The 57671-nt window shown below is 55.2% G+C and carries 46 protein-coding genes and 1 riboswitch; of the genes, 22 read left to right on the plus strand and 24 right to left on the minus strand.

Features of this window, described 5'->3' with window-relative positions:
* Positions 1 to 118: 118 nt before the first annotated feature.
* The 3 genes from NW211_RS03450 to NW211_RS03460 all read right to left on the minus strand — a co-directional run bounded on the left by NW211_RS03450 (position 119) and on the right by NW211_RS03460 (position 1874).
* Positions 119 to 523, minus strand: coding sequence for a hypothetical protein (locus tag NW211_RS03450; protein ID WP_258326931.1), 405 nt, complete (start codon positions 521 to 523; stop codon positions 119 to 121).
* Positions 520 to 897: a hypothetical protein gene (locus tag NW211_RS03455; protein ID WP_258326932.1), complete on the minus strand. Its 378-nt coding sequence runs from the start codon at positions 895 to 897 to the stop codon at positions 520 to 522. The genes NW211_RS03450 and NW211_RS03455 overlap by 4 nt, the downstream gene beginning before the upstream one ends.
* Positions 898 to 1295: 398 nt before the next feature.
* Entirely contained in the window at positions 1296 to 1874 is a 579-nt protein-coding gene (locus NW211_RS03460) for a hypothetical protein (protein WP_258326933.1), read from the minus strand.
* Between the two features lie 206 nt (positions 1875 to 2080).
* Between NW211_RS03460 and NW211_RS03465 the strand changes: the two genes are divergently transcribed.
* The 7 genes from NW211_RS03465 (at position 2081) to ftsH (ending at position 12933) form a co-directional block, all read left to right on the plus strand.
* The gene (locus tag NW211_RS03465; protein ID WP_258326934.1) at positions 2081 to 3457 is read left to right on the plus strand and encodes an alkaline phosphatase; all 1377 of its coding nucleotides are present in this window, start codon (positions 2081 to 2083) and stop codon (positions 3455 to 3457) included.
* A gap of 91 nt (positions 3458 to 3548) precedes the next feature.
* A riboswitch (cobalamin riboswitch) is annotated at positions 3549 to 3754 on the plus strand.
* Positions 3755 to 3894: 140 nt separating this feature from the next.
* Positions 3895 to 4986, plus strand: a complete 1092-nt coding sequence (locus NW211_RS03470) for a hypothetical protein (RefSeq protein ID WP_258326935.1) — start codon at positions 3895 to 3897, stop codon at positions 4984 to 4986.
* Positions 4987 to 5362: 376 nt separating this feature from the next.
* Positions 5363 to 6130: a threonine/serine exporter ThrE family protein gene (locus tag NW211_RS03475; protein ID WP_258326936.1), complete on the plus strand. Its 768-nt coding sequence runs from the start codon at positions 5363 to 5365 to the stop codon at positions 6128 to 6130.
* Positions 6127 to 6648: a threonine/serine exporter family protein gene (locus tag NW211_RS03480; protein ID WP_258326937.1), complete on the plus strand. Its 522-nt coding sequence runs from the start codon at positions 6127 to 6129 to the stop codon at positions 6646 to 6648. Before NW211_RS03475 ends, NW211_RS03480 begins: the two co-directional genes overlap by 4 nt.
* A 169-nt stretch (positions 6649 to 6817) precedes the next feature.
* Entirely contained in the window at positions 6818 to 8383 is a 1566-nt protein-coding gene (locus NW211_RS03485) for a sulfatase (RefSeq protein WP_258326938.1), read from the plus strand.
* Positions 8384 to 8426: 43 nt separating this feature from the next.
* On the plus strand, positions 8427 to 10703 hold the full coding sequence (locus NW211_RS03490; RefSeq protein ID WP_258326939.1) for an outer membrane beta-barrel family protein: 2277 nt from the start codon (positions 8427 to 8429) through the stop codon (positions 10701 to 10703).
* 373 nt (positions 10704 to 11076) lie between these two features.
* Positions 11077 to 12933, plus strand: a complete 1857-nt coding sequence (ftsH, locus tag NW211_RS03495; protein WP_258326940.1) for an ATP-dependent zinc metalloprotease FtsH — start codon at positions 11077 to 11079, stop codon at positions 12931 to 12933.
* Positions 12934 to 13014: 81 nt separating this feature from the next.
* Here ftsH and NW211_RS03500 read toward each other — a convergent pair whose 3' ends face one another.
* The gene (locus tag NW211_RS03500; RefSeq protein ID WP_087407595.1) at positions 13015 to 13851 is read right to left on the minus strand and encodes an AraC family transcriptional regulator; all 837 of its coding nucleotides are present in this window, start codon (positions 13849 to 13851) and stop codon (positions 13015 to 13017) included.
* A 132-nt stretch (positions 13852 to 13983) separates the two neighbouring features.
* Between NW211_RS03500 and NW211_RS03505 the strand changes: the two genes are divergently transcribed.
* The 4 genes from NW211_RS03505 to cysK all read left to right on the plus strand — a co-directional run bounded on the left by NW211_RS03505 (position 13984) and on the right by cysK (position 18478).
* Positions 13984 to 14559, plus strand: a complete 576-nt coding sequence (locus tag NW211_RS03505; RefSeq protein ID WP_258326941.1) for an HdeD family acid-resistance protein — start codon at positions 13984 to 13986, stop codon at positions 14557 to 14559.
* A 185-nt stretch (positions 14560 to 14744) separates the two neighbouring features.
* Positions 14745 to 16322, plus strand: coding sequence for an arylsulfatase (locus tag NW211_RS03510; RefSeq protein WP_258326942.1), 1578 nt, complete (start codon positions 14745 to 14747; stop codon positions 16320 to 16322).
* A gap of 312 nt (positions 16323 to 16634) precedes the next feature.
* Positions 16635 to 17483, plus strand: a complete 849-nt coding sequence (gene nfo, locus NW211_RS03515; RefSeq protein WP_258326943.1) for a deoxyribonuclease IV — start codon at positions 16635 to 16637, stop codon at positions 17481 to 17483.
* Between the two features lie 47 nt (positions 17484 to 17530).
* A complete protein-coding gene (cysK, locus tag NW211_RS03520; RefSeq protein ID WP_087407599.1) occupies positions 17531 to 18478 on the plus strand; it encodes a cysteine synthase A in 948 nt (315 codons plus the stop codon).
* 141 nt (positions 18479 to 18619) lie between these two features.
* Here the strand turns inward: cysK and NW211_RS03525 are convergent, their stop codons facing one another.
* The 5 genes from NW211_RS03525 to NW211_RS03545 form a co-directional block, all read right to left on the minus strand.
* On the minus strand, positions 18620 to 21301 hold the full coding sequence (locus NW211_RS03525) for a 4-alpha-glucanotransferase (RefSeq protein ID WP_258326944.1): 2682 nt from the start codon (positions 21299 to 21301) through the stop codon (positions 18620 to 18622).
* Positions 21302 to 21398: 97 nt separating this feature from the next.
* Positions 21399 to 22247, minus strand: coding sequence for an AraC family transcriptional regulator (locus NW211_RS03530; protein ID WP_258326945.1), 849 nt, complete (start codon positions 22245 to 22247; stop codon positions 21399 to 21401).
* Positions 22248 to 22267: 20 nt separating this feature from the next.
* The gene (locus tag NW211_RS03535) at positions 22268 to 23680 is read right to left on the minus strand and encodes an amidohydrolase family protein (RefSeq protein WP_258326946.1); all 1413 of its coding nucleotides are present in this window, start codon (positions 23678 to 23680) and stop codon (positions 22268 to 22270) included.
* 4 nt (positions 23681 to 23684) lie between these two features.
* A complete protein-coding gene (locus NW211_RS03540; RefSeq protein ID WP_087407603.1) occupies positions 23685 to 24248 on the minus strand; it encodes a flavin reductase family protein in 564 nt (187 codons plus the stop codon).
* A 282-nt stretch (positions 24249 to 24530) separates the two neighbouring features.
* A complete protein-coding gene (locus tag NW211_RS03545) occupies positions 24531 to 27062 on the minus strand; it encodes an adenosylcobalamin-dependent ribonucleoside-diphosphate reductase (RefSeq protein ID WP_087407604.1) in 2532 nt (843 codons plus the stop codon).
* Between the two features lie 407 nt (positions 27063 to 27469).
* On the opposite strand from NW211_RS03545, the gene NW211_RS03550 reads away from it, so the two are divergent.
* Positions 27470 to 28219 (plus strand): nitroreductase family protein, encoded by a 750-nt coding sequence (locus NW211_RS03550; RefSeq protein WP_087407605.1) that lies wholly within the window; start codon positions 27470 to 27472, stop codon positions 28217 to 28219.
* Between the two features lie 99 nt (positions 28220 to 28318).
* Here NW211_RS03550 and dnaA read toward each other — a convergent pair whose 3' ends face one another.
* From dnaA to NW211_RS03565, 3 genes are all read right to left on the minus strand, one after another.
* Positions 28319 to 29719 carry a chromosomal replication initiator protein DnaA gene (gene dnaA / locus NW211_RS03555; RefSeq protein WP_087407606.1) on the minus strand — a complete coding sequence of 467 codons (1401 nt, stop codon included), beginning with the start codon at positions 29717 to 29719 and terminating at the stop codon, positions 28319 to 28321.
* 348 nt (positions 29720 to 30067) lie between these two features.
* Positions 30068 to 30952 (minus strand): MlaD family protein, encoded by an 885-nt coding sequence (locus NW211_RS03560; RefSeq protein ID WP_087407607.1) that lies wholly within the window; start codon positions 30950 to 30952, stop codon positions 30068 to 30070.
* Positions 30953 to 30986: 34 nt separating this feature from the next.
* On the minus strand, positions 30987 to 32147 hold the full coding sequence (locus NW211_RS03565; RefSeq protein WP_258326947.1) for an N-acetylmuramoyl-L-alanine amidase: 1161 nt from the start codon (positions 32145 to 32147) through the stop codon (positions 30987 to 30989).
* A gap of 248 nt (positions 32148 to 32395) precedes the next feature.
* Between NW211_RS03565 and NW211_RS03570 the strand changes: the two genes are divergently transcribed.
* From NW211_RS03570 to NW211_RS03585, 4 genes are all read left to right on the plus strand, one after another.
* Positions 32396 to 33409, plus strand: coding sequence for a DUF2268 domain-containing putative Zn-dependent protease (locus tag NW211_RS03570; protein ID WP_258326948.1), 1014 nt, complete (start codon positions 32396 to 32398; stop codon positions 33407 to 33409).
* A 15-nt stretch (positions 33410 to 33424) separates the two neighbouring features.
* A complete protein-coding gene (locus NW211_RS03575) occupies positions 33425 to 34171 on the plus strand; it encodes a shikimate dehydrogenase (RefSeq protein ID WP_258326949.1) in 747 nt (248 codons plus the stop codon).
* Positions 34172 to 34190: 19 nt separating this feature from the next.
* On the plus strand, positions 34191 to 35078 hold the full coding sequence (locus tag NW211_RS03580) for a LysR family transcriptional regulator (protein WP_258326950.1): 888 nt from the start codon (positions 34191 to 34193) through the stop codon (positions 35076 to 35078).
* Positions 35079 to 35141: 63 nt separating this feature from the next.
* Positions 35142 to 37250, plus strand: coding sequence for a ComEC/Rec2 family competence protein (locus tag NW211_RS03585; protein ID WP_258326951.1), 2109 nt, complete (start codon positions 35142 to 35144; stop codon positions 37248 to 37250).
* Between the two features lie 185 nt (positions 37251 to 37435).
* On the opposite strand, the gene NW211_RS03590 is transcribed toward NW211_RS03585, so the two are convergent.
* The 7 genes from NW211_RS03590 to NW211_RS03620 all read right to left on the minus strand — a co-directional run bounded on the left by NW211_RS03590 (position 37436) and on the right by NW211_RS03620 (position 42376).
* A complete protein-coding gene (locus tag NW211_RS03590; protein ID WP_087407613.1) occupies positions 37436 to 37888 on the minus strand; it encodes a DUF5606 domain-containing protein in 453 nt (150 codons plus the stop codon).
* Positions 37889 to 37984: 96 nt separating this feature from the next.
* Positions 37985 to 38560 (minus strand): dephospho-CoA kinase, encoded by a 576-nt coding sequence (coaE, locus tag NW211_RS03595; protein WP_087407614.1) that lies wholly within the window; start codon positions 38558 to 38560, stop codon positions 37985 to 37987.
* A gap of 1 nt (position 38561) precedes the next feature.
* Complete coding sequence (locus NW211_RS03600; protein WP_087407615.1) at positions 38562 to 39626, minus strand: hypothetical protein; 1065 nt, start codon at positions 39624 to 39626, stop codon at positions 38562 to 38564.
* Between the two features lie 122 nt (positions 39627 to 39748).
* Positions 39749 to 40075, minus strand: a complete 327-nt coding sequence (yajC, locus tag NW211_RS03605; protein WP_087407616.1) for a preprotein translocase subunit YajC — start codon at positions 40073 to 40075, stop codon at positions 39749 to 39751.
* A gap of 71 nt (positions 40076 to 40146) precedes the next feature.
* Positions 40147 to 41073 (minus strand): transcription antitermination factor NusB, encoded by a 927-nt coding sequence (gene nusB, locus NW211_RS03610; RefSeq protein ID WP_087407617.1) that lies wholly within the window; start codon positions 41071 to 41073, stop codon positions 40147 to 40149.
* 152 nt (positions 41074 to 41225) lie between these two features.
* A complete protein-coding gene (locus tag NW211_RS03615; protein WP_025279566.1) occupies positions 41226 to 41561 on the minus strand; it encodes a DNA-directed RNA polymerase subunit omega in 336 nt (111 codons plus the stop codon).
* 11 nt (positions 41562 to 41572) lie between these two features.
* On the minus strand, positions 41573 to 42376 hold the full coding sequence (locus NW211_RS03620; RefSeq protein ID WP_258327016.1) for an outer membrane protein assembly factor BamD: 804 nt from the start codon (positions 42374 to 42376) through the stop codon (positions 41573 to 41575).
* Positions 42377 to 42746: 370 nt separating this feature from the next.
* Between NW211_RS03620 and NW211_RS03625 the strand changes: the two genes are divergently transcribed.
* Genes NW211_RS03625 through NW211_RS03650 form a run of 6 tightly spaced genes read left to right on the plus strand, consistent with a single transcriptional unit; the run spans position 42747 to position 50493 of the window.
* Positions 42747 to 42932 (plus strand): PspC domain-containing protein, encoded by a 186-nt coding sequence (locus NW211_RS03625; RefSeq protein ID WP_258326952.1) that lies wholly within the window; start codon positions 42747 to 42749, stop codon positions 42930 to 42932.
* A gap of 13 nt (positions 42933 to 42945) precedes the next feature.
* Entirely contained in the window at positions 42946 to 45036 is a 2091-nt protein-coding gene (uvrB, locus tag NW211_RS03630; protein ID WP_258326953.1) for an excinuclease ABC subunit UvrB, read from the plus strand.
* A gap of 24 nt (positions 45037 to 45060) precedes the next feature.
* Positions 45061 to 46974, plus strand: a complete 1914-nt coding sequence (locus NW211_RS03635; protein ID WP_258326954.1) for a YgiQ family radical SAM protein — start codon at positions 45061 to 45063, stop codon at positions 46972 to 46974.
* A 10-nt stretch (positions 46975 to 46984) separates the two neighbouring features.
* The gene (locus tag NW211_RS03640; protein WP_258326955.1) at positions 46985 to 49099 is read left to right on the plus strand and encodes a S9 family peptidase; all 2115 of its coding nucleotides are present in this window, start codon (positions 46985 to 46987) and stop codon (positions 49097 to 49099) included.
* On the plus strand, positions 49096 to 49716 hold the full coding sequence (locus NW211_RS03645; RefSeq protein ID WP_258326956.1) for an ATP-binding cassette domain-containing protein: 621 nt from the start codon (positions 49096 to 49098) through the stop codon (positions 49714 to 49716). The genes NW211_RS03640 and NW211_RS03645 overlap by 4 nt, the downstream gene beginning before the upstream one ends.
* 3 nt (positions 49717 to 49719) lie before the next feature.
* Positions 49720 to 50493 (plus strand): ABC transporter permease, encoded by a 774-nt coding sequence (locus NW211_RS03650; protein ID WP_258326957.1) that lies wholly within the window; start codon positions 49720 to 49722, stop codon positions 50491 to 50493.
* On the opposite strand, the gene NW211_RS03655 is transcribed toward NW211_RS03650, so the two are convergent.
* The 5 genes from NW211_RS03655 to NW211_RS03675 form a co-directional block, all read right to left on the minus strand.
* On the minus strand, positions 50490 to 51221 hold the full coding sequence (locus NW211_RS03655; protein WP_258326958.1) for a phosphatase: 732 nt from the start codon (positions 51219 to 51221) through the stop codon (positions 50490 to 50492). The genes NW211_RS03650 and NW211_RS03655 overlap by 4 nt on opposite strands.
* A gap of 158 nt (positions 51222 to 51379) precedes the next feature.
* Positions 51380 to 52906, minus strand: coding sequence for a WG repeat-containing protein (locus NW211_RS03660; protein ID WP_258326959.1), 1527 nt, complete (start codon positions 52904 to 52906; stop codon positions 51380 to 51382).
* Positions 52907 to 53072: 166 nt separating this feature from the next.
* Entirely contained in the window at positions 53073 to 53366 is a 294-nt protein-coding gene (locus tag NW211_RS03665; RefSeq protein WP_087407627.1) for a PG0541 family transporter-associated protein, read from the minus strand.
* Between the two features lie 81 nt (positions 53367 to 53447).
* On the minus strand, positions 53448 to 56576 hold the full coding sequence (locus tag NW211_RS03670) for an efflux RND transporter permease subunit (RefSeq protein WP_258326960.1): 3129 nt from the start codon (positions 56574 to 56576) through the stop codon (positions 53448 to 53450).
* A 53-nt stretch (positions 56577 to 56629) separates the two neighbouring features.
* On the minus strand, positions 56630 to 57646 hold the full coding sequence (locus NW211_RS03675) for an efflux RND transporter periplasmic adaptor subunit (RefSeq protein ID WP_258326961.1): 1017 nt from the start codon (positions 57644 to 57646) through the stop codon (positions 56630 to 56632).
* Positions 57647 to 57671: the final 25 nt, after the last annotated feature.

Raw genomic sequence — 57671 nt, forward strand, 5'->3', positions numbered from 1 at the left:
CTTCACTAATTAAAAACTCAGATTCAATTAAGGAAAAAGATTACAGCAGTTAATATATAATTTTATGTGATAGAATTATATATAACTGCTGTTAAGCATAAGTTAAAGTATAACTATTTCAAAATACCTTTTTCACTCTTAAATCCATACCATCTCCATTTTTATAATACATTGTAACTTCTGCATAGAAAGAAGATAAAGACTTTACATGATATGTAAAATATTTCTTCCCATCAACATAAGTAATTATATTTTCACCAATGGCTTCATAGGTACCATATCCATTTCCAAAAGCACCTTCTCCATAATACGTTCCATCTTCATAAAACTCTATAGAAAAAGATAGCTCTTCATAAGCCACACTTGATATATCTACCCATTCACCTTTGTAATAAACAGCAGTTCCTTTCCACTTCCCGTAAAGAATTTCAATCGGATAATCAAAAGAGTCCTCAACATTTGAACAAGAAAACAGAGGAATTAAAACAGTTATACAGAACAGGATTCTAAATAGTCTTTTCATTCTTTCTCCTCCATATCAATTTCAAAATAAGTATTCTCCCATTTGCATGCTTTTTGTGTTCCCAAATCTATTCCCCACGCCAACACATTCAGTAGATTTATACAAGCAATAGGATTAAATGTAGATTCCAATATTAAAGGAGTAGGTCTATATCCTTCCTTTTTTGCAATAAGTTCTTTCGAAGATAATTTTTTACGAATACGAACACTCGTTTCCCCACTCTCTCCAATAGTTGCAATTTTTACACCATTATCATAAATTCTGGTACCCTCTTTACCCACAAATGTAATCGTCTGCTTTGAACTTGTAAAAATAGAACAACATGAAGAGAGCAATAACGGAATCATCAAAATAGACAGAAATTCTTTTTTCATTTCAAGAACATTTTTAGTTAAACATATAGTTAATACAAATCGCCAAATACCGGGCGTCGTCATACGTTTAACTAAAAAAAGAAAAGCGCAGACTATCCGCCTACGCCTCTTGGCTCACCACAAGCCATTACACACTAAGCGAGAAGTCCGCGCCAATATGGAACTCCTCAATGTGTGTAAACTAGCTCGTTCATTTCCGAGGTGGTGATTCAGAGGCGACTGAGCTATATTATTTCAAATCAATTGAACCGATATTTCTCGGCTCGGTACAAATGTACTAAAATATTTTAATATAAAATGTGTATTCTCCATTTGTTTTTCTCGCCGCGCACCGATGCGGGGGTACCCCGACAGGAGGACAAAGGAAATTACAATTTTATCTTCCCCGAAACGGGTCATCAAAATTCATAACCTACCTTAATGGCAACCCCATCCAGATAATAATTTTGAGGAGTTCGAGAATAATCCATATTAAGTCCCGGACTTACAAATTGGTCGAAAGTCTCGAATCGAAGGCTCTCATAACTACCGCCGATTCCTATGGTAACCGCTTGTTTCTCTACTGTCCGGATGCGGACGCCGGCCGAGATATGGGAATAAAAAGCATCGCCGTTAGTCACGAAATAGCCCAGTTTCAAATCGACAAACGGAGCGACTCTCCTCTTCCCAAATGTACCTCGGAAATCGACATAAAAGGGAATGCTCACTTTACTGTCACGAATATCCATCGGGATATTCATATCGGGAGTTTTATACTCTTGCATGAAATGGAATCCGACACCGGCCCCGATAAAGAAATAGGATGAAAGCTGGTATCCATGAGTCGTACTGATTTCGAAACTGTTCAAATCGTAATAACCGACTCCGATAGTATAACCCAAATCGGCATATCCGCGATAACCACGAGACGAATTTTCTTGTGCCTTGGCCATCAAACAAGCCAGCACCATAATCGAAAGAATCAATGTCTTTTTCATAGAATGAGAATTAAAATCAACAAGGGTCAAAGTTAATTTTTCCCCCGGACAAAATTGCATATCCTCTTCACGATTTTTCAATTTGAAACACCATTGTCACAGAGATTTCACAGAATCGGCCAAGCGGGAGACGGGGGCTTTCGCTACTTTTGCTGGAGTGAAACGGGCGGGGGTATCTGCAACCTCCATCCATAAACGCGACAGGTATGACAAGAAGATGGTTTCCCCTGCTCTTGGGGCTGGCGATGGCCACCGTGTGGGCGGCACAGGCTGCCGGGCCCAAGTATGTGTTTTACATCATCGGCGACGGCATGGGTGTGAACGAGGTGAATGCTACCGAACTCTTTTATGGCGAGCTGGCCGGCCGGCAAGGACCGGAGCGGCTGCTCTTCTCGCAATTCCCCCACTCGGCTTTCGTGAATACCGGCTCGGCCAGCAGCGACATTACCGACTCGGCTGCGGCGGGCACGGCTCTGGCTTGCGGAGTGAAGACCCGGAACAAGATGGTGGGGGTCGATGCCGACAGTGTACCGGTATACAGCATAGCGGTGAAGGCTCAACAGCAGGGGGCAGCTGTGGGTATCGTGACCAGCAGCGAAATCGACGATGCCACGCCGGGGGCCTTCTATGCCCACCAGGGGAACCGCAACAACCGCTACGAGGTGGGGCTCGACCTGCTGGCGACGGGGTTCGACTTCTACGCCGGCAACCGATTCAAGCAACCGTCGCTCCCCGGCAGGGAGTCGCTCTACGACCTGCTGCCCAAGCGGGGATATGTGCTGGCTACCAGTGTAGACGATTACCAACGCAAGGCCCAGAAGGCCGGGAAGATGGTGCTGTTTCCCGAGCGAAGCATCACCTATGCCATAGACCGCCGGCCCGGCGACATGCGGCTGGCCGACCTCACCCGCTGCGCCGTGGATTTCCTGTCGCGCAACGAGCGGGGCTTCTTCCTGATGATCGAGGGGGCTCAGATCGATTGGGCGGGACACACGCGCGACGGGGCTACCGACCTGCGCGAGGTGAAAGACCTGGAGGAGTCGGTACAGATTGCCTGTGACTTTTACCGGGCTCACCCCGACGAAACCCTTATCATTGTTACGGCCGACCACGAAACGGGTGGTGTGGTACTGGGCACGGGCGAATATGCCCTCAACCTGCAGGCGCTCCAGTACCAGACGATGAGCGGCTCGACCTTCACCCGGCAGATTGCCGACTGGCGACGGGCTGGAGAACCGGTTTCGTGGGAGAGGGTGAAAACGGCTCTGTCGCAGGCCTTCGGCTTCTGGTCGCACCTCACCCTTACGGCCGAACAGGAGGCCCGCCTCAAACGGGTATACGAGGAGACCTTGCTCAACCCCTCGGACACATTGGTACAGTCGCTCTACGAGGCCAACGAACCGATGACCGAAACGGCCAAACAAATCATCAACGAGATAGCCCGCATCGCCTGGACCTGCGGCTCGCACACGGCCGGCTATGTGCCCCTCTATGCCATAGGAGCGGGTGCCGAAAAGTTTGGCGGAACCATCGACAACACCGATATTCCCCGAATCGTTTCCGAGATTTTCGGATATGAATAAATAGCTAATCTTCAGCGGAATACAAAAGACACAGTCTCTTTTGTGTAAGATTTTTTTAGAAAAACATTGTAAAATTAGGACAAAGGATATAACTTTGTCCCCCGTAATCGGTTTGCCCCGCCCGATTCGGCCGAGGCAATGAAAAGGGAATCGGGTGCAAATCCCGAACAGGCCCGCTGCTGTGAGTTTCGTATGAGTTTTCAGACAAATACTGCAATGCCACTAATCCAGACTCGATTGGGAAGGCGTCTGAGAGGGAGACAAGTCAGAAGACCTGCCGATTGCGTAGAAACAACTGTTGCCGGCTCCGTGGACCGAGCCGCCGGTCGAAAGAAAATTTTTCGGAAAAAAGAGATTTTTTGCTTGAGCAATAGGAGTAGGCGTCGCGTGGGCGACTCTATTCCGCCATTCAGTATTTAACTAAAAAAGAAAAGATTATGGCAAGAAAAATTCCTTTTAGTGTAGATATAACGGGGAGCTTCGTATACTCCGAGCCCCTCGTCGAAGCCCGCAAACTGTATCACGACGGGGTGTGGAGTTCGGCCAAGCTGCACGAAATCGAAGATAAAGAGATTTATCGCATTGTCGAGAAGTGCAAAGAGATAGGGCTGAAGTGTGTAACCGACGGCGACTACAAGTCGACCAACTATCTCGACTTTTTCCACCACTTGGAGAATATCACGAAACAGGAACCGGCTCAACCCGAAGAGGTGAAGGAGTCGGTTATCTCGGGCAAAATCGGATTTGACAACGCCTACCCCTCCACGCCGAAGGTGACCCAGCGCTTCACCTACCTGACGGGTATCATCGGGGGCGACATGTATGCCAAGGTGCTGCTCCCCTCGCCTGCTACACTGCTGGCCGAGCTGCTCCGCCCCGAGAACCGCTACAATACCGGGCGCTACTACCCCGATATGGATTTGCTCGTGCACGACATCGCCCAAACTTACCAGACGGTCATCAACGAGTTTTACGACATGGGGTGCCGATTCCTGCAACTGAGCGACTACGCCTGGAACCTGGCCGGCAACAGCGACCTCGAGCAGGTGGCCCAGGCCGCACACATCGACCTGCTTTCGCTGGTGGCTACCTCGGCCAAACTCACCGAGGCTTGTCTGGCTCAGAAACCCGACGACATGTGCATCTCGCTGCAGTTCCACGAGAAGTGGTGGCGCGTGGGCGACAAGGAGAAGACGGCCGAGCTGCTGCTCTCGACCCAGGCCGATGCCATTGCACTCGACTTCGGCGACCGCGAAAACGAGAACATCGACCTCTCCATGCTCAACTACTGCCAGGGCAAAGAGGTGATTCTGGGATTGATTTCGACCTCGAGCCTGCAACCCATATCGACCAGCAGCATCACGCTGCACATCGAGAATGCAGCTCGTCTGCTCCCGCTCGAGTCGCTCCACCTGAGCAGCCAGGGCGACTTCCGCGACAACGAGGGCAACAGCATCGTCTCGGAACAGATGATGTGGAGCAAAATCGTAACGATGAAAAATATTGCGAAGAGCGTTTGGGGCGAATAAATCGTTCGCCTCGACTACTCCCGACCTGTGAGCCGATAGTCGATGCGGTCAACATGCACCGGCTATCGGTTCTCTCTTTCCAATCTCTATCTTGAAAGAAGAGAATGGGCGGCCCGGGCACCGTCAAATGTCGAAAACTTCGTTTTCCACTTGCCACTGCTCTCGCCTTTCACTGTCTTTGTTATACGAAGATAGATGCGGCTTAACAAAAAATCTCAAACAAGTTTGGCTTTTTTGTATTCGCCTTTCACTATCTTTCCAGAAGAAAGGAGGCGGCTCGGCTCTGTCAAATGTCGAAAACTTCGTTTTCCATTTGCCACTGCTCTCGCCTTTCACTATCTTTGCACGCTGAAACATTGGTCAATACTACAATAAGGTGAACAACGTACACGAAGAACTGAAATCGGTATCGCAATTCCTCACGGAATATGCGACCTGTTTGATGGCATCGGGCGTACATACCTCGCGTATTGTGCGCAACACGGCCCGTATAGCCGAGTCGTTTGGGTTCGAAGCCCACATGACACTCTTTCACAAAACCATCAGCATGACCTTGCGAAGCAAGGACAACGCCCACGTATACAGCACGGTGAGTACCGCGAAATCGGGGGCAATCAATTTTGAATTCAACTCCGAATTGAGCGCCCTCAGCTGGGAAGCCTACGACAACCACCTCCCGCTCGACACGCTGTGGGAGAAATTCCACGCCATCACGAGCAAACCTCGCATGAACCCGTGGACGGTGTGGATTCTGGTGGGCTTTGCCAATGCTTCGTTCTGCCGGCTCTTCAACGGCGACTGGATAGCGGTAGCCGCCGTATTTGTGGCTACGCTCGTGGGATTCCGCATCAAACAAATATTGCACTTCAACCACTATTTCGTATTCACCATATCGGCATTTGTCGCATCGCTCATCGCCTCGATTACCATGTGGCAGCACTGGGGCACCACCCCCGACATCGCTATCGGTGCCAGCGTGCTCTACCTCATACCGGGCGTCCCCTTGATTAACGGGATTATCGATATTATCGAAGGTCATGTGCTGGCCGGCACCGCCCGACTCATCAACGCCCTGCTGTTGATTGTCTGCATCGCCTTCGGTATGGGTATCACTCTTTTAATGATGGGAGGGAAACTGTTATGATCGACTGGCAAATATTAGGCTCGGTCATTGCCGACGCCATCGGAGCTGCCATTGCAGCCATAGGCTTCGCCGTTATCTCCAACCCGCCCCGCCGGGCCATTCTGTATGCAGCATTACTGGCGGCCGTAGGTCACAGCATCCGGTTCGTACTGCTGAAATATGCAGGCCTCGACCTGGCTTCGGCCTCGTTTATCGCTGCCTTCTCGATAGGTATGCTCAGCCTGGCTGCCGGATACCGCATCTTCTGCCCGGCCACGGTACTGTACATACCGGCCCTGCTCCCGATGATTCCCGGTATGTATGCCTACCGCACGGTATTCTCGCTCATTCGATTCCTGCAAAGCAGCGGGAACGACAACGAGGCCATACACTACCTGCTCGAGATTTTCAAGAACGGAATCACCACAGCCTCGGTACTCTTCTCGCTGGGTGTAGGTGCCACCATACCCATATTCATATTTTACAAACGGGCCTTCAGCATGACCCGCGCAGCCAACCGCCCGAAGCGGCAAGCCTGACCCGCCCGATACGACACGATACAAATGCCCGCTCCCCCTTCGGTCCACCGCTCGAGGAGTGGGCATTAACATGTTTTATGGAGCGAGAGTCCTGAATAATCGAGATTTTCGTTATCATTGTAACCATTTTCGGTCTTCCCGAGAAAACTCATATAATACCAAGCACAACATGAAAAAGAATTTTTTCCTGAAAAGCACCCTGCTGCTGGCTTCGCTTGCCGGCACCGGTCTCATACAAGCACAACAACAGCCCAACATCGTTCTGTTTCTGGTCGACGATATGGGCTGGCAAGATACATCGGTTCCGTTTTACTCCGAGTCAACTCCCCTGAACAACCGCTACCGTACCCCCAACATGGAGCGGTTGGCCCACATGGGGGTGAAGTTTACCGAGGCTTACGCCTGTGCCATCTCGTCGCCCACGCGGTGCAGCCTGATGTCGGGCATGAATGCGGCCCGTCACCGGGTGACCAACTGGACCCTGAACTACGACCAGAAGACCGACGCCTCGAGCGACGTGATTCAACTGCCCGAGTGGAACTACAACGGCATACAACCGGCACACACGACCCTGACCGCCGACCTGAAAAACTCGACCCGTATCACCTCGTTCCCCCAGATTCTGCACCAGAACGGCTACTACACGATACACTGCGGCAAGGCGCACTTCGGCGCCAAGGGTACATCGGGGGCCGACCCCTCGACCATGGGTTTCGACGTGAACATCGGCGGCGGGGCCAACGGGGCACCGGGCAGCTATCTGGGCACGCGTAACTTCGGCCAAGGCTCGCCCTTCGAAGTGTTGGGCCTGGAGAAATACCACGGGCAGAATATATTCCTCACCGAAGCACTCACACGCGAAGCCATCGAGGCCCTGAAACAGCCGATAAGCCGGCAGCAACCTTTCTACCTCTACATGTCGCACTATGCCGTGCACTCGCCCTACGACGACGATGCCCGATTCAGCGACTACTACCGCAACCGCTACGATATCCAACTCGATGCCCCCCTCAACGAAAACGAGGCCCGATATGCCGCACTGGTCGAGGGCATGGACAAGAGCCTGGGCGACCTGCTCGACTTTCTCGAAAGCCAGCCCGAGGTGGCAGCCAATACCATCGTCCTCTTCATGTCGGACAACGGCGGACAGGGGCTGAACAACGTACGCCAAGGCCGTGAAAACCGCGACCAGAACTACCCGGCACGTGCCGGCAAGGGGTCGGCCTTCATGGGTGGCGTGCGCGAGCCGATGATGGTCTACTGGCCCGGCGTGACCAAGGCCGGCAGCGTGTGCGACCAACGGGTAATGATCGAGGACTTCTTCCCCACGATTCTCGAGATGGCCGGTGTGAAGGAGTACTCGACCGTACAGACGACCGACGGCGTGAGCTTTGCCGACGTGTTGCGCAACCCTTCGACCCGTCACGAGCGCAGCATCGTGTGGCACTTCCCCAACCTATGGGGCGAAACCCAGAATACCGAGGAGGGCTACGGAGCCTACTCGTCGATTCTGAAAGGCGACTATCACCTCATCTACCATTGGGAAACGCAGCAACGCCGCCTCTACAACGTGCGTGCAGATATAGGCGAGCAGCACGACCTGGCTCTCGAGCAACCCGCAATTGCCGAAGCTCTGGCCCGGGAACTGACCGACTACCTGAAATCGACCGACGCCCAACGCCCGACCTACATCGCTACGGGCGAAGCCTGCCCCTACCCCGACGGCTCGAAATAAATCACTTGGTGACATGTGATTACATACGATACAATAGGACATTATGAATCTCATAAAGACAGCATTCTGCCTGATTATTCTCATTTGCAGTTCAATCCCTGTCTGGAGTCAAACAACAGGAAAAATAGTAGATACCGACCGGCAGCCGGTGGAGGGTGCAACCGTCGTCATGCAGCTGCCCGATTCGACCTACCTGGGCGCAGCCATCTCTGCAGCCGACGGTACATTCAGCCTTGAACCCATGGCAGACCGCTATCTGCTCATCGTCCAGCATCTGTTTTATCAGTCCCAGGTGGTAAAGGGTCAGACGCGTGACGCCGGCATCATCGTACTGGAGCCGAAAGAGCATAGCCTGGCCGAAGTGGTTGTCGAGGGAGAACGCCCTTTGGTAACCGTGGAACAGGGTAAACTGAGTTATGATATTTCGGCCATCTCAAAAAAGCATATCGTCAACAATGCTTACGAGGCTATCTGCAAGCTGCCGGGAGTACAGGACCGGAGCGGCAAGCTCTCACTGATCGGGGCAAAAGATGTGACGGTAATCCTCAACGGCAAGGCCAGTACCCTGACCCAGGAACAGCTGATTGAAATGTTGAAGAATACCTCTGCCTCGCAGGTTCAGACGGCCGAAGTGATGTATAACACGCCGCCCGAATATCATGTGCGCGGTGCCGCCATCAATATCGTGACGGCCAAGGCTGCCGACAATACGCTCCAAAGCGAACTCTCGGCGACTTACAGCAACCAGTATTTCGGCAGTTACAGCGGCAATGTAAACTTTCTGTTGACAAAAGGCAAGTCGTCGCTGAATGTCTCATACAACCCCGGCTATTCGCACATCATGACCGTGATGGATCTGGCCTCCATGCACCAGTATGACGGGCAAGTATATGACATCACGCAGCGGCAGAAAATCAACACGAAGGGGTGGAAGCATAACATCTATGCCGAGTATGGCTATCAGATAAACGAGGATAATGCGCTGAGTGTGGGATACAACGGTGCCCTGTCGGGCAACGGCAAGGGGACCATCGATGTGAACGGGAATTTTCAGAACAGCCACAACGACAAGGTGCAGGACAGCTGGCTGCACAATGTCTTTGCCCGCTACTCCTCGGGCTTCGGGCTGGACCTCGGCGTGGACTATACGGACTATTCGATGAACGACTACAACCACCTGGAGAGCGAACTGACAGACCATACGCGCCAACTGCTTGACTATACTTCGGACCAGAAGATACGCAAGGTCTCGGTATATGCCGACCAGAGCCACAGCCTGGCCAACGACTGGACCTTGAAGTACGGTGTCCGATATGACTATACCGACAACCGAAACAGTCAGCTCTTCAATCAGACGGAAGGAAAGGACAATGTGGACAACTCCACCTCGCGCCTTTACGAGCAGATAGCCAACTTGTATGCCGGCTTCGACAAGGAGTTTGCAAACGGTTTGTACCTTTCGCTCTCGGCAACCGGCGAGTATTACTCCATCGGGAACTATCACAAGTGGTCGCTCTATCCGCAGGCCAGTCTCAGCTATTCGCCGTCGGAAAAGCACACCTTCATGCTGGGCGTTTCGTCGGAAAAGGACTACCCCACTTATTGGGACATGCAGACCAGCACCACCTACATGAATGCCTACGAAGAGATTCAGACTATCGAAGGGCTGCGACCTGCCAATGTGTATAGCGTGAATGCCAACTACCTCTTCCTGCAGAAGTATATGCTGTCGCTGTTTTATGAGCGCATCGACGATTATTTCACGATGGAGATGTATCAGGCGAAAGACCGTCTGGCTCTTGTGTACCGCACGCAAAACTGGAACTACTACCAGTCCTTCGGCATGAGTGCCAACATTCCGTTCAGCATCGGGAACTGGCTCTCCTCGCAGGTAAATGCCACCGTGGTCAATGACCGCAACCGCTGTGACCACTTCTGGGATATTCCCTTCGACCGGAACAAATGGGCCTGCATGCTGTCCATGCAGAACCATTTCTCGGTAGGGTCCCAACTGGGTTTCGACTTGGACGCGATGTACCGCTCAAGCATGATTTCCGGTATCAGCGATACGAAACCGGTCTTTATGGTCAATGTGGGTGCCCAATGGAACTTCCTGAAGGATAAAGCCAGTCTGAGCCTGAACTGCTCCGACCTGTTCGATACCATGCGCATGAAGGTGAAAAACCGCTATGCCGGGCAACACATCGACTTGAATATGGGACAATACAGCCGCACGGTTTCCGTAAAACTGGTGTACCGCTTTGGCGGAAGTATCACCAAGGAAAAGAGAGAGGTGGACTCTTCTCGTTTCGGACATTAGCGGTATCTATGACAGTCTGGCCCAATATCCGGTATCTGTGTAATTCCATGAATTTGTGGAGCCCGCGATTCCATCACACCGTCGGGTTCGACATTGACCCCACTACCCGTCAATCGCGAAAACGGGGTTACCTTTTCGATGCGGGTAAGAACACAATCGACAAACGACTCGCTGCTAATACGGGCGAGGCCTGCCCCTACCCCGACGTCTCGAAACAAGGCAACGACTCCTCGCGGTTCTTTTTCCATACAGTTCCCAATCATGCAAGTGGGGCAACCATCTGCATTGAGGAAATATTGCACACTTTTTCAGACTATTCGATAACGAATAATGGAACAAAAATAACGACTTTCGCACCCAAGAAAAGCATCGTATGAAAAAAGAACAAAATCACCCCCCCAAACGGGTCAATCCCTACACCGGTTTTTTAGGGAGTATTTTAATCCTCTTACTGCTGAACGGATTGATTATGCCCAGTCTGTCGGGAAACCGAATTGTCACAACCGACTACGGCACTTTTGTCGAAAAAGTAGACAGCGGTCTGGTAAAAGAGGTCGCTATCAAGAGCAATCAAATCTACTTCATAACTCAAGAAAAAGACAAAGAGATAACCTACCAAACCGGCGAAGCCAACGACCCCCAACTGGTAGACCGACTGCTGCATGCCAGCAGTCCCAACGACAACGGCAAAATAGAATTTACCCAAATCGTTCCTCGCGAAAACTCACCCCTGCTCGATTTCCTGTTGATGTGGATTCTGCCGGGTCTGCTCTTCTATATTCTCTGGAGACAAATCGGAAAGAGTCTCCAGAACCGGATGAAATCGGGCGGTAACTTCATGTCATTCGGTAATAGCGGTGCCAAAATCTATGCCGAGTCGGACATCAAGACCACCTTTGCCGATGTGGCCGGACAGGAGGAAGCCAAGGAGATGTTGGCCGAAATCGTAGACTTTCTGCACAACCCCGGGAAATATGCCGAGATTGGAGCCACCCTGCCCAAGGGAGCCCTGCTGGTAGGCCCTCCGGGAACCGGCAAAACCCTTATCGCCCGAGCCGTAGCCGGCGAGGCCAAGGTGCCCTTCTTTGCCATATCGGGTTCGGAGTTTGTACAGATGTTCGTCGGTATGGGTGCAGCCAAGGTGCGCGACCTCTTCAAACAGGCCGGTGAGAAAGCCCCCTGCATCATCTTCATCGACGAAATCGATGCCATAGGCAAACGCCGCGACACCGGACTGGGCGGCAACGACGAACGGGAACAGACCCTGAACCAGCTGCTCACCGAGATGGATGGCTTCGACGGCCGCAAAGGTGTGGTGATACTGGCCGCCACCAACCGCCCCGACAGCTTGGACAAAGCGTTGCTGCGACCGGGCCGGTTCGACCGCCGGGTACAGATGGAACTCCCCGATCTGGAGGGACGGAAAGCCATTCTCGAGGTTCATTTGAAAAAAGTACGCCACGGCAATATCGACGTCGACCTGGTGGCCCGTGCCACCGCCGGCTCGTCGGGTGCCGAACTGGCCAACATCGTAAACGAAGCCGCCCTGCGGGCCGTACGCATGGGACGCAAGCAAATTACCACGGCCGACCTGGAAGAGAGTGTCGAAACCGTCATTGCCGGTGCTCAAAAGAAAAACAAAATCCTGTCGGACGACGAGAAGAAGATTGTCGCCTATCACGAAATAGGGCACGCTCTGGTGGCCGCCTTGCAGACCCACTCGGCCCCGATACACAAAATCACCATTATCCCCCGTACCTCGGGTGCTTTGGGCTACACCATGCAGGTCGACCGCGGGGAGCAGTCGCTCTTGAGCCGCGAAGACCTCTTCAACCGCATCGTCACCCTCACGGGCGGACGCTCGGCCGAGGAGGTGATGTTCGGTATCGTCACTACCGGAGCCTCGAACGACATCGAACAGGCCACCAAACTGGCCCGTGCCATGGTGACCCGCTACGGCATGAGCGACCGCTACGACATGATGGAACTCGAAACGACCAGCAACGCTTATCTGGGCGGAGACAACTCGCTCATCTGTTCGCCCAGCACGGCCGCCGACATAGACAAAGAGGTATTGCACCTCATCACCTCAGCTCACGAGAAAGCCAAGGAGATGATCAAGAGCCACACCGAAATCATGCACCGGGCCGCAGCCTACCTGACCGAACGGGAGACTATCACCGGCGACGAGTTCATGAAGATTGTCGAAGAGTGCACCGCCAAAGATTAAAAGACAGACTGTTATTGCGTTTCATATTCGACCGGGCGAAACCGTATGGAGATTTTTCTCCGAATCGGTTTCGCCTTTTCTTTATTCCTCCTTCATACGACGGTAGCGCAACGGAGAGACGCCGATATGAGTCCTGAAAAACCGGACAAAGGAAGAAGCATTAGGGAAATGCAACTTTTCAGAAATCTGCTGTACCGTCAAATCGGTAGCCCGTAACGCCCGCTTGGCTTCGAAAAGCACAGCCTCGTTAATCCACGTCTGTACCGAATAGTGGGTAATCGACTTTACAGCCCCCGACAGGTATTTGGGGGTTACGCACAATTCACCGGCATAGAACGCAACGGTACGTTCACGCTCGAAGTGTTGCAGCAGCAAATCGAAAAAACGCCTCGTGATAGACTCGGCCCGCGAGCATGACAGATTGTCGACCCTCGCCGAATTTTCAAATGTCGATGCCACAATCAACAGCAACGACAGGACCAACGAAGTTCTAATCTTTTCCGACATCCCTGCTCCATCGTTATACCGCTCGATCATTGCATAGAGCTCGACCAGGTCTTTTACCTTCTCGTCGCTCAGCGATACGTAGGGCCACGAATTTATATTCTTCAGCCAATCGAAATCGGGGGTCACAGGGATATGACGGACAAAATCGAGCGAAATAAACAGGACCTTCGCCTCGAAATCGGGCGAATAATGCAACACCGAGAATATCTGCTTCGGCGTAACGACCAACAGATCTTTGGTCGAAACCTCATACTCACTGTAATTGAGCCGTATCTTCATCGACCCGCTGGTGCAAAGGTTAAATATGAAACCCTCGGAGATAAACGACTGTCCCTGAAAATCGCGTCCAAGCACCTCGGTCAACTCCTTGAATGCAAATTCGCCCTCGTGATTCAATATTCTTTCGTCCATACCGACCGCCCAGTTTCTAAATTTCTACGACAAAAATAAGAAATAATGCACATTTTTAGAACTACAATGATAATAAGAATGCAACCTATCCCGTCTATCTTTATCGCCGTTAATTCTAAAAAACAAAGTCCTATGTTAAATGAAATGCGTTTACATCAAAAGCCCTTCAAATACTGGTGGATATCCCTGCTGGCAGGTATACTGAGTATTGTCGGTGGTATCCTTTGTTTTTCCACCCCTATCGATTCGCTGGCCGTACTCACCCTCTTTTTCGTTGCCATCCTTATTGTCGGGGGTATCTTCAATATTGCATCGGCCTTTACAAACCGTAAGTGGAACGACTATTGGGGTTGGGACCTGGCCCGCGGTATCATAGAACTCTTACTGGGAGTATGGCTCTACATGCTGCCTCTGGTACTTGTGACAACCTCTATCGTCTACGTATTCGGATTCTGGATGCTGTTCCACTCGATTATCGGCATCTGCGAGTCGTGCGAACTTGCCCGCCTGCCTATAAAAGGTTGGGGGTGGCTGCTGGCCTGCAACATACTGAGCCTGATCTGCTCGTTCCTCTTCCTCACCACACCTATCTTTGGCGGACTGTTTATTCTCGTCTACATCGGGGTATCGTTCATTCTGTATGGAATATTCCGTATCGTATTGGCATTTAAGATGCACAGCTTCAATCGCGCCCTGCAAGAAGAATAGGCTCTCTATCATCCTTTGAATATGCCGTTATGCAACAACGGCTCTCTACGAAAGAGGTTATGACGATACGAAACTCATCGTCATAGCCTCTTTTTGTACAAAAAAGATAGCCGATATTCGTCGATGCAATGAGAAAATTGTACTATCTTTAGTACCTGTTTTACTCACGCCTCATAAAATTGTATATGAAACGTCTGCTTTTCGTTCCTCTTGTGCTGGGCCCGGCCAGCTTTTCTGTCACTGCCCAGGAGACAACCGCCCCCAATATCGTATTGATCATGTGCGACGATATGGGATTTTCCGATTTAGGTTGTTACGGGAGCGAAATACAAACACCGCACATAGACAGCCTCGCCAGCCAAGGCATGCGTTTCAGCCAATTTAAGAACACGGGGCGAAGCTGCCCCTCTCGGGCCTCGCTTCTGACGGGCCGCTATCAACATCAGGCCGGCATGGGATGGATGACAGCCGTCGACGAACATCGTCCCGGATACAGAGGTCAGATCTCGAAAGAGTATCCTACCATAGCCGAGGTGATGAAAGCCAACGGCTACGGCACATACATGAGCGGCAAATGGCATGTGACGGTCGACGGAGCCTTCGATGCCCCCAACGGCAGCTATCCCGTGCAACGCGGATTCGACCGCTATTACGGTTGCCTCTCGGGAGGAGGCAGTTACTACTCTCCCACGCCGGTATATAACGACTTGACTCCAGTTACCGACTTCCCCGACGACTATTACTATACCACAGCCATATCAGACTCGGCTACCAGCTTTATCCGCCAGCATCCAGCCCAGATTCCCATGTTTCTGTATGTTGCCTACTATGCACCGCACCTCCCCTTGCAAGCTCCGGCCGACCGGGTAGAGAAGTGTATGGAGCGCTACCGGGCAGGCTACGATGTTTTGCGCCGGCAGCGATTCGAGAAACAAAAGGCCATGGGGCTCGTTCCATCGGATATGGAGTTGCCGGAATACGACCGAGAGTTCGGCGGTAAACGCCCCTCCTGGGAGGAGCTGAGCGAGGATCAACGCCGACAATGGATACAGGATATGGCCACCTATGCAGCCATGATTGAAATCATGGACGACGGTATAGGCCAGATTGTCGAAGCGTTCCGTGAAAAAGGGACCCTGGAAAATACCGTATTCCTGTTCCTTAGCGACAACGGTGCGACCCTGGAGGGCGGCTATCTGGGACAGCTGATGGCCGATCTCTCCAACACGCCTTACCGCAGTTACAAGCAATGGTGCTATCAGGGAGGGACAAGTACCCCCTTTATTTTCACGTTTGGCGATACCGACAAGAACCCCGTAAAGGGTGGCATCTGTCGACAACCGGCTCACATCATCGACCTTCTGCCTACCTGTATGGATTTGGCCTCGGCCATCTATCCCAGCCGACAATTCGACCATGCCCAACTGCCGGGTATCAGCCTGCTGCCGGCTATCGAGGGAAAAGAGATACAACCGCGCACCCTGTTTTTCGAACATCAAAGTTCGTGTGCCGTCATATCGGGACATTGGAAACTGGTACGAAACAACCGGAACGAACCTTGGGAGTTGATTGATCTCGATGCCGATCCGTTCGAACAACACAACCTCTCCACCCGTTTCCCCGAAAAGGTAAAGTCGCTGGAAAACGAATGGAATCGTTGGGCCGAAACACACCTGGTCCTCCCCCTGGAGGATAAACCGTGGCACGAACGCATCGACTTCTACAAAAATCTAAATGACGACCAAAGCGGTCGCGAAGAGTAGACTCCAGTTGGCTGCTCCGAATGGTCTCCTTCTTTTTCGGGGAGAGGCGGCTCGGCACTGTCAAAGTTGAAAACTGTGTTTTCCTTTGCCTCTGCTCTCGCCTTTCACTATATTTCCAGAATACAGGAGGCGGCTCGGCACTGTCAAAGTTGAAAACTGTGTTTTCCTTTGTCTCTGCTCTCGCCTTTCACTATATTTCCAGAATACAGGAGGCGGCTCGGCACTGTCAAAGTTGAAAACTGTGTTTTCCTTTGTCTCTGCTCTCGCCTTTCACTATATTTGTACAGATAAAAAAACGAAACAGACAACGATATGAAATACATTGGAGCTCATGTAAGTGCTTCGGGTGGCGTGGAGAACGCCCCGGTAAACGCACACGCCATCGGAGCGAAGGCTTTCGCTCTCTTTACCAAGAATCAACGGCAATGGCAGTCGGCACCCTTGTCGGAGAAGAGTATACAACAGTTCCGCGAGAACTGCGCACAATATGGTTTTGCCCCCGAACACATCCTGCCTCACGACAGCTACCTCATCAACCTGGGACACCCGCAGGCCGAGGGGCTGGAGAAGAGCCGGAAGGCTTTTCTCGACGAGATGCAGCGCTGCGAACAGTTGGGGCTGAAGCTGCTGAACTTCCACCCGGGCAGCCACCTGAAGGAGATTTCGATCGACGAGTGCCTCTCGCGCATCGCCGAGTCGATAAACCTGACGCTCGAAAAGACGCAGGGGGTAACGGCCGTCATCGAGAATACGGCCGGACAGGGCAGCAACGTGGGGTTCCGCTTCGAACATCTGGCTGCCATCATCGACCAGGTGGAGGACAAGAGCCGCGTGGGGGTGTGCATCGACTCGTGCCACGCCTTTGCCGGCGGCTACGACCTGGCTACACCCGAGGGGTATGAGCAGACGTGGAAAGAGTTTGACCGGATAATCGGGTTCAACTATCTGCGGGGCATGCACCTGAACGATGCCAAAAAGGGATTGAACTCGCGCGTCGACCGCCACGACAGTCTGGGGGCCGGCGTGCTGGGCATCGGCTTCTTCGAGCGGCTGATGCAGGACCCGCGTTTCGACAACATCCCCCTCATTCTCGAGACGCCCGACGAGAGCCTCTGGCCGCAGGAGATTGCCCGTCTTTACGAACTGGCTGCCGCCCGATAACGTGCAGCCCCCTATCTGATTGTAGAACTACAAAAACGACTTGAACAATGAAAAAGATAGCTAAAAGTCTGACCGACCTGATTGGGAACACTCCGCTGCTGGAGCTCTCGAACTACAACCGCACACACGGGTTGGAGGCTACGGTCATTGCCAAACTGGAGTATTTCAACCCGGCCGGCAGCGTGAAAGACCGGGTAGCCCTCTCGATGATCAACGATGCCGAACAGCGGGGCATACTGAAACCGCATGCCACCCTCATCGAACCCACGAGCGGCAACACCGGCGTGGGGCTGGCCTTCGTGGCTGCGGCCCGGGGGTACCACCTCATCCTCACCATGCCCGAGACCATGAGCCTCGAGCGTCGCAATCTGCTCAAAGCCCTGGGGGCCGAACTGGTACTCACCCCGGGAGCCGAAGGGATGACGGGTGCCATCAAGAAGGCACAGGAGCTGAACGAGCGCATCGAGGGCAGCGTGATTCTGCAACAGTTCGAAAACCCCGCCAACCCGGCTGCCCACGTAAAGACGACGGCCGAAGAGATATGGCGCGATACCGACGGCGAGGTGGACATATTCGTGGCTGGCGTAGGCACCGGCGGCACGGTGAGCGGCGTGGGCCGGGGGCTGAAGAGCCACAACCCGGCCATCCGCATCGTGGGGGTAGAGCCGGCCGGCTCGCCTGTTCTGTCGGGCGGTAAACCCGGGCCGCACAAGCTGCAAGGCATCGGTGCCGGATTCGTGCCCAAGACCTACGACGCTTCGGTAGTCGACGAGGTTATCGCCGTGACCGACGACGACGCCATCCGCACCAGCCGCGAGCTCACCTCGACCGAGGGGATGCTGGTGGGTATCTCGTCGGGGGCTGCCGCATGGGCCGCTACCCAACTGGCCCAACGCCCCGAGAACCGAGGCAAGAAGATTGTGGTGCTGCTGCCCGACACGGGCGAACGCTACCTCTCGACCGTACTCTACGACTTCGAGGGGTACAAGCTCTAATCCCGGCGGTTGTCCGGGGCAACCCGGGCTACCCATAAGAACATAAGAAACAGAGAGGCCATGGCGCACTCGATTACCGAGCATTGCCATGGCCTTTTCTTATCTCTTTCCTGTATCGTTGCGCAAGCGCTCTGCCCCGGGCTATCTCCCGCTACGGGCAATCATCTCCTGCAAACGGGTGTTGAATACCCCCTCGGCCAAAAGTTGCTCGAGCGAGAGATGCATGCGGTAACGCCAATAGTAGTGCGGGCATGCGGGTATGTTGATGCGCTCCTCGTCGGGGTTCTTGCGGCGCAGGCGGCCATCGATCGAGAGCCAGTCCTGCAAGGGCAGAATAGCCAGCATCGAGGGAGCCGAGAGCGTCAGCTCGACCATGCGCTCGCAAATCCAAGGCTCGCAGGTAGCGGGTGCCTGGCCCGACTCGCCCAGCACCTCGTTGAAGTAGCGCTGCGTGCGCGCAGGATCCTCCTGCCACCACCCTCTGATGCCCGACATGTCGTGGGTCGAGGTGGTACATACCGACCGCACGGGATAGCGGCTCACGTCGCCAAACTCGCAGTTCCACTCCTTGGGCATGCGCTGTATCTCGAGCGAGAGAATCTGCAACTGCTTCATCACCTCGGGCACACAGCCGGGTATCATACCCAGGTCTTCGCCGCAAACCAGCATATCGGTCGAGGCTACGAGCACGGGCAGTTTGCGCAGGGCTTCGGCTTTCCAGAAATCGTTGTGACGCCAGTAAAAGAAATCTTCGTAAAGGCGGTCGAAGCAGGCCTTCTGCTCATCGTCGAGAGCCTGGTAGGCCTGGGTGCGGTTGCCCATAATGCGGGGGTGATAGTATCCCGGCTGGTCGGGGTCTTCGAGGAAGAGCACCTCGTCGAGCAGCTTCAACAGGCCATCGCGAATCAGTACGTTCATCTCGTCGTCGGCCCCCGAAAAATAGTCGACCACCTTGCGCTGGGTATCCATCATCACATTCAGGTCCCAGCGGCCGTTCCCCTTGTCGACCAGGAAGCGCGTCTTCACCTCGTCGGTATAGGCCCCGAAGATGTCGTGCAACGACTCTTCCCGCACATAGGGGACCGTCTGCCACGAAGCATCGAACCGGAATCCCTTCTGCGCCAGCTCGTCGGGCGAGAGCGGCATGGCCGAGTGGAAGTGGCCCAGCAGACCGTGAACGGCATCGAGCGGAATCTCCCAGATGCGGAAGAAACCCAGGATGTGGTCGATGCGGTAGGCATCGAAATAACGCGACATGTGACGCAAGCGGGCTTTCCACCAGGCATAGCCGTCGCGCGCCATCACCTCCCAGTCGTAGGTGGGGAATCCCCAGTTCTGCCCCTCGATCGAGAAGTCGTCGGGGGGAGCACCCGCCTGACAATTCATGCGGAAGAGATCGGGGTTGACCCACGCGTCGACACTGGTGCGGCTGATGCCGATGGGGATGTCGCCCTTCAGCACCACTCCGGCCCGGTGAGCATAGTCGCGCACCTCGGAGAGCTGCAGGTGCAGGTGATACTGTATGTAGTAGTAGAGGGCAACCGAACGGTACCACGGGCTCCACACGGCACAGTAGTCGGCAATCATCGACTCGTCGTAGCTGGCAAACTCGCCCCAACGGGTGAAGTTGGCCGTCTTGAAACGGTCGCGCAAGCTGCTGAAGGCGGCATAGGGCTGCAACCAGAACTTGTTCTCCTTGAAAAACTGCTTGAACCCCTCGCTCGACAGGGTGTCGTCGCCCTGCTCGTCGAAGAGCAGGTTCAGGTACTCCATCTTGGCGCGGTTCACCCGCTCGTAGTCGACATCGGGCTGCATGTTCAGCTCCCGCTGCAAGGCGTCGAACTGGGCCTGCCGGGCCTCATCGCTCAACCGGCCCACCTCCGAGAGGCGCAGATACTGCGGGTGCAGGGCAAAGGTCGAGTTGGCGTTATAGGGATAGGAGTCGCACCAACTACCCGTCAGGGTGGTATCGTTGACCGGGAGCAGCTGGATAAACGATTGCCCCGTGCGCAGCGCCCAGTCGACCAGATATTTCAGGTCGAGGAACTCGCCCGTACCGAAACCGTAATCGGTACGCAATGAGAATACCGGGATGGCCGTACCAGCCCCTTTCCAGGGACGTTCGGGCCCGTTGAAGAGCAACCCCGACACAACGACCGCCGTCGAAGGCGAGAGCTCCGAATCGGTATATACCCTGTTCGCACCCGTCTCCCACGCCACGACTTCGCGCTGCTGCGTGCGCACCACCACAAACTTGTATTCAAAGGAGGGGCCCAGTTGAGCCGCATCGAGGGTAAGATGCCATTCGGGAAAGTCGGTATCGTCGAGCGCCGGAGCCTGGCTCGGCTCCCAGTTGCCCAGAGCCGGCACACTGCCCACCAGAAGCAACTGCTCGTCGGGGCGCAGCTGCGGAGCGAAGATTTTGAACGTCACCGTACCGGCCGCCGGTACCCCGGGTTGCGGCTGGGGATGCTGACGGAAAAAGATGCCCTGGGTAAATGCCGAAGAGTAGAACGGCAGGTCGGCGGGAGTGTCGCGCCAGCGGTCGAGCAACCGATATTCGGTGGCCTTCTGCCCCGGCACGAAGCGGTGCGGACGGTTCCACTCCCGGCGCACCGAGTCGCCCGACTTGACCAGATAGCGATACTCAAAGGCGTCTATCGTCGCGGGCACCTCGATGGTGTAGCTCCACAGGTCGCCGCCGCGGCAATCCATCACCACGGCCCGGCTCTCGTCGCCCGAGCCCAGTTGCTCGGTCTCGCCCGAAAGCATGAGCGACTCGCCCCAACGGGTGTGGTAGTATATCTCAAATGTTATTTTCATGACAATCCTCTTTGTTAAAAATTGGAGTCATAAAGATAGAAAACTTTATACAGAAACCGATACCCGTCGTCCCCCTTTTTCGCGAAAAGTTTTTGATTTAAAATGAATCTTCCCGATTCTGTTTCAGGCAATGCAGGGGCGAATAGCCATACTGCTTCTTGAAGGCTTGTGAGAAGTGCGACCGGTTCTTGAACCCGACCCGATAACAGACATCCTGTGCCGATACGCCCCCTTCGAGAAGCAGCCGCCGGGCCTCCTCGAGCCGCCGCTCCGTAATCCAGCGTTGCGGCGACAGGGTGCTGATTTTGGCAAAATCGCGCTTGAAGGTGGCCAGGCTCCGCCCGGTGTAGGAGGCAAACTCGTCCAGCGTAAGGTCTTCGGTATAGTTGCTCTCCATGAAATCCATCAGGTCTATCTTCCACGCCTCGTTGAAGTCGAACAGGGTCGGATAGAAACGGTCGTCTATGGCGAGCAGGCACATCACGGCCTCGTGCACCTTCAGCCGCAACCACTCGTCGGCAGGCGTTTCACCGCTATCGGTATAGGGCAGAAACGAGTCGAAGAGGCTCTTCAAGGCAACCGTCCGGGGCAGCACATTCACCGTCTTTCCTATCGGGCCGAGGCCATGCAGCCGCTTGCAGGTGGCAGCCACCCGGTTGTAATACTCCTTCAGCTCCTTGCGGGGCAGAGAGAAATTGATACCCCGGTAGGGATGCCCGTCGAGCGGCACCTTGGTGACGTTGACCGAGCAGTCGCGGCGGACAAACACGAAGTTGTCGGCCATGACCTCGTCGGTCGTCTCCCGCCCCTCGATAACCAGCTTGCCGGAGCGCACGAAGATAATGGAGTGGGCAGGCATGCGATGCTCCAGGTGCATGTCGTGGGGGATGCTGCAACTCAGCAGGATATTACCGTAGTTAATCAGATGGTCTATCGTTTCTTTCATGTAGCAAAGATAATACAGAGTTACTTTACACGCTGCATCTTGCGAAATATTTCGGGCATGGCAGCCGGGTTCATCGGTATCATGTCGACTAGGTCGAGTGTCTTGACCATGTGCAGCGTGCCCTGCTTGTAGGTCTGGAAATGGGCGGTACCGATGTGATGGCGATAGGCCTCGGGGCTGGCATATATCTCGAGGATGCGCACCTGGCAGGAGTCGCGTTGCTGAATCATGGGGAATATGGCTATTACTCCCGGCTCTTCGCGAACCGAGGTAGCCCCCACCTCCAACGCCGCCTCGAGATAGGCATCCCGGTATTGGGGATAGATCTCTATCTCGGAGATGCGCACCAGCATGGCGGTATCGACCTCGGCCTCGACAACCGACGAACGCTCGGCCAATGCAGTACCCGCCTCGCCCTCCGACGGCAAATCGAAAAGCCGGGCGGCATTCTCGTGCAAGAAGAGATCGGCATAGGCCGACAGCTCCCCATCGGCTTCCAGAGCCTCCTCCAACTGCCGCAGGTTGCGAGTGAGCACCTCGGCCGGCTGGTAGGGATAGTCCGAACCGTACAGGATATGGTCGGGCGTGGTAATGGTGAGCAGAGTGCGGATAACAGCCGGAGAAGCGGCACCGGCCAAATCGTAATAGAGCCGGGAGAGGTTGGCCTCCATATCGACCTCGCCCATCGAGCCGCGAGCCTGCAAGGCCGGCATTATCGCCTTCATACGAGGAACAGCCAACGGCAGGAACGAGCCGCAATGCGGCACAACCACCTTTACATGAGGATAACGCACCAGCAGGTTGCGTGCCAGCATGTTCATCAGAGCCCGGGTCGTTTCGGCCAAATACTCACAGGCGGCCAGGGGAACCCGCCCGGTCAACGGCTCGTTGACCGGGACCGGCTTGTGCGGATGAATGAGGATGACGGCCTGCCGGCTATCCAACACCTCCATCAGGGGGTCGAGAGCCTCGTCGCCCAGGTATTGCCCCCGGCTGTTGGTCGCCAGTTTCACCCCATCGGCCCCCAGTGTATCGAGGGCATAGATGGCCTCGGCCACGGCCGACTCCACATCGGGCAGAGGGAGGGCAGCACAAAAGCGGAAGCGATCGGGATAGGCCGCTTTCAGTCGGGCACCATATTCGTTACAGGCCCGTATCACCTGCCGGCACTCCTCGCTGTCGCCGAAACTGGGTTGCGGAGCCGGCATCGACAACACCGTGCAGGCAATGCCGGTACTGTCCATAAACGACAAGTGCGAATCGACATCCCAGGCAGGGAGCGGGAACCCCTCTTCCAGCTCGGCATGATGCCGGGCAAGCACCTGCCGATAATCGGGCAGAATGTTGTGGCTATGCACATCGACTACCTGTCGGGCATGGCCGGTGAAATTGCCAATCATAAGGAGAATCACAAGATACAACCACCGTTTCATAGGCCTATGCTTGACTCGCTTCATACTGTTTTCCGGCTTCGGTACAGAGCCCTATGACACTGCCCGTGCGCAGATACTGATAGGTAGGAAACTCGAACAGCACCGGTTTGAGCCGGTTGTAGTCGATTTTATCCCGGTCGTTGAGTATGCTCTCATCGGCATAGGTGTGGGCGATGCTGCAAATAAAGTTTTCGAAACCGTTGCACACATACACATCCTCGACCCGACACTCCATGGTCAAGGGCGATTCGTTCACCATAGGTGTCCCCTCCTCGCCTGCCGTCGACTCGAACAGGGTGCTTTTGTCCTGCTTGTGCCCCGACACGATACCGCAGTAATCGGCTTTCGGCAGCCACTCTTCGGTAACGATATTGACCGACAGCCGGCCACTCTCCTTAATGCCCCGGTTGATGTAGTGCGAGGCATGCAGACTGACAAGCAGCCTGTCGTGAGCCACAATGCCTACATGGGCTACCAGAGTCCACGTGGCTTTTCCCTCTACCTGGGCACCCACCACAACCGCAGGGGTGGGATAAAGTGCCATTGAATTTCCGATATTCTTTTTCATAACGATAAATATATGTTGGTTTTCTGTTGCAAAACTACAGCAGCGAAATTAAAAGCACGTTAGTTTACGGCTCATTTATCGTTATCGAAAAGCTCAATACTACCGTTGCCGAGCTATACGACAACCGTAACTCCCCGAACAGGTCGGTATCCTGCCCTACTCCCAACCGACATCTCCATCCCCCACACCCGGAGAAAGAGCTTCCTCGGGAAAAAACAACCGGGGAGGACCCTTTGCAGAATCCGCCCCGGAGCTTTCATTTCTTATCGTAGGTAACCAAAATTATCCGCAACGCGAAGTACCGCACGAAGTGCAGATGAGGCATCCCTCCTGATAGATGAGGGTCTCGTTACCACAATTCGGACAGGTCTGCCCACTGGCTTTGGTGCCGTTGGGCAGGTATTTCTTCAGAGCGCGCTCTACACCGTTCTTCCAGCTGTTGATCGACTGGCTGTCGAGCTCGAGGCTCGATACCAGCTTGAGCACTTGCGGGATGGGCATGCCGTAGCGAAGTACTCCCGAGATGAGTTTGGCATAGTTCCAATACTCGGGGTTGAACTTGTCGGAGAGTCCCTCGATGGTGGTCTTGTAACCGCGCTTGTTGGAGAACTGGAAGTCGTAACGCTTCGTACCGTCGGGGTTTACGGCCTTCACAATCTTACCCTTCACTACATTCTTGGGGCAGAAGATACCGTCGTCGTCGTCGGCAAGACCGGTGAAGATTTCGTAAGGCTTGCCATCTTTCAGACCCACGAAGGCAATCCACTTCTCCTTGTTGTTCTGGAAGCGAACCACATCGGCCTCGAGCTCGATGGGGCGTACCAGCGTTTCGGCTTGTGCGGGAACCACGGGTTTCTTTTCTTCCTTCTTGGCCGAGATGAGCACACCCGAGCGAGAGCCGTCGCGATAGACCGTACAGCCTTTGCAACCCGAGCGCCAAGCCTCGACATAGAGCTGACCCACCATCTCTTCGCTCACGTCGGAGGGAAGGTTGATGGTAACGCTAATTGAGTGGTCGACCCACTTCTGGATGCGGCCCTGCATGCGCACCTTCTGCAACCAGTCGATGTCGTTGGCCGTAGCCTTGTAGTAAGGCGAGCGAGCCACCAGGGCATCGACCTCCTCCTGACTATAATTCTTTTTCACTTCGATGCCGTTTACCTGCATCCAGGTGATGAATTTATGGTGATAAACCACATACTCTTCAAAGGCATCGCCCGTCTCGTCGACATAGTCGATATGTACGGCAGGATCGTTGGGGTTCACCTTGCGGCGACGGCGATAAACCGGCATGAATACCGGCTCGATGCCCGAGGTGGTCTGGGTCATCAGACTCGTAGTGCCCGTGGGTGCAATGGTGAGGCAGGCAATGTTGCGACGCCCGTACTTGCACATGTCGGCATAGAGCTCTTCATCTTCGTGTTTCAACCGTTTGATGAAGGGGTTGTTGGTCTCGCGGTCGGCATCGAAAATCGAGAAGGCGCCACGCTCCTTGGCCATCGTCACCGACGAACGGTAAGCGGCCAGTGCCAAAGCCCGATGTACCTTTTCGGAGAAGTCGGTAGCCTCTTCGGTTCCGTAGCGGAAACCCATGGCGGCAATCATATCGCCCTCGGCCGTGGTGCCCACACCGGTACGACGGCCTTGCAGGGTACGTTTCTGTATCTTGTACCACAGGTTGAGCTCGGTGCTCTTCACCTCGTCGGTCTCGGGGTCGGCCTTGATTTTCTCGATAATCTTGTCGATCTTCTCCATCTCAAGGTCGATAATATCGTCCATGATGCGCTGTGCCAGCATCACATGTTTACGGAAGAGGTCGAAGTCGAAATAGGCCTCCGGGGTAAACGGATTGACTACATAGGAGTAGAGGTTGATGGCCAACAGACGGCAGCTGTCGTAGGGACAGAGGGGAATCTCGCCGCAAGGGTTGGTCGATACGGTCTTGAAGCCCAGGTCGGCATAGCAGTCGGGTACCGACTCTCTGATGATGGTATCCCAAAAGAGTACGCCGGGTTCGGCCGATTTCCAGGCATTGTGCACAATCTTTTTCCAAAGGGCTTGCGCGTCGATCTCCTTCGTCACCTTGGGATCGGGCGAGTCGATGGGGAACTGTTGGATGTAGGGCTTGCCTTCGATAGCAGCCTCCATAAAGTCGTCGTGAATCTTCACCGACACGTTGGCACCCGTCACACGTCCCTCGACCATCTTGGCGTCGATGAACGACTCGGAGTCGGGGTGTTTGATCGATACCGAAAGCATCAGCGCACCGCGACGGCCATCCTGAGCCACCTCGCGGGTCGAGTTGGAGTAACGCTCCATAAAGGGTACCAGCCCCGTAGAGGTGAGGGCCGAGTTCTTGACGGGCGAACCTTTGGGGCGGATGTGCGACAGGTCGTGACCTACACCACCGCGACGTTTCATCAGTTGCACCTGCTCTTCGTCGATTTTGATAATGCCGCCGTACGAGTCGGGGGCACCATCGAGCCCAATCACAAAACAGTTGGAGAGCGACCCCACCTGATAGTTGTTGCCGATTCCACTCATCGGGCTACCTTGCGGCACGATGTAGCGGAACGATCTCATCAAATCGAACAGCTCTTGCGACGAAAGCGGGTTAGGATACCGTTGCTCGATACGAGCAATCTCATTGGCGATACGCCAGTGCATATCGTCGGGAGTCTTTTCATAGATATTCCCATACGAATCTTTCAGAGCATATTTGTTTACCCACACACGGGCAGCCAGCTCATCTCCCTTGAAATACTCCAACGACGCCTGATAAGCCTCGTCATAAGTATAAATAGTTGGTTCCACGAGACAAATATTTTTTCTATTATGTTAATTAGTTAATTTTTAGACAAAGGTTTTTCAGCAGAAAGATTTACGGTGCAAGTTTATAAAAAACATTCTACATACACAAATAATATCATTTTTAAATATCAACAATTTATAAAGTTTCCCGATTTAAAACAAAACTGTATTGACAATCATATATTTAAAATTTTGACCATAACAAAAAGTTTTCCGTTTTTGAAAATCAGACAAACACATCCAAGAAACACAAGGAAAAATCGGCATTAGTAATAAAGTACAATTATTTCTATTTGCAAGTATCCATGAAGAAAATCCACAGACAATCGGCACCACGGCCATACCGCCGTTGTCAAATATTTTCATTACCTTTGCTACTACGAACTTATCACTTCAAATCCCCATTACCTATGATAAAGAGTTTGAAAGAGAGAAGAACGATACGGCAATATCTCGACAAGGAGATAGATGACCGTCTGCTCAACGAACTTCTCGAAACGGCATTTCGTGCCCCCACAACGGGCAACATGCAGGTGTACAGCGTCGTCGTTACCCGTACTCGGGAGAACAAAGAGCGACTGGCTCCGGCCCACTTCAACCAACCTACCGTCACCCACGCGCCGGTGGTGCTGACCTTCTGCGCCGACTTTAACCGGTTTGTAAAATGGTGCGAGCTGAACCATGCACAACCGGGCTACGACAACTTCCAGTCGTTCGTTACGGCAGCCATCGACGCCCTGCTCGTGGCTCAGCAGTTCTGCACCGCAGCCGAGCTTTCGGGTCTGGGCTGCTGCTATCTGGGCACTACCACCTACAACGCTCCCCAGATTGCCGAAGCCCTGCAACTGCCCCGTCTGGTGATCCCCATTACCACCCTCACCGTAGGTTATCCGGCCGACATGCCCGCCCAGGTAGACCGCCTGCCCCTCGAGGCGATTGTTCACCACGAGAGCTACCGCGACTACACGCCCGAGGATATACAGCGCCTCTATGCCGAAAAAGAGAGTCTGCCCGAGAACCGGCAATTCGTAGCCGAGAACCACAAGGAGACTCTGGCTCAGGTATTCACCGACGTGCGCTACACGCGCGAGAACAACGAACTGTTCTCCAAAATCTTCCTCGACTTCATTGTGAAACAGGGCTTCAAAATGCCCGAATAAGAGACGGAGAGAGTTCAACACCTCCCCTGCAACGATACGAAAGAGGCCCGGAACGCTGTTGTTTCGGGCCTCTTTCGTTATTCTGTATCCCTATGGAGGTTATCCTTGTATCCGTTGCTCAATCTCCTCGAGATCGCTCCGCAACTTCTTGTCCACCCCTATCTGTTCGGTGATGGTCTTGCAGGCGTGCAGCACGGTAGCGTGGTCTTTCTTGCCCAGCACGTCGCCGATACCGGCCAGCGAAAGGCTGGTGTATTTCTTGGCCAGGTACATGGACATCTGACGGGCCACAACCACCTCTCTCTTGCGCGTGCGCTCGAGCAGGCGCGAGGTATCCAAGCCGTAATAGCCGCAAACCGCCTCTTTGATGGTATCGATGGTAATCTGCTTCTGCACCATCTTCACGCTGGCAGCCAGCACCTGATCGGCCATTTCGATGGAAATCTCCTTCTTCAAGACGCTCGAACGTACCATGAGCGAAACGATAACCCCCTCGAGGTCGCGCACGTTGTCGGTCACGTTGCGGGCGATGTAGTCGATTACCGACTCGTCGATGGTCAAGCCGTCGCGGTGTACCTTGCTCATGAGAATATCGTAGCGCAACTTGTAGTCGGGACGCTCCACCTCGGCCGTCAAACCCCATTTGAAGCGGGTCAACAGACGCGAAACCATGCCCACCAGCTCGACCGGCGGACGGTCGCAGGTGAGTACCAGTTGCTTGTTGCTCTGATGCAGATGGTTAAAGATGTGGAAGAAGGTATTCTGGGTCTGGGTCTTCCCGGCAAACTCCTGAATATCGTCCATCAACAGTACGTCGATGCTTTGATAGAAGCCGATAAAATCGTTCACGCGATTGTTGCGCACGGCATCGGTATACTGCACCAGAAAGTCGTGAGCCGACAGGTAGAGCACCCGTTTGGCCGGCATGTTCTCTTTGATGCGCAAACCTATGGCCTGAATCAAGTGGGTCTTTCCCACCCCCGACTCACCGAAGAGAAACAAGGGGTTGAAGGTATTGCGACCGGGATTCTCGGCAATCGATTCGGCAGCCGCACGCGCCAACATGTTGCTTGCCCCCTGATAATAACTTTCAAAAGTGTAAATCGGGTTCAGACGGGGGTCGAGCTCATCGTATACGCGTTGTTTGAACGGGTCCAAAAGGTCGGGCATCGCCTGCTGCATTTTCTTGACAGCGGTCGACTTGGTCGTAGCAGAGAGGTCGACCGTAGCCTCGGGCTGACGGACAATCTGCACACGATACACCAACTTGACGTTTGCCCCATAGATGCGAGGCAAAACCTTTTTCAGCAGGTTGAGGTAGTGCTCCTCGATCTGCTCTATCACGAAATGTGAAGGGACAAGCAAAGTCAACACATTATCGCCATCAACACCCAACGAAGTAATCGGCTTGAACAGACTCTCAAACGCCTCGGGGGCTATGTTGTCTTTGATAATTGTTAGACATTGGTCCCACAACTGAACATGTTGTTCTGAACCCATTTTATGTAAATCTTCTATCAAAAAACTTTTGCGTGTACAAAATTCAAATTATTTTTCCGCAAAAACAAATCGCAAAATATTTGCTTTTTACATTTCAGTTACAAACGGTTGATTTCAAAGTTCTTATAAAATATCGTCTCTCGAGATATTTTTTCCGTTTTCACAATCTATCATCACTTTATCTTTCAAGCGATTACAAACCTTCATATGTTTTTCGGCACATTTCCAGCACCTCTCTCCCATCGGGTAAACACACCCCTATAAGGGTAGCTTTGGGAATATTACAAAAAAATTGCAGATTCTTCCTTATTTATATCGATTCTAAATAAGGAAAATCTGTTACTCTTCTCAGAACAGCGAGAAGTGTACATATCGCTTGGGATTAAGCCGCAAGTCGATCATGAGCGAATCGACACTGCCCAGCACACCATTGGCCCGATCGTAAAGCCCCCGGTCGTTCAACAACAGCCCCAGACTGTTGTCGGGCGAGGTAAGCCGCGAGGTGATTTGCTGCAGATTGTAACTGGTCTTCTGCACCGATGCCATGGTCGACTGCAACGGCAGCGCATTGAGGGTATCGGAGAATTGGTTGATCTGCGCCGTAATGCCCTGCACGTTGTCGAGTATCACGGGGACATCGTTTTGCATCATGCCCGAGAGTTGTACCGACGAGCGTTCCAGATTGGCCGTAATGCGATCGAGCCGTTTTACCGACGAGACCAGAGCCGGGTCGTTGACCAGGGTTTGCAACCCCGACAAGATGCTGTCGAGTTTGGGCAACAACACGACAACCTGGGGCAGCAGCTCGCTCTGGAGGCTCTGCATCAGCCCCGACTTCACTTCGCCCTGCAGCAAGGCTCCGTGCTCGTAGTATTCGCTCACGTGGGGATTCAGGTCGATTACCACCGACGAGGTTCCCAACATATCGGTCTCGAGGTAGACCCGGCTGTCGACCGGAATCTTCAGTTTCTTATCGAGATTCAACAGTACCTTGATGGTCTGATTCGTGTCGTAGTCGTACACAATCTCCTGCACGAGCCCCACCTTGTAGCCGTCGATCATCACCGGGGCCGACTGGGCCAACCCGCCCACGCTGGGGAACTGCACATAATAGTAATTAGAGGGTTTCATCACGTTGATGCCCTTCAAATAGTTGATGCCTACATACAGAATGAGGATGCTAATCAGCACCGAGAGGGCAATCTTTGCTTCTTTTCCAAACCACTTTTTCATATTATTCTTTTTAGTTGGGCTATCGTCTTGTTTCTCACTTTACACGCTTTCCGTCACGGAACTGGATGATAAAGGCATCGCGAAACAACGATTTCACCTTTTTATATTGTTGCTGTATACCATTTCGATCGGTCGATTTCCCATAGGTGTATTTATACATGCTCCCCTCTTTGTAGCATTCGACAGGCGAGAGGCCTTTGAACTCCTTGGAGTTGGCCGGCAACTTGCGGGGGAGCGCCATAAACTGCACCTTGTAATAGGTAACACCCGAGGCGTCGTCTTGTTCGGCCTTGCCGGTTTGAGTTTTGGCGGGGGCCGGTTTCTCTACTTCGGCAGGTGCAGGAGCCGGAGCAGGAGCCGGAGTCGACGAGGTGACCGCAGGGACCGAACCCTTGCGCGAGTTTTGCTTGCGATCGTAATCCGATTTGTATTTGACAAAGGCATTGTAAATGGCCTGGGCCATCTTGGTCTGCCCGCTCTCCGAGGTGAGGAACCGCTCTTGCGTGGGGTTGCAGATGAAGTCGAGCTCGACCAGAACCGCCGGCATGCCGGTCTTGGCCAGCACCCAGAATCCGGCCTGCCGCACCCCGCGGTCCACACGGTTGGCTACCGATACAAACTCGTGCTGTATGTCCGAGGCAAAGTTGATGCTCTGCTCCATATGCTTGTACTGCATGAATTCAAAGATAATGTACGACTCGGTCGAGTTGGGGTCGAACCCTTCGTAACGGGTAGAGAAATCGTTCTCGAGATAGATAACCGAGTTCTCACGCTTGGCCACCTCGAGGTTCTCTTTGCTGCGGTGCAGACCCAGTGTCCAGGTAGAGGCACCGGCCACGGTCTTGCGGTTGGGCGATTTCTTGTCAATCGAGTTGGTGTGTATCGAGATGAAGAGGTCGCCCTCCACCCGGTTGGCCTTATCGGCCCGCTCCTGCAAGGTGAGGTAGACATCCTTGTCGCGGGTATAGACCACCTTCACCCCCGGCACATTGTTGGCCACCATGCGCCCCAGCTTCAGGGCTACCCCCAGATTGATGTCCTTCTCCTTGGCCTTGTTGCCAAGGGCACCCGCGTCGCGCCCTCCGTGACCGGCATCGATGACCAGCACGAAGTCTTTGGCCGAAACGACCGAGAGCCCGAGCACAAATGCAAAAAGGAGGGAGAGCACCCGCGTAAAGCAATATGAATGTTTCATAAACCAGTATCTGCTATCATTAACACAAGACCCGGCCCCGCCGGAATCCTGACAAATTGCCAAACAGGCGGCGTACCATCCGGGCCTATTTCGCAGTTTCAAATGCAAAGGTATAAATAAAGCTCGAAAAAGATGTCAATTTCAAGGAGATTTATTGCCTTATACTCAAATCGTAAAACTGGATTCGCACCGATGGCTTTCTCGAAAGAAAAAAGTATTTTTGCAAAAGCGAGACAAAAAGCGTGTATATGATACGACACCTGAAACAAAACAGCTATGCCATGGCGATATGCCTGCTGACGGCGGCCTTCATCGCCTGCAACGGAAAGGCTTCGGAGGCCCGGAGCTCCGTAACCCGACACCCCGTGACCATCGAACGGTTCGACCGCGAACTCCCGGCCTATGTGCAACAGACCGACACCGCCGCGGCGGCCGGCTTCAGGGAGAAATACACCCCCTTCTTCTCCGTCTACTGCCGGCAGATTCTGGGGCTGGGCGACGCCCCCGACTTCCGCGAGGGGCTGAACCTGTTTCTCACCCACGAAGCCATTGCCCAACTCTATGCCGATACCGAGTCGCACTTCGCCAGCGACACCGCCTGGATTGCCGCCCTGCAACAGGGCTTCGACCGGTACAGCGAGCTCTTTCCGCAGGCACCGCGTCCCCGCCTGCTCACCCATGTGTCGGGGCTGAACCAGTCGATTGTTACGGTCGACTCGCTGCTCTCTATCTCGCTCGACTGCTACCTGGGGGCCGACTACCCGCTCTACGAACAACGCTATTATATATATGAACGGGGGCTGCACGAGAGCGGCCGCATAGCCTACGACGCTCTGGAGGTGTGGCTGCGCACCCGCTACCCCTACGAATCGAAACGCAATGCTCTGCTCGACCGCATGGTCTACGAGGGGAAGATTCTCTATGCCCTCGCCTCGATATTCCCCGAGGCCGACGAATACCGCCTGCTGGGCTACACCGACGAGCAGGCGCAGTGGTGCCAGACCAACGAGGCCGAAATCTGGCACCAGGTGGTGAGCAAGAAGCACCTGTTCAACACCGAGTCGATGCTCATCCACAAATATGTGGAACCGGCCCCCTTTGTAGCCGTGCTGCATCAGGATTCGCCGGGCCGTCTGGGCCGCTGGATCGGCTACCAGATAGTCAAGCGATATGCCCAGGAGAAGAAGAAAAGTGCGGCCGAACTGCTGGCCTCGCCCGACGATGCCGGCGAGATATTGGCCGAATCGAAATACAACGGATAAACTGAAACGATAGCTATGAACCACGTATACGGACTGGTGGGGTATCCCTTGGGACACTCGTTTTCCCGCTCGTTTTTCCACGCGAAATTCGAACGTGAGGGGATAGCGGCCACCTACGAAAACTTCGAGATGCCCGACCTCTCGACTCTGCGGCAACTCATTGCCGACCGCCGGGAGCTCTGCGGGCTGAATGTAACGATACCCTATAAGACGGAGGTTATCGCGCTGCTCGACGAGCTGGACCCGCAGGCCCGCGCGATTGGGGCCGTCAACGTCATACAGATAACCCGGCAACCCGACGGCCGCGTATGGCTCAAAGGCTACAACAGCGACATCATCGGGTTCACCCAATCGATTGCCCCGCTCATCGACGAGGGCATGCAACGGGCACTCATCCTGGGAACGGGTGGCGCCTCGAAAGCGGTCTATGCCGGACTGAAGTCGCTGCACATCGAGCCTGCCTTCGTCTCGCGGCAACGGCGCGGCGACATCATCGGCTACGACGACCTCACCCCCGAGCGGATGGCTTCCCACCGCATCATCGTCAACACCACGCCGGTGGGCATGTATCCTCACACCGACGAGGCTCCCCGCATCCCCTACGAATGCCTTACCCCCGAGCACCTCTGCTACGACCTCATCTACAACCCCGAGGTGACCCGCTTTCTCGAGTTGGCGGCCCGCCAGGGGTGCAAGACCAAAAACGGCACCGAGATGCTGCACCTGCAGGCCCTGGCCGCCTGGGATATTTGGAATCGATAACGCCATAAGCCCCTCCACCATGATAGACTTCAGACTAAAAGTTTTTTGCAGCGTAGCCCACAACCTCAGTTTTACCAAAGCCTCGAAAGAGCTGTATGTGAGCCAACCGGCCATCAGCAAGCACATCCAGGAGCTCGAGGCCGAGTACAGCACGCGACTGTTCGAGCGGATGGGTACCCACATTACCCTCACCCCCGAGGGTGAACTGCTGCTCTCGCATGCCGAGAAGATACTCGCTCACTACAAGCAGCTCGACTTCGAGATGAACCTGCTCACCCAGCGCCACATGGGCGAACTGCGGCTGGGGGCCAGCACCACCATCGCCCAGTATGTGCTACCCTCCTATCTGGCCACATTCAGCCAGAAGTTCAAGCAGATAAAGCTGTCGCTCGTCAACGGGAACACCCGTGCCATCGAGCGGGCCGTCGAAGAGAACCGCATAGACCTGGGGCTCATCGAAGGGGTGAGCCGCCAGCCCCACCTGCACTACACCCCGTTCATGCGCGACGAGCTGGTGTGCATAGCCAGCACCCGCAGCAAGCTGGCGCGGTACGACGAGATTTCGCTCGACCAGCTGCGGCAACTGCCGCTGGTCATTCGCGAGAGCGGCTCGGGCAGCCTCGAGGTCTTTGAAAAGGCGCTGGCGCAAAAGCAGCTGAAGCTGTCGCAATTCAACATTGCCATGCAACTGGGCACAACCGAGGGCATCAAACGGTTTCTCTACAACACCGACAGTGTGGGCATGATGTCGATACAGGCGGTTTCGACCGAGATTGCCGACGGTCGGCTGAAGGTAATCGAGATTGCCGATTTCACCTGCGAGCGGGAGTTCTGCTTCGTCCAGAATGCCGGACAGAACGGCGGCCTCGCCTCGGACTTCATGCGCTACATGACCCGCCGATTCTAAGCGAACACGGGTGCTTTTACACCGCTCGCCTACCTTGTCTGACACACCGAAAAACATACTGCCATGACCCGAAATCCCCTGTCGGCTGCCCGTACTCCATTCATTCGACTGCTGCTCCCGCTGCTGGCGGGAATCGTGGGGCAGGCCCTGCTGCATCTCCCCTTGTGGAGCTGTCTGTTGCCGGGGCTGGGCGGACTCGTGCTGTGGGGGTTGCAGACCAAGCGGGGCACCATCGAGGAGCAATACCGCAAGCGCGAATTCTTCGGGTGGGGACTCTTCCTGATTCTCCTATCGGCAGGAGCCACCCTGCACTACCTGCAACAACGCCCCTACCGGCAGCCCGAGGGCTTCTATCCCGTAGCCGTCGCCCACATCGACCACAAAGCGGTCGAGAAAGAGGGGGCCTACTACTGCCCCGCCTCGATTACCGGGTTGGTCGATACCCTGGGCCACACGGTACCCTATCGCGAAAAGGTGGCCCTCTACTTCGAAAAGAGTCTGTCGGCCGGCCGGCTCGACTACGGCGACCGGATAATTTTTGAATTTCGACTGCGCCCCATTGCCGGGATTGGGAACCCGGGCGACTTCGACCGGGCCGCCTTCATGCGCTACCAGGGCATCGCCCGCAACCAATACCTTGCCGACGAGCGATGGCGGTACATCGGCCACGAACCCCGCTCGGAATTTCGGGCCTGGGCAGCCATGCAGCAAACCGCACTCGCCCACCGCATCGACACCTGCCACCTCGCGCCCCACAGCGCCCTGCTGCTGAAAACCCTTCTGCTGGGCGACCGAGCCGATTTTCCGCCCGACCTGCGACAGTCGTTCTCGGCCTCGGGACTCTCGCACATACTGGCCGTAAGCGGGCTGCACATGGGAGTCATTGCCTCGCTGGTCTACCTGCTGCTCTTCCCCCTGGCCTGGAGCGAGACGGGCCGCAAGTTGCGCCCCCTGCTCACGCTGCTCGTGTTGTGGATTTATGCCTGCATCACGGGGTTGTCCCCCTCGGCCGTGCGGGCCAGCATCATGGCGTCGTTCCTGTTGACAGCCGAGTTTCTGGAACGACGTAACAGTTCGCTCAATGCCCTGTTTGCCGCCGCCTTCTTCATGCTGCTCTACGACACCCGCCTCGTGTTCGATGCCGGATTCCAGATGAGTTTCGCCGCCGTCGCCGCCATCCTGCTCTTCTACCGCCGACTAAACGTCGGGGGAAAGTCGCCCTACCGCCTCGTGCGCTGGGCGAGTTCGTGTACGGCCGTGTCGATAGCCGCACAAGCGGGCGCCCTGCCCATCGCCATCTACTACTTCCACACCCTGCCCCTGCTCTTTCTGGTTGGCAATCTGGTGGTACTGCCGCTCCTGCCCGTCATCTTCGGGCTGGCCCTGCTCATGCTGCTGCTCACCGCCCTGCATCTGCCCTACCTCTGGCTGGCAACCGCCACCGACCTGCTGCTGCGATTTATCGAAAGGCTGAGTCTCGCCATCGACCACCTGCCGGGCAGCCACCTCGAGGGGGTGTGGCTGGAACCCCGCTACCTGTGGGGCTACTTTATCGGGGGAATCCTCATCTACCTGACGGTGAAGCGGCGTTCGAAGCGACTGCTCGGGCTTACGCTGGGGGCCGCCATTCTCTTTCTGGCTGCCGACCTGGCTACCCATCGGGCTCCATGCCCTGAAATAGTAGTCTATGAAGACCCCCAATCGACCGTGGTGCAACTGAGCGACCGGGGACACTGCTACCTGTTACTACCCGATACCTTGCCGGTCGAGGGGCCACTGCCCGGCGAGCCCTATCGCCAACAAAACGGCTACGCAAGCTACACCCTGATACAACCGGGGACCACTCCGGTCGAAGGGCCGCAGCTCCTTGTCGACTACCCCTTTGCCATCTTTCACGGCAAACGGCTGCTCCTGCTCGACACCCCCGGCCGGAAGGGCTCCGACACCCAACTACCAGGCGAACGGCTGTCAATCGACTATGCCGTGGTCGACCGGCAATTCGACGGACGACTGGCCGACGTGGTCCGGCTCTTCGACATCGGACAGGTTATCATCGGGGCCAACGTGCATCCGTCGCGGGCCCGCCTGTGGCTGAACGACTGCTACAAGCAGGGCATCGCCTGCCACGACGTGCGCACGGAGGGAGCCTGGACATACAGACCCGCACGCTGACCGAAGTCCCCGGGTAGCACCTCTCTCAAAGAGAGATAAACGACCGGCCATCCAACCGCCCCCAACCCTATTCAGCCTGGCCTCCCGACCCGGCAAAAAGAGAGGGGCCGCGACTCGAACGAGTCACAGCCCCTTGGTTTATCTGTTCGCCGTGCGATGGAATCGCACCTGATCGATACCTTGGTTTATTTGCTTTCGGCCTTGTCGGCAGCAGCCTCCTTTTCAGGTTCGGCATCGGCCTTCTTCTCCTCTACGAAATCGGTGTTGCCCGTCTCGACCAGCAGGTTGTACCAGCTGATGAGTTTCTTGATGTCGGTTACATACACTCTCTCGCGATCGAAGTTGGGGAGCACGTCGGCCAGATAGGCACGCAGCGCCTCGGCATCGGCTTTCTTCGTATCGAGCGACACTTTGCCACCGTTTTCTTTCTTCTTGATCGATTCCAATACTTCGCCCAGAGGCACATCGTCTTCGTCGGTAAAGATGGCGATGTCGCCCAGCGAGATGATTTTTTCATGGGCATAGGCAGGCAGACGTTTACCGGTTTGCAAAGATTCGACAATCAGCATATTCTTGGCTTGAGATACCAACTTATACAAACCCGGTTTCCCAGAGATAGATAAAATCGTTTTCAACATAAAAATTGGTGTTTTATATTTAATGACTTAATCAATTTGTCGTGCAAAAATAATATACTTGTCGGGTTTAACCGATTTATCGGGCGAAATTTTTTCTCACCGCGGCTCTTCCAAGAGCGAGAGCACGGCGGCAATGAGCGACTGCCGCCCATCGTTATAGAGAATGTGGGTGGCCCGACGGCGGCGCTCCTCCTCGTCCATCTGCGAGGCCATGCGGCGGCGCACCTCGTCGGCCGTGAGTCCGCTACGCTGCTGCACTCGCTCGATGCGCAACGCTTCGGGAGCGGTTACCAACCACACCTCGTCGACCAGACGGTCGAGCTGCGACTCGTAGAGGATGGCCGACTCGACGAAACAGAGCTCGTCGGGACGACTGTGGCTCCAGCGGTCGAAATCGGCCCGCACGGCAGGGTGCACGATGGCGTTGAGCCGGGCTACCCGGTCGGGGTGACCGAAGGCCCGCGAGGCGAGCAACGGACGGTTCAGGGAACCGTCGGTGTAGACATCGTCGCCAAAAGCTTCGGCTATCTGCCGTTTCAATTCGGGCGAGGTGTTCATCAGGCGCCGGGCCTCCGAATCGGTATCGTACACTCGGTAACCCATCACCCGCAGCAAGTTCGAGACAACCGACTTGCCGCTGCCTATGCCACCTGTAATTCCTATTCGTTTCATATCATATCGTATCGGGGATGGAGACGATAACCGTATCGGACGATACGGTAAAGACCGGTCTCTTCTGTTCCAGAATATAGTCGACACTGTCTTGCGACAGCACGATATTGCGCACAAAATCGGGAGCCTTCAGCACCTTGATGCCCAACTTGCCGGGAGCGGAACGACCAGACAGGTCGGCGTAATCGACCCCCAGCAAGAAGCTCTCTTCGCTGACCGAGGCAAACCGGCTAAAGGGCATCATGCACGAGAGCTGTACCGACGAGGGGAAGGTGATGAGTGACCATCCGGCGGGTACACTCTGGGTCACGACAGGTATATCGAGCAGTTTCGAGGTCATCTCTTCGACGGGAATCGTCACCTCGACCTGCTCGGGGACAATACGCAGGTTGGGTATGCGGGCCATGCGCACGGTCGTGCGCAAAGTATCGCTCAGCCGCTTGGCCTCGAACTCGGTGGTGTAGACCTCTTTGAGGTGCTTCAGCAACGAGTTTTCGCCATAGACCATGACCGAGTCGATATTGGCAGTCATGGGCCCGCTCAACACACATTGCGGGGTAGTCGAGGCGTGCCCTTTCACCACCAGCTTCACCCGTTTGCCGGCACTGTGGGTATACTGCACCTTCAGCGTGTCGGGGATAAGCGACAGAATCGTAGTGGTGGGACGCAGTGATTTGCGCATGACGGTCTCGAGTTGCGAGGGCGACAACAGGAACGAGCTACCCCCCTTGTCATACTCCTGGAAATTGATGCGTAACGGACTCAATCCTTCGATGGCATAGCCCAGCATCACGGGGCCCTTGTCGCGTATGCGCACCTCGATATGCGAGGGCAAGTCGTTGATAAGGGTGGTCTTCTCGGGCAAGTTTTGCAACTCGACCGGAATCTGGAACGAGTTCTCGACCTCCTCATTCAACCCCTGCATGAACCAGAATACCAGCGACAGCAACACGAAACCTAGAAAAGTGAACAACTCGCGCGTGCGCTCCTGACGAAAGGTTGCGCCTATCTTACGGGCAATCGCTCTGAATCGTGTGGCTATGCGGGCCGAAATCTTCTTTTTCATACTATCACGCAATGGCTATATACAACAAAGATAAAGTTTTTTATCGGGACCGTAGGTCTCTGCCGATAAAAAACTTTATCTTTTTATTTCTCCGTTAGAGGAGCCTATTGCACGAGGCTCTATTATTTGGCCTGTTGAGCACCGCTGTCTTTGGCATCGGCTACCGACGGATATACCGAATCCTTGGCAATGCGCACACGGGTATTCTCGGCAATCTCGATGATGAAGGAGTCGGATTTAACCTCTTTTATTTTTCCGAACAAGCCCCCGGCCGTTACGATTTTATCGCCGGCAGAGAGACCCTCGCGGAATTTGCGAATCTCTTTCTGACGTTTCGTCTGCGGACGAATCATGAAGAAATAGAAGATGGCAATCAAGGCGACCATCATCAGGATGCTCGACATTCCGCTGCTGGCTGCACTTTGTAAAAGAATGGATAGTGTTGTCATAATTTAGCTTTTAATAGTTTTTACATATGGTCCCCTCGAAAATGAGAGTCCACAAATATATAACAATTTTTTTACTCTTTTGTCAGAACGCCCTCTTTTTTGAGATTATCGGCGATAGCATTGAGCACCCCGTTGACAAACTGGCCGCTCTTGGCCGTGCTGTACGACTTGGCCAGTTCGATATACTCGTTGAGGGTAACCCGCGTAGGTATCGAGGGGAATTTGTAGAACTCGCTCATGGCCACCATCATGATGACTATATCCATGAAGGCAACCCGCTCGATCTCCCAATTGCGGATGAAGTTCTCGATGTAGTTGCGATACTCGTCGCCATGCAGCAGGGTGTTGCGGAAGAGCTCCTTGGCAAACTCGGCATCGTCGTCGTCCTTGAACATGGGCAGCAGGGCCTGCGACTCGCCGTTTGCCTCGCTGAACTGCTTGATGGTCTTCAGCACGAAGGTGGTGATGATTTCCAGGTCGTCGTTCCAGTAGAGCGATTTCTGTTCGAGCAGCTCGAGCAGCTCCTCGTCGGTGCAGAACATGGTCTTGACCACCTTTTTCCAGAACTCGCAATCGTTCTCATACGAATCCTCGGGAGCCTCCATATACTCTTTGTAGAGGTCGCTCTTGACAATCCGCTCCGAGAAGTCTCTCAAAAATTCGGGGTCGTTGGTCCAGGTGATGGGTTTCTTCTCGTGATAATCCTTGTAATCGTTGCAATTCCGCAACTGCTCGATAAAGCGGTTGTGGACAAAGCGCATGTTGGGATTCTTCTCCTCGGGAGTTGCCAGGAACTTCATGCGGGCGGCTTCGACCCGGGCAGCCTGCGTATCGGTCAACTCAACCATCAAGGTCAGCAACAGATGATACAGCTCGTAGGATTTTTCGAAACTGAAGAAGAGTTCCTTTTCGGCATCCATCACCGTCTTGTCTTTCGTCAAGAAATAGGAGTAGGCAATCTGTATGACTTTGGAACGGATTAGTATTCTATTGATCATATTTTAATGAACTAATTGTGCGGTTATTTTTTTCGGTCACTCTCTACCTGTCGCCCACCCCACGCCTGCGACAAGGGGAGTGTGCGAGAAAAATCTGCAAGCCGCACTATTCCATTTCGATAGTGCGGCTTGCAAGTATGCCTGGCAGGCTATTATTCGATAGCCGATTTTTCCTTCTCGGGATTTTTGTAATAGATTTTACCCTCTATGTATTCTTGCGTAGCAATAAGAACGGGTTTGGGCAGCTTCTCGTAGTAGCGCGAGATCTCAATCTGCTCACGGTTCTCGAATACCTCCTCGAGATTATCGTTGCACGAAGCGAACTCCTGGAGTTTCTTTTCCAGGTCGGCCTTCATTTCAACGGCAATCTGATTGGCTCTTTTGGCAATAATACATACAGTCTCGTAAATGTTTCCCGTGTCGGAAGACAAAGCCACCATATCGCGTGTTACGGTGTTTGTCGGTGCATTTGTTTTCTTGTAATCCATTATTTTAAAGATTAATCTTTTACGTATTTGTTAGCCACCTTAAAAATATTCTCGGCCTCTTTGGTATATTCACCCGAAGGAAAGTCGTTGATAAACGAGTAATACTCGTCGATGACATCGCGGAAACGCTCGGGTTTCTTCTCTTCGATACTCTGCACGGCCTCCTGATATTTCGACTTCAGGATAAGCATCGAGAGGGTCTCCTTATAGCGGGTATAGGGATACTCTTTCAGGGCATTCTGTGCCGTGATGATGGCCGACTGGTAGTTGTTGCCCATGTAGTTGCCCAAGTTGTAATAGAGCTGGGCATTAAGCAACTCTTTGTAAACCAGCTTGTCTTGCAGTTCAAAGATAATATCCTGTGCCTGTTTGGCCCGCTCGCTGTTGGGGAAATAGTCGAGGAAGCGTTGCATTTCGTCGATGGCCTTGTAGGTACCGGTCTGGTCGAGTTTGGCCTCGGGAGAGTCGAGGTAGTAGCCATAGCCGCAGTAAAAGCGGGCCAGCTCGGTATACTCGCCCTTGGGATAATTTTTGTAATAGGCCTGGAAATACTCGCCCGAGGTGACATAGTCCTTATTCAGATAATAACTGCGAGCCAGCAGATAGAGCGACTCTTCTGCCCTGTCGGTGCCCTTGAAGATAGCCACCAGTTCCTCGAGCAAGGTAGCGGCCTGCATGTACTTCTTGCGCTCGAATGCCTTCTTGGCATAGTCATATTTCAGCTCATAATCAGTACTTTTCAGTATCTTGTTATACTCACCGCACGAGACAAGGAGCAAGGCACAAACGATAGAACAGATCAGTTTTCGCATTATTCGTTTCTTTATCAGGTTGCAAAGTTAGAGATTTCGGCCGAATATGGAAAAGAAATAATAGAAATTTAACGGTGACGGCGACAATTAGGGGCTATTTATCGGCTACCTCCCGGTTTGTATCGACCAGCATATTCCCGACCGCACCCGACGCGGACCCTTCTCCTGCCGAAACAGGCAACACCTCTCGATTCGCCGGCAACAAAAGAGAGCCCCTCTTCTTATAAAACGAAGGGGGTGCAATTTTGTTTTTACCCTTGCTTTGTTCTATCTTTGCAATAAATTGCGGAGGTAGGCGAAGTTTCGGCACAGCCGATGCGGAATCGGGCTTGCATGCCCGGGAGAGCCTGTCCCCGACTAAATTGCGACGAATATGATCAAACGACTTACCCGGCCTCGCGAGGGGCGCATGATTGGCGGCGTGTGTGCTGGCTTGGGCGAATACCTGGGGCTGGACCCTACGGTGGTTCGCATCATCTATGTGCTGCTGTCGCTGGGAGCCATAGGCACCCCGGTGGTGATATACATCATCCTCTGTTTGATTATACCCGAATCTTAAAGAAACGAATGTCATGGATTTCAAACTTATTTCTCCCTATCGTCCCACCGGCGACCAGCCGGAAGCCATCGACGAACTGAGCCGGGGCGTGCTCGACGGCACTCCCTACCAGACGTTGCTGGGCGTGACGGGCTCGGGAAAGACATTCACCATGGCCAACGTAATCGAGCGGGTGCAAAAACCTACCCTTATCCTGAGCCACAACAAAACGCTGGCGGCCCAGCTCTACAACGAGTTCAAGGGGTTCTTCCCCGAGAATGCCGTCGAGTATTTTGTCTCCTACTACGACTACTACCAGCCCGAGGCCTATATCCCCTCGACCGACACCTATATCGAGAAAGACCTTGCCATCAACGAAGAGATAGACCGCTTGCGACTCTCCACCACCTCGGCCCTGCTGTCGGGGCGCAAGGATGTGATTGTGGTCTCGTCGGTGTCGTGCCTCTACGGCATCGGCAACCCCGAGGACTTCCACAGCAACGTGGTCGAGGTGAAGGTGGGCGACAACATCGGGCGCAACCGGCTGTTGCGGCATCTGGTCGATTCGCTCTACTCGCGCAACGAGGTGGAGCTCAACCGGGGCAACTTCAGGGTGAAGGGCGACACGGTCGACATCTACCTGGCCTACGACGACACCATCGTGCGCATCGAGTTCTGGGGCGAGGAGATTGAGTCGATACGCACCGTCGACCCCGCTACGGGCAGCAGCACGGGCACCTTCGATGCCTACAAGATATTCCCGGCCAACCTGTTCGTGACGACCAAAGAGCGCATCGACAAAGCCATCGGCGAGATAGAGATAGACCTGGGCAAACAGGTGGAGTTTTTCAAATCGATCGGGAAGGAGCTCGAGGCCAAGCGGCTTTACGAGCGGGTGACCTACGACGTGGAGATGATTCGCGAGATAGGCCACTGCTCGGGCATCGAGAACTACTCGCGCTACTTCGACGGCCGCGAAGCGGGTACCCGCCCCTTCTGCCTGCTCGACTATTTCCCCAACGATTTCCTTACCATCATCGACGAGAGCCACGTGACCGTACCGCAGATCAGGGCCATGTACGGGGGCGACCGTTCGCGCAAGATGAACCTGGTGGAGTACGGGTTCCGCCTGCCAGCTGCCGTGGATAACCGGCCGCTGAAGTTCGACGAGTTCGAGAGTCTGGCCCGGCAGATTATCTACGTAAGCGCCACCCCGGCCGACTACGAGCTCGAGAAGAGCGAGGGCGTGGTGGTAGAGCAGGTCATCCGGCCCACCGGTCTGCTCGACCCGGTCATCGAGGTGCGGCCCAGCCTCAACCAGATAGACGACCTGCTCGAGGAGATACAGCAGCGCATCGAGCGCGACGAGCGGGTGCTGGTCACCACCCTGACCAAACGCATGGCCGAGGAGCTGAACAGCTACCTGACCAAACTCGACATCAACTGCAACTACATACACTCCGACGTCGACACCCTCGACCGCATCCGCATTCTCGACGACCTGCGGGCCGGCGTCTACGATGTGCTCATCGGCGTGAACCTGCTGCGCGAGGGGCTCGACCTGCCCGAGGTATCGCTCGTGGCCATACTCGATGCCGACAAGGAGGGATTCCTGCGCTCGCACCGGTCGCTCACCCAGACGGTGGGCCGGGCCGCGCGAAACCTTAACGGACGGGTCATCATGTATGCCGACCGCATTACCGAGAGCATGCAGAAGACCATCGACGAGACCAACCGCCGCCGCGAGAAGCAGTTGGCCTACAACGAGGCTCACCACATCACCCCCAAAGCTATCCAGAAGGCCAAGAACTCTTCGCTGCTGGGGGCCAACACCGAGGCCAAACCGCAACAGCCGCAACCGGCCAAGCCGGCAAAAGCTGCCAAGCCGAGCCAACCGGCCCGGGCTTACAGCGACGAGTATCTGGAGCATGTAGATGTGGCGGCCGACCCGATTGTGAAATACATGAATCGCGACCAACTGCAAAAGGCCATCGAGCGCACTCGCCGACAGATGGTCGAGGCGGCCAAGAAGATGGAGTTCATCGAGGCGGCCCAGTATCGCGACGAACTGATAAAACTGGAAGATTTGTTACAACAGGCAGCGGCCGACAAGCCTACTGCCTGACCAACCTATACCGCTACGAAAGTGATGAAAGAATACCGATTGCAAGACTGGTTGCCCACGACCCGCAAAGAGCTGGAGATGCGAGGCTGGGATTATGTCGACGTGATTCTCTTCTCGGGCGATGCCTATGTCGACCACCCCTCGTTCGGGGCTGCCGTCATCGGGCGCATACTCGAGGCCGAGGGGCTGCGGGTGGCCATCGTGCCCCAACCCAACTGGCAGGACGACCTGCGCGATTTCAAGAAGCTGGGCACGCCCCGGCTCTTCTTCGGCATCTCGGCCGGAGCCATGGACTCGATGGTGAACCACTACACGGCCAACAAGCGTCTGCGCAGCGACGATGCCTACACCCCCAACGGGCGGCACGGCATGCGCCCCGACTACCCCACCGTGGTCTACAGCCGCATACTCAAGGAGCTATTCCCCGACACGCCGGTCATCATCGGCGGCATCGAGGCTTCGATGCGACGCCTCACCCACTACGACTACTGGCAAGACAAACTGCTGCCGGGTATTCTGGCCGAGTGTCCCGCCGACCTGCTCATCTACGGCATGGGCGAGCGACCCATCGTCGAGATTGCCCGCCGGCTGCAACAGGGCGAGACCATCGACCGCCTCACCGACATACCGCAGACGGCCACCATACAACCGGGCGCCAATACCCCCTCGACAGTCGAGGACGAGCACAACATCGTGCTGGCTTCGCACGAGGAGTGCCTGCAACACAAGCGCAAGCAGGCCGAGAACTTCCGCCACATCGAGGAGGAGTCGAACAAGTACCACGCCAAGCGACTGTGGCAGCGCGTGGGCGAGCGGGTAATCGTGGTCAATCCGCCCTACCCGCCCATGACCGAGGCCGAAATCGACGCCTCGTTCGACCTGCCCTACACCCGCATGCCTCACCCCCGCTACAAGGGGAAGACGATACCGGCCTACGAGATGATCAAGTTTTCGGTCAATCTGCACCGGGGCTGTTTCGGCGGGTGCGCCTTCTGCACCATCTCGGCCCATCAGGGCAAGTTCATCGCCTCGCGTTCCAAGGAGTCGATTCTCAAGGAGGTGAAGCAGATTATCGCGATGCCCGACTTCAAGGGCTACCTGAGCGACCTGGGCGGCCCCTCGGCCAACATGTACCGCATGCACGGCCAGAACCTGGAGCTGTGCCACAAGTGCAAACGCCCCTCGTGCCTGGCCCCCCAGATATGCCCCAACCTCAACGCCGACCACAGCGACCTGCTCGACATCTACCACGCCGTCGATGCCCTGCCGGGTATCAAGAAGTCGTTCATCGGCAGCGGCGTGCGCTACGACCTGCTGTTGCACCGCCACAAAGACGACGCACTGAACCGCAGCACCCGCCGCTACACCGAGGAGCTGATTGCCCGCCACGTCTCGGGCCGGCTGAAGGTGGCCCCCGAGCACACCTCGGACCGCGTGCTGACCATCATGCGCAAGCCGTCGTTCTCGCTCTTCGAGCAGTTCAAGCGCACCTTCGACCGCATAGACCGCGAGCAGGGGCTCAACCAGCAGATTATCCCCTACTTCATCTCGAGCCACCCCGGATGCACCGAGGAGGAGATGGCCGAACTGGCCGCCCTGACCAAGCACATGAATTTCAAGCTGGAGCAGGTGCAGGACTTCACCCCTACCCCCATGACCCTCTCGACCGAAATCTACTACACCGGCATACACCCCTACACGGGCGAGAAGGTCTACACCGCCCGCAAGCCCGAGGAGAAACTGAACCAGCGGAAATACTTCTTCTGGTATCTGCCCGAGAAGCGCAACGACATACAGAACTCGCTCAGGCGCATGCACCGCAACGACCTGCTCGAGAAACTCTACGGCAACACGCCGTGGCGCAAACCGGCCCACCTCGTGGGCGAGAACAAGCCGCCCCGGCGACAGAAAGGGAAACCGAACAAAAACAATCTATAAACCTTTATTTATGAACAAACTAAATTGTATGATGATGGCAGGAGCATTATTAGTAACAGCCTGTCAGCCAGCCGGGAAGACCGGTGACATTATCGGCAAGCAGCCCGTGAAAGTCGAAAACGGCATCCTGACTACCGAGGTGCTCATGGCCTTTGGCCGGGTGAGCGACCCTGTGGTTTCGCCCGACAAGAGCAAAATCCTCTTCGGGGTTACCTACGAAGATGTGAAGCAGAACAAGAGCAACCGCGAGCTCTTCGTGATGGACATCGACGGACAGAACAAGAAACAGATTACCTGCACCCCCGAGTCGGAGGGCAACGCCGTGTGGATTAACGGCGGCAAACAGATTGCCTACCTCTCGGGCAAAAGCGGCGACTCGCAACTGTGGATCATGGAGGCCGACGGCAGCAACGCCCGGCAGATAAGCCACCACGAGAAGGGCATCAACGGCTTCCTCTTCTCGCCCGACGAGAAACAGATCCTCTTCATCGGCAACGTGAAGTACAGCCAGAAGGCCTCGGACATCTACCCCGACCTCGACAAGGCTACCGGCCGCGTGATCGACGACCTCATGTACAAACACTGGGACGAGTGGGTCGAGGAGATTCCGCACCCCTACATCGCCTCGTTCGACGGTAAGGAGCTTTCGGGCATCACCGACATCATGGAGGGCGAGCCCTACGAGTCGCCCATGAAACCCTTCGGCGGCATCGAGTCGTTTGCCTGGACTCCCGACAGCAAGGCCGTGGCCTACACCAGCCGCAAGAAGACCGGTCTGGAATACTCCATCTCGACCAACTCCGACATCTACCTCTACGACCTGGCCACCCAGCAGACCCGCAACCTCACCGAGGGCATGATGGGCTACGACACCACGCCGACCTTCTCGCCCGACGGCAAATACCTGGCCTGGGGCAGCATGGAGCGCGACGGGTATGAGTCGGACAAGAACCGCCTCTTCATCATGAACATGGCTACCGGCGAGAAACAAGACCTCACGGCCGACTTCGACTACAGCACCGACGAACTGGCCTGGGCTCCCGACGGACAGTCGCTCTTCATCCGCTCGGCCTACCAGGGCGAGATTCACATCTTCCGCGTGGGCCTCGACAAGAAAATCGAGCAGATTACGACCGGCTACTACGACTACGCCTCGCTGGCTCCCGTGAGCGAGAGCTGCCTCATCGCCATGCGTCACTCGCTGTCGCAACCCGACGAGATTTACAGCGTCAACCCCCAGAGCAAAGAGGTGAAAGAGCTCTCGTTCGAAAACAAGGAGATACTCGACCAGCTCACCATGGGCAAGGTCGAGGAGCGTTGGATCACGACCACCGACAACAAGAAGATGCTCACCTGGATTGTCTATCCGCCCCACTTCGACCCCTCGAAGAAATACCCCGCCATTCTCTACTGCCAGGGTGGTCCGCAGCAACCCGTCAGCCAGTTCTGGTCGTATCGCTGGAACCTGCAACTGATGGCGGCCAACGGCTACATCGTCATCGCCCCCAACCGCCGCGGTCTCTACGGCTTCGGACAGGAGTGGCTCGAACAGATTAGCGGCGATTACGGCGGTCAGAACATGAAGGACTACTTCAGCGCTACCGACGAGATGAAGAAAGAGCCCTATGTCGACGGCGACCACATGGGTGCCGTGGGTGCCAGCTACGGCGGCTTCTCGGTATACTGGCTGGCCGGCCATCACCAGAAACGGTTCAAGGCCTTCATCGCCCACGCCGGTATCTACAACCTCGAGCAACAGTATGTCGAGACCGAAGAGATGTGGTTTGCCAACTGGGATATGGGCGGCGCACCCTGGGACAAGAAGAACGCTACGGCTCAACGCACGTTTGCCACTTCGCCCCACAAATTCGTAGACCAATGGGATACGCCTATCCTCATCACTCACGGCGAATATGACTTCCGCATCCTCGCCTCGCAAGGCATGTCGGCCTTCAATGCCGCCAAACTGCGCGGCGTACCGGCCGAGATGCTCATCTTCCCCGACGAGAACCACTGGATTCTGAAACCGCAGAACGGCGTGCTGTGGCAACGGATCTTCTTCCGCTGGCTCGACCGCTGGCTGAAACCTCAAGCACAAACCGAGAATCCGGAACCGGCAAAATGATCGAGTTTGACAATCTCACCTTTATTTATGACAACAAGCCCTTGATGCAACACTTCACGTGTTGCATCGCCCGGGGCGAGAAAGCGGTGCTTTACGGCCCTTCGGGGCACGGTAAAAGCACCCTTCTTGCTTCGGTACCCGGCTTTGTCTTGCCCGATGAGGGGAGCATCCGCATCGACGGCCGCACACTCGACGCCACCACCGTGCAACAGGTACGGCGGCGCACCGCCTGGCTGCCTCAGGAGTTTACCCTCCCCTACGACACGATACAGGAACTGATCGAGGCCCCCTTCAGGCTGCGGATAAACCAGGCTCTGAAGCCTTCGCGCGAAACGGTTCTGGAACACTTCGACCGGCTGGGGCTGGAACACGAACTGTACGACAAGCGGTCGATCGAGATTTCGGGCGGCCAGCGGCAACGCATCATGCTCATGATTGCCGCCCTGCTGCAAAAGGATATTGTGCTGCTCGACGAGCCTACCTCGGCCCTCGACCCCGACTCCATCGCCCGGGTCATCGACTACATCCACTCGCTGCACGAGGCCACTGTACTGATGGTTTCGCACGACGCCCGATTCATCGACTCGTTCGACCGTAAAATCTATATCGGAGATTGATTCATGGAAACGATAAACATTGGCTACAGCCACATGGTGCTGGGATTTCTGCTGCTGATTATCCCCACCTACTTTCTCTACCGCTACCGCACCGGCCTGGTGAAAGATACCCTTTGGGCCGCCCTGCGCATGACGGTGCAACTCTTCTTCATCGGGTTTTACCTCGAGTACCTGTTCCTGTGGGACAACCTGTGGATAAACCTGCTGTGGGTGGTATTGATGATTGTCATCGCCTCGTCGACGGTACTGAAGCGCACCAAACTGCCGCAAAAGATGCTCTTCATGGCCGTGGCGGTGGCCTTCCTCGTGTCGCTGCTCATCATCGACCTCTACTTTCTGGGGCTGGTGGTTCGGCCCGAAAAGATTTTCACGGCCCGCTACTTCATCCCCATCAGCGGCATGATACTGGGCAACATGCTATCGGCCAACGTCATAGCTCTCAACTCGTTCTACGGCTCGCTCAACCGCGAGCGGCAACTCTACCTCTACCTGCTGGGCAACGGTGCCACGCCCGGCGAGGCACTCGCCCCCTTCATGCGCGAGGCCCTCATCAAGTCGTTCAACCCCACCATCGCCTCGATGGCGGTCATGGGACTCATCGCCCTGCCCGGCACCATGACGGGTCAGATACTGGGCGGCAGCAGCCCCAGCGTGGCCATCAAATATCAGATTATGCTGATGATTACCATCTTCGCCTCGTCGCTCATATCGGTACTGCTCACGCTGTGGATTTCGCGGCGCAAGACCTTCGACCGTTACGGCATGAAGCGATTCTAAAGCGCCGTATCCTCGCGGTTCCGTTTCAGCCGGGCCTTGAAGGCGTCGGGCTTGTCGTTGAGGATGAGCTCCTCGGGGAACTCGGTGGCGGCCAGAAGCGGATAGAGCCAGTGATAATCGGCTATCGAGAAGGAGATGTGGGCGTCGCTCCCCAGAATGACCGGCTGCCCGTAGCGCTTGCACAGGCGCAGAATCTCGAGGTTGTTGGCCATCGCCTTCTCTTTGTGGCGGTAGGGATTGAGCGAACTGTTGTTGATCTCGAGCAACACGCCGTTCTCCTTGGCAGCCAGCACCAGCGGCTCGAAATACAACTCGGCCGTGCCGTCGCCCGGATGGCTGATGATGTCGATATGCGGGTTACAGATAGCCCCCAGCACGGCGGCCGTATTCTGGTCGATGTCGCCCGGCCGGTAACAGAGCGAATGCAACCCGGCTATGCGCAGGTCGAGAAACCGGAAATACTTCTCTTCCAAATCGAGCCGCCCTGCATAATCGACAATATTGATTTCGGCACCCAACAGCAACTCCACGCCATACATCCGGCGAGGCACTACCGGCAGGTTGCGGAAATAGATGTCGGAGCAGGTGCCGGGGATTCCCCCCGTATGTTCGGTAATACCCAATATCTGCAAACCCTTGTCGGCCGCGGCCTGTACCATCTCCTGCAAGGTGCTGAAGGCATGCCCGCTGGCTATCGTGTGCGTATGTACATCGAGAAGAATATTCATAACAAATCCTCTTTAATCGTTCTGCAAAGATACGAGAAAGCCATCAACCCTCAGCCCCACTTGCCCGAAAATTTGTGACTCAGCCTCTCTTGCCGGTCAAAGGCAAGGAGGCCGCCGAAATCCTTTCATCCCGACACAGAATAGAAAAGCCCTGGCCGTTACTGGTAGATGGCAATCATCTCGTTGCAGGTGTTGATGATGTTTTGCTGTGTCTGTATGTTGTGTTTGATATATGCCGAATTGGGGTCTTCGATAAGTTTCACCTGCAGGCGGGCCAGCTCCTCGATAGCCCGGTTGCGGCGAATCTCCCACTCGACCCGGCGGACAGGGTCGCTCTGGCTGCTGCCGGTCGAGGCCGGTGCCGAGACAGAGGGCACCACCACTACACCCGAACCGCCCGCAGCGCCACTGCCGGCCGAGGCGTCGCTTCCGGCCGAAGCCGAAGCCGCATCCGGAGTCTCGAGTCCGTTGCTGTCGAGCCGGTTGCCCTCTTCGTCGAAGATGAAGAGTTCGCCGCCGCTCTCGAAACAGAATACCCCGAAGCCCGAGCGAGAGGCACTCGAGAAGCGGTTCGAGGGGAGCAGGAAGATTTCGCGCCCCGTCTTGTCGATATACCCTACCCGACCGTTGCGGGCTACCCGGGCAAATCCCTGGTCGAACCAGTTCACCCGGCTGTATATGCAGGGGATTACCTCCTCGCCCTTCTCGTTTACGAAACCATATTTACCCTGCTGGGCCACAGCCACCATCCCCTCCCGACAAATATCTATTTTGTTGTATCGGGCCGGAGTCAGCACGTTCTGCCGGGCATCGACAAAACCATAAAGGCCGTCTTCGCCATAATAGAACAGATTGGAGGTACAAACGCCCATCGACTTGTATCGCGTGGCCGAGACAAACCTGCCCGTCTTGTCGATGAGTCCATAGCTCCCATCGAGACATACGGGAGCCACATCGCCGTAAAAGAAGTCGGCCGATTCGAACTGGCAGGGTATCACCTCGCGCCCCGTCGCATCGACATAGCCATAGAGACCCTCTTCGTTCTGCACACAGCCCAGGCCGTTGTAGAACTCCATCGCATTACAGTAAATCAGAGGGGTCACCTCGTTGCCGTCGACATCGATATAGCCTTTTCTCCAGTTCTGCTCGACCACGGCCAATCCTTCGCTGAAATCATCGGCAGAATTGTAGCGGCAGGGCACCACCAGATTCCCCTCGGTATCGATATAGCCATAGTTGAAATCCTCGTCATGCACTCTCGCCCGGCCATCGTAGAAGCCTCCCTGCGGCTCGAGACCGTCGGGCACCGGGAACTCCTGCAGCGTACCGTCGCGATAGACAAAGAGCTTGTTGTCTCCCTCTTTCGGGGAAACCAACACACCACCGGGCTCCATATATACCGACTCGTAGATGCAGGGTATCACCTCGTGCCCCTTCTCGTCGATACAGCCGAAGACTCCCGTCTCGCGCCCCGACTCGGTCTTGGTCTTCATCATCACCCGGGCCAGACCATCCTCAAAATTGTCGATGAACGAATACTTCAAATGCAGGTTGAGAATATAGGGGGTAATCTCTATCTTTTCCTGTTTCTTTTCACCTCCGCCACAGGCCGGCAGAAGCAGCAGGAGGGGCACCGAACCAAGCAGGAGGCGGGTCCAAACAGTCGCATGTTTTATAGTCCTCAATTTTTTATGTTCTACAAAAATAGACAAATTGCCCGAATGAGAGAAGGGTATCGCCCGACAAATTAACGGCCGGCCCGTTTTTCTGTGCGGCTCGATACCATCAGGGGCTGCATCGAACGAATCGACACAGCCCCTGATGTTTATAACGGGACAAGGCAGAGAGCCGTCAGACAGACTGCTCGATGGTCCAGACGAAGGCCCGCAAACCCAACTGGGGGGCCGCCTCGTCCATCTGCCGCAGCCGCTTCAGCAGCGGCTCTACCTTGGCATCGTCGACCATGGTGATGATGGCCGAACACATCGAGGGCCACGCGTGGCTGCCATAGTGAGGCTCGCCGGTCTTGGAGCCGCGGCCCCGCATCTGCTCGAAGTAGGAATATCCCCGGCACGACAGCTTGTCGAGGGTCTCGAGAATCTGGGCATAGTGTGCCTGGTCGAAAGTGATAAATACCGATTTCATATCCGATGGTGTTGGTTTTAGAGTCCGATCCCCTATTTCCCCTTTTTTAATCGTTAAGAGATAGGGAACCGAACGTAATATTTATGAATTGGAGTTACTGGCCGACAGGCGCTCGTGGTGTTTCCGACGACGGCGTTTCACACCCACCGAAGCGAATACACAGTAGAGCACGGGAATGAGGATAAGGGTGAGGATGGTCGAGACCGTGAGGCCGCCGATTACCGCCGTACCCATGGGTCGCCACATCTCGGAACCCTGACCGGTACCGATGGCCATGGGCACCATACCCAAGATGGTGGTAAGGGTCGTCATGATTACCGGGCGCAGACGGGAGTGACCGCCCTTGACCACGGCCTCGCGGATGCCCATGCCCCGCTCGCGGTTCAGCGAGATGTAGTCGATGAGCACGATACCGTTCTTCACCACGATACCGATAAGCATGATGGCACCGATGAGCGACATCACATTGAGGGTATTGCCCGAGAGCCACAGCGCCAGGAATACACCCGAGAAGGCGAAGGGCAACGAGAACATGATGATGAACGGGTAGGTCAACGACTCGAACTGGGCCGCCATCACGATGAACACGAGTATGACGATGAGGTACATGAGCGTGAACAGGTCGCCGAACGAATCCTGCTGGTCTTCATACGAACCCGAAAGCTGAATCGAGATGCCCGAGGGTATCGACATCTGGTCGATCTTCTTCTGGGCCTCGGCCACCACGTCGCTCATGGCTGCCCCCGAGAGGATAGCCGATACGGTGTTGATACGCTCGCGGTCCTTACGCTCGATGGTAGGCGGCGAGAATCGCTCGACCACGGTGCCCAGCTCCTTGATGCGCACCCCTTTGCCCTGGGCGTTGTAGACCATGATGTTTTCAATATCCTCGATCGAGGTGCGGTATTCGGGAGCATACATCACCTTGATGTCGTACTCCTCACCCTCCTCGCGGAACTGCGAGGCGGTGGCACCGTTGATGCGGTTGCGCAGGTAGGTAGCCGCCGTGGTGAGGTTGAGGCCGTTGAGGGCCAGCTTCTCGCGGTCGAAGTCGACCTGATATTCGGGCTGGTAGTCGCCACGACTGATACGCACCTCGCTCACGCCCTTGATTTCGCGCAGCAGGGCCGAGAGTTGGGCCGCTACGCTGTCGGTCTCGGCAAAGGAGTAGCCATAGATTTCGTAGTCGATGGTCGTTTCACCACCCATCACCGACATACCGCCACCCAGGTTCACCTGCGACTTCTTGATTTCGGGGTATCCGGCCAGGTCCTTACGCATGAGGTCGCAAATCTCCGACAGGGTGCGTTTGCGCTTGTCGGGGTCGGTGAGACTGATGTTATAGGTAATGATGTGCGAGCCGTTGTCGGACATCGAGGCGTAGACGTTGTCGGTGCTGGCCTGCCCTACCGTAAAGTTGCACATCACGATTTCGGGGTATTGCTCCATCCACTGTTTGTAGAGGCGCATGGCCACATCTTTCGAGATTTCGGTGCGGGTACCGATGGGCATCTCGACGGTGACCCCGATACGGGCATTGTCCTGGGTAGGCATGAACTCGTTACCTACGAAGCGTACCAGCACGAGGCTGAGCACAAAGAACGACATACAGCCCACGATGACAATGGTGCGGTGGCCTACGGCCCAGTGCAACAGACGGGCGTAACCGTTGTCGAAGGCATCGAGCCCCTTCTCGATAGGTCCGTAGAGCAGCTTGAATACGCGCGATTGCTTGGGTTGCAGCTTCAGCAGGCGCGAGCAAAGCATGGGGGTAAGCGAGAGGGCACACACGATAGAGATGACCATGATGATGGTAACCATCCAACCCAACTGCTTGAAGAGTACGCCCGACATGCCCGAAACCAGCGTGAGGGGGAAGAACACGGCGATAAGGGTGAGCGTAGAGGCTACCACCGAAAGGCCCACCTCGTTGGTACCGTGCACGGCCGCCTGCCGGGGGTAGCTGCCCCGCTCGATGTGGTTGGTCACGTTCTCGAGCACCACGATGGCATCGTCGACCACCATACCGATGGCGATGGAGAGCGACGAGAGCGAGATGATGTTGAGCGAGTTGCCCGTGGCCGCCAGGTAGATGAACGAGGCAACCAGCGAAATAGGTATCGTAATCACGATGATGATGGTGGCCCGCCAGCGTCCCAGGAAGAAGAAGACGACTATCGAGACGAAAAGCAGAGCCAGCAACACGGTCTCGAACAGGGTATCGATGGTGTTGCGTATGTTGTCGGAGGTATCGATGATTACCCCCAGTTTCACGTCGCTGGGCAGATTCTTCTGCAAGCGGGGCAAGGCCTTCATCACCTCGTTGGAGATTTCGACCGAGTTGGCACCCGACTGTTTCTGAATCACAATCATGGCCCCTTGCACACCGTTGTTATAGGTCTCCTGGGCACGCTCCTCGACCGAGTCGTGCACCACGGCTACATCGCGCAGATAGATGGACTTGCCGCCGTAGTTGCCCACGACAATGTCGTTCATCTGCGAGGCGTCGTTGAACTCGCCCTGTACCCGCAGCGAATAGGTGTCGGAACCCACGTCAAACGTACCGCCAGGCACGTTGCGGTTCTCGGCCCCGATGACCGAGGCGATGGTCTCGATGCTGAGGTTGTAGGCCTCGAGCTTCACGGGGTCGACATAGACCTGAATCTCGCGCTCGGGCGCACCGCTGATCGACACCGAACCTACCCCGCTGATACGGGCCAGCGGGCTGGCCACGTTGTCGTCGAGTATCTTGTAGAGGGCCGGCATGCTCTCGTTGGCCTGCACCGAGAGGATAACGATAGGAATCATGTCGGAGCTGAACTTGAAGATGATGGGGTTCTCCGAATCATCCGGGAGCTCCGACTTGACCATATCGAGCTTGTCGCGCACATCGTTGGTGAGCACGTCGATGTCTTCGCCATACTCAAACTCGAGGGTGATGAGCGACATGTTCTCTTTCGACTCCGAGGTGATGTGCTTCAGGTCGCTCACGGCGTTGAGGGCATTCTCGAGGGGTCGGGTCACGTTGTTCTCGACATCGGCGGCACTGGCACCGGGATAGGCCGTCATCACCATAATCATATTGGTCTCGATGTCGGGATAGAGGTCGATAGGCAGTTTGGTGTAGGAAAAGATACCCAGGATAACCACCGCTACGAAACAGAGCGAGGTCATGATGGGTTTCTTTACCGAACCTTCGTATAGACTCATAGAAATTTTTCTTTAAGGGTGAATGTTTTGGAATTGGACAAAAGGCTGCACGGTTATTCGACCACTTTCACGGGGGCGTCGTCCTTCAGGCGCGACTGGCCGGCAATCACCACCTCGGAACCGTTCTCGACGCCCGAGATGAGCTCGTAGCTCGTATCCATGTGGCGGCCCAACTGCACCTGGTTGAAGGAAACCTTGCCGTCTTTATAGACATAGACAAAGCGGTCGCCCGAACCCGAACGCTTCACGACTGCCTGGTCGGGCACCACCACGCGGTTTACGTTGCCAAAGTCGATATTGACGCGGGCAAACATGCCCGGACGGATGCGGTTGTCGCCATTGGGGATATTGATTTCGGTCACAAAGGTGCGGGTGGCCGGGTCGATGGTGGGGTGAATGAGCGATACCTTGCCCTTGAACACCTCGTCGCCATAGACCTCGACGTTGACATCGACCGGCATACCCAGCTTCACCTTGGTGAAGTCGCTCTCCGAGATGTTCACCTCGACCTTCACCGGCTGTATCTGCATGACGGTGAGGATGGCACCGGTGGCCAGGTCGCCGTTGTCGTAGTTGCGGGCTGTCACCACACCGTTGGTGGGACTCACCAGCACGGTGTTCTCGTCGAGGTTCTCATACGAGGTCTTGGCCGTTTCGTACTGGGTGCGCATCTGGTCGACCTGTTGTTGCGAGGCACCACCCACGGCAAAGAGCTCTTTCACCCGGTTGTACTCGAGCTCGAGGTTGTCGAGCTGCAGCTTCTGCTGGGCCAGGTTGGCACGGTCGAGGTCGACCAGCTTCTGCCCGGCCTTGACGTGGTCGCCCACCTCGACATAGATTTTCTTGATGCGGTTGGGCAGAGACGAACTGATGAGGTTGCGCTTATAGGGTTCGATTGTGGCCGTGTAGGAGACGACCTGAGGGACGGCCTGCTCGGTGACCCGGGCCACCTTGACGAGTTGAACCGTTTCCTCTTCGGCTTGTTCGGTATTCTCCTTCTCTCCCGAACAGGCCACAAACAGCAGGGCCGAACAAGCGGCCAACATGCCAATCAAATGCTCTTTTTTCATATCGTGTCGTTTCTTATATTATTCG

Source organism: Barnesiella sp. ET7, assembly GCF_024733785.1.
Classification (GTDB): Bacteria; Bacteroidota; Bacteroidia; order Bacteroidales; family Barnesiellaceae; genus Barnesiella; species Barnesiella merdigallinarum.

Bases quoted from the DNA above. Each gene is read 5' to 3' on its own strand.
- NW211_RS03450 (WP_258326931.1), bottom strand. From the start codon at position 523: ATGAAAAGACTATTTAGAATCCTGTTCTGTATAACTGTTTTAATTCCT.
- NW211_RS03455 (WP_258326932.1), bottom strand. From the start codon at position 897: ATGAAAAAAGAATTTCTGTCTATTTTGATGATTCCGTTATTGCTCTCT.
- NW211_RS03460 (WP_258326933.1), bottom strand. From the start codon at position 1,874: ATGAAAAAGACATTGATTCTTTCGATTATGGTGCTGGCTTGTTTGATG.
- NW211_RS03465 (WP_258326934.1), top strand. From the start codon at position 2,081: ATGACAAGAAGATGGTTTCCCCTGCTCTTGGGGCTGGCGATGGCCACC.
- NW211_RS03470 (WP_258326935.1), top strand. From the start codon at position 3,895: ATGGCAAGAAAAATTCCTTTTAGTGTAGATATAACGGGGAGCTTCGTA.
- NW211_RS03480 (WP_258326937.1), top strand. From the start codon at position 6,127: ATGATCGACTGGCAAATATTAGGCTCGGTCATTGCCGACGCCATCGGA.
- NW211_RS03485 (WP_258326938.1), top strand. From the start codon at position 6,818: ATGAAAAAGAATTTTTTCCTGAAAAGCACCCTGCTGCTGGCTTCGCTT.
- NW211_RS03490 (WP_258326939.1), top strand. From the start codon at position 8,427: ATGAATCTCATAAAGACAGCATTCTGCCTGATTATTCTCATTTGCAGT.
- ftsH (WP_258326940.1), top strand. From the start codon at position 11,077: ATGAAAAAAGAACAAAATCACCCCCCCAAACGGGTCAATCCCTACACC.
- NW211_RS03500 (WP_087407595.1), bottom strand. From the start codon at position 13,851: ATGGACGAAAGAATATTGAATCACGAGGGCGAATTTGCATTCAAGGAG.
- NW211_RS03505 (WP_258326941.1), top strand. From the start codon at position 13,984: ATGTTAAATGAAATGCGTTTACATCAAAAGCCCTTCAAATACTGGTGG.
- NW211_RS03510 (WP_258326942.1), top strand. From the start codon at position 14,745: ATGAAACGTCTGCTTTTCGTTCCTCTTGTGCTGGGCCCGGCCAGCTTT.
- nfo (WP_258326943.1), top strand. From the start codon at position 16,635: ATGAAATACATTGGAGCTCATGTAAGTGCTTCGGGTGGCGTGGAGAAC.
- cysK (WP_087407599.1), top strand. From the start codon at position 17,531: ATGAAAAAGATAGCTAAAAGTCTGACCGACCTGATTGGGAACACTCCG.
- NW211_RS03525 (WP_258326944.1), bottom strand. From the start codon at position 21,301: ATGAAAATAACATTTGAGATATACTACCACACCCGTTGGGGCGAGTCG.
- NW211_RS03530 (WP_258326945.1), bottom strand. From the start codon at position 22,247: ATGAAAGAAACGATAGACCATCTGATTAACTACGGTAATATCCTGCTG.
- NW211_RS03535 (WP_258326946.1), bottom strand. From the start codon at position 23,680: ATGAAACGGTGGTTGTATCTTGTGATTCTCCTTATGATTGGCAATTTC.
- NW211_RS03540 (WP_087407603.1), bottom strand. From the start codon at position 24,248: ATGAAAAAGAATATCGGAAATTCAATGGCACTTTATCCCACCCCTGCG.
- NW211_RS03550 (WP_087407605.1), top strand. From the start codon at position 27,470: ATGATAAAGAGTTTGAAAGAGAGAAGAACGATACGGCAATATCTCGAC.
- dnaA (WP_087407606.1), bottom strand. From the start codon at position 29,719: ATGGGTTCAGAACAACATGTTCAGTTGTGGGACCAATGTCTAACAATT.
- NW211_RS03560 (WP_087407607.1), bottom strand. From the start codon at position 30,952: ATGAAAAAGTGGTTTGGAAAAGAAGCAAAGATTGCCCTCTCGGTGCTG.
- NW211_RS03565 (WP_258326947.1), bottom strand. From the start codon at position 32,147: ATGAAACATTCATATTGCTTTACGCGGGTGCTCTCCCTCCTTTTTGCA.
- NW211_RS03570 (WP_258326948.1), top strand. From the start codon at position 32,396: ATGATACGACACCTGAAACAAAACAGCTATGCCATGGCGATATGCCTG.
- NW211_RS03575 (WP_258326949.1), top strand. From the start codon at position 33,425: ATGAACCACGTATACGGACTGGTGGGGTATCCCTTGGGACACTCGTTT.
- NW211_RS03580 (WP_258326950.1), top strand. From the start codon at position 34,191: ATGATAGACTTCAGACTAAAAGTTTTTTGCAGCGTAGCCCACAACCTC.
- NW211_RS03585 (WP_258326951.1), top strand. From the start codon at position 35,142: ATGACCCGAAATCCCCTGTCGGCTGCCCGTACTCCATTCATTCGACTG.
- NW211_RS03590 (WP_087407613.1), bottom strand. From the start codon at position 37,888: ATGTTGAAAACGATTTTATCTATCTCTGGGAAACCGGGTTTGTATAAG.
- coaE (WP_087407614.1), bottom strand. From the start codon at position 38,560: ATGAAACGAATAGGAATTACAGGTGGCATAGGCAGCGGCAAGTCGGTT.
- NW211_RS03600 (WP_087407615.1), bottom strand. From the start codon at position 39,626: ATGAAAAAGAAGATTTCGGCCCGCATAGCCACACGATTCAGAGCGATT.
- yajC (WP_087407616.1), bottom strand. From the start codon at position 40,075: ATGACAACACTATCCATTCTTTTACAAAGTGCAGCCAGCAGCGGAATG.
- nusB (WP_087407617.1), bottom strand. From the start codon at position 41,073: ATGATCAATAGAATACTAATCCGTTCCAAAGTCATACAGATTGCCTAC.
- NW211_RS03615 (WP_025279566.1), bottom strand. From the start codon at position 41,561: ATGGATTACAAGAAAACAAATGCACCGACAAACACCGTAACACGCGAT.
- NW211_RS03625 (WP_258326952.1), top strand. From the start codon at position 42,747: ATGATCAAACGACTTACCCGGCCTCGCGAGGGGCGCATGATTGGCGGC.
- uvrB (WP_258326953.1), top strand. From the start codon at position 42,946: ATGGATTTCAAACTTATTTCTCCCTATCGTCCCACCGGCGACCAGCCG.
- NW211_RS03635 (WP_258326954.1), top strand. From the start codon at position 45,061: ATGAAAGAATACCGATTGCAAGACTGGTTGCCCACGACCCGCAAAGAG.
- NW211_RS03640 (WP_258326955.1), top strand. From the start codon at position 46,985: ATGAACAAACTAAATTGTATGATGATGGCAGGAGCATTATTAGTAACA.
- NW211_RS03645 (WP_258326956.1), top strand. From the start codon at position 49,096: ATGATCGAGTTTGACAATCTCACCTTTATTTATGACAACAAGCCCTTG.
- NW211_RS03650 (WP_258326957.1), top strand. From the start codon at position 49,720: ATGGAAACGATAAACATTGGCTACAGCCACATGGTGCTGGGATTTCTG.
- NW211_RS03655 (WP_258326958.1), bottom strand. From the start codon at position 51,221: ATGAATATTCTTCTCGATGTACATACGCACACGATAGCCAGCGGGCAT.
- NW211_RS03665 (WP_087407627.1), bottom strand. From the start codon at position 53,366: ATGAAATCGGTATTTATCACTTTCGACCAGGCACACTATGCCCAGATT.
- NW211_RS03670 (WP_258326960.1), bottom strand. From the start codon at position 56,576: ATGAGTCTATACGAAGGTTCGGTAAAGAAACCCATCATGACCTCGCTC.
- NW211_RS03675 (WP_258326961.1), bottom strand. From the start codon at position 57,646: ATGAAAAAAGAGCATTTGATTGGCATGTTGGCCGCTTGTTCGGCCCTG.